This window comes from Streptomyces apocyni (assembly GCF_009739465.1).
Taxonomy (GTDB): Bacteria; Actinomycetota; Actinomycetes; order Streptomycetales; family Streptomycetaceae; genus Streptomyces; species Streptomyces apocyni.
In genome coordinates this window covers 286,865-342,399 of the sequence record NZ_WHOM01000033.1, presented here as the reverse complement: position 1 = coordinate 342,399, position 55,535 = coordinate 286,865, and the positions used below count along the sequence as shown (strand labels likewise).

Annotated in this window: 55 protein-coding genes, 1 tRNA gene and 1 pseudogene (2 of these 57 running past the window's edge); 27 read left to right on the top strand and 30 right to left on the bottom strand. The window is 71.1% G+C overall.

Translation table 11 applies throughout. From position 1 onward, the window contains the following. From GCN81_RS02180 to GCN81_RS02155, 6 genes and pseudogenes are all read right to left on the bottom strand, one after another. Positions 1 to 685: the beginning of a lipopolysaccharide biosynthesis protein gene (locus GCN81_RS02180; protein ID WP_231626301.1), read on the bottom strand. It extends 3,284 nt beyond the left edge of the window; 685 of the gene's 3,969 nt are visible here — the first part of the coding sequence; it begins with the start codon at positions 683 to 685; the stop codon falls past the left edge of the window. Further along, positions 678 to 1,451, bottom strand: a complete 774-nt coding sequence (locus tag GCN81_RS02175; protein ID WP_197287443.1) for a polysaccharide deacetylase family protein — start codon at positions 1,449 to 1,451, stop codon at positions 678 to 680. The genes GCN81_RS02180 and GCN81_RS02175 overlap by 8 nt, the downstream gene beginning before the upstream one ends. A 308-nt stretch (positions 1,452 to 1,759) precedes the next feature. After that, positions 1,760 to 2,761: pseudogene (locus GCN81_RS02170) on the bottom strand (glycosyltransferase family 2 protein); the annotation flags it as partial. A 35-nt stretch (positions 2,762 to 2,796) separates the two neighbouring features. Next, on the bottom strand, positions 2,797 to 3,609 hold the full coding sequence (locus GCN81_RS02165; protein WP_156721676.1) for a glycosyltransferase family 2 protein: 813 nt from the start codon (positions 3,607 to 3,609) through the stop codon (positions 2,797 to 2,799). 407 nt (positions 3,610 to 4,016) lie between these two features. Beyond that, a complete protein-coding gene (locus GCN81_RS02160) occupies positions 4,017 to 5,129 on the bottom strand; it encodes a GNAT family N-acetyltransferase (protein ID WP_156721675.1) in 1,113 nt (370 codons plus the stop codon). A gap of 1 nt (position 5,130) precedes the next feature. Then, entirely contained in the window at positions 5,131 to 5,520 is a 390-nt protein-coding gene (locus GCN81_RS02155) for a hypothetical protein (RefSeq protein WP_231626300.1), read from the bottom strand. A gap of 258 nt (positions 5,521 to 5,778) precedes the next feature. Here GCN81_RS02155 and GCN81_RS02150 point away from each other — a divergent pair, with 258 nt between their 5' ends. Next, entirely contained in the window at positions 5,779 to 6,594 is an 816-nt protein-coding gene (locus tag GCN81_RS02150; RefSeq protein WP_156721674.1) for an SGNH/GDSL hydrolase family protein, read from the top strand. Positions 6,595 to 6,638: 44 nt separating this feature from the next. On the opposite strand, the gene GCN81_RS02145 is transcribed toward GCN81_RS02150, so the two are convergent. Next, positions 6,639 to 8,318, bottom strand: coding sequence for a serine/threonine-protein kinase (locus tag GCN81_RS02145; protein WP_156721751.1), 1,680 nt, complete (start codon positions 8,316 to 8,318; stop codon positions 6,639 to 6,641). A gap of 353 nt (positions 8,319 to 8,671) precedes the next feature. On the opposite strand from GCN81_RS02145, the gene GCN81_RS02140 reads away from it, so the two are divergent. Continuing rightward, entirely contained in the window at positions 8,672 to 8,941 is a 270-nt protein-coding gene (locus GCN81_RS02140; RefSeq protein WP_156721673.1) for a hypothetical protein, read from the top strand. A gap of 271 nt (positions 8,942 to 9,212) precedes the next feature. Here GCN81_RS02140 and GCN81_RS02135 read toward each other — a convergent pair whose 3' ends face one another. The 4 genes from GCN81_RS02135 to hmgA all read right to left on the bottom strand — a co-directional run bounded on the left by GCN81_RS02135 (position 9,213) and on the right by hmgA (position 13,934). Continuing rightward, on the bottom strand, positions 9,213 to 10,403 hold the full coding sequence (locus GCN81_RS02135; RefSeq protein WP_156721672.1) for a CaiB/BaiF CoA transferase family protein: 1,191 nt from the start codon (positions 10,401 to 10,403) through the stop codon (positions 9,213 to 9,215). Between the two features lie 81 nt (positions 10,404 to 10,484). Then, positions 10,485 to 11,687, bottom strand: a complete 1,203-nt coding sequence (locus GCN81_RS02130; protein ID WP_197287442.1) for a type ISP restriction/modification enzyme — start codon at positions 11,685 to 11,687, stop codon at positions 10,485 to 10,487. Positions 11,688 to 11,801: 114 nt separating this feature from the next. After that, positions 11,802 to 12,551 carry a GntR family transcriptional regulator gene (locus GCN81_RS02125; protein WP_156721670.1) on the bottom strand — a complete coding sequence of 250 codons (750 nt, stop codon included), beginning with the start codon at positions 12,549 to 12,551 and terminating at the stop codon, positions 11,802 to 11,804. A 12-nt stretch (positions 12,552 to 12,563) separates the two neighbouring features. After that, a complete protein-coding gene (hmgA, locus tag GCN81_RS02120) occupies positions 12,564 to 13,934 on the bottom strand; it encodes a homogentisate 1,2-dioxygenase (protein ID WP_156721669.1) in 1,371 nt (456 codons plus the stop codon). Positions 13,935 to 14,139: 205 nt separating this feature from the next. On the opposite strand from hmgA, the gene GCN81_RS02115 reads away from it, so the two are divergent. The 7 genes from GCN81_RS02115 (at position 14,140) to GCN81_RS02085 (ending at position 24,129) form a co-directional block, all read left to right on the top strand. Then, entirely contained in the window at positions 14,140 to 16,230 is a 2,091-nt protein-coding gene (locus GCN81_RS02115; protein WP_156721668.1) for a right-handed parallel beta-helix repeat-containing protein, read from the top strand. After that, positions 16,227 to 17,069, top strand: coding sequence for a cupredoxin domain-containing protein (locus GCN81_RS02110; RefSeq protein ID WP_156721667.1), 843 nt, complete (start codon positions 16,227 to 16,229; stop codon positions 17,067 to 17,069). The genes GCN81_RS02115 and GCN81_RS02110 overlap by 4 nt, the downstream gene beginning before the upstream one ends. Further along, positions 17,066 to 18,364, top strand: coding sequence for a hypothetical protein (locus tag GCN81_RS02105; protein ID WP_156721666.1), 1,299 nt, complete (start codon positions 17,066 to 17,068; stop codon positions 18,362 to 18,364). Before GCN81_RS02110 ends, GCN81_RS02105 begins: the two co-directional genes overlap by 4 nt. A gap of 68 nt (positions 18,365 to 18,432) precedes the next feature. Then, the gene (locus GCN81_RS02100; protein WP_156721665.1) at positions 18,433 to 19,050 is read left to right on the top strand and encodes a TetR/AcrR family transcriptional regulator; all 618 of its coding nucleotides are present in this window, start codon (positions 18,433 to 18,435) and stop codon (positions 19,048 to 19,050) included. Positions 19,051 to 19,182: 132 nt separating this feature from the next. After that, a complete protein-coding gene (locus GCN81_RS02095) occupies positions 19,183 to 21,459 on the top strand; it encodes a molybdopterin oxidoreductase family protein (RefSeq protein WP_231626299.1) in 2,277 nt (758 codons plus the stop codon). Positions 21,460 to 21,572: 113 nt separating this feature from the next. After that, on the top strand, positions 21,573 to 22,961 hold the full coding sequence (locus tag GCN81_RS02090; protein ID WP_156721663.1) for an aldehyde dehydrogenase family protein: 1,389 nt from the start codon (positions 21,573 to 21,575) through the stop codon (positions 22,959 to 22,961). Positions 22,962 to 23,049: 88 nt separating this feature from the next. Continuing rightward, complete coding sequence (locus tag GCN81_RS02085; protein ID WP_156721662.1) at positions 23,050 to 24,129, top strand: zinc-binding dehydrogenase; 1,080 nt, start codon at positions 23,050 to 23,052, stop codon at positions 24,127 to 24,129. A gap of 40 nt (positions 24,130 to 24,169) precedes the next feature. Here the strand turns inward: GCN81_RS02085 and GCN81_RS02080 are convergent, their stop codons facing one another. Together GCN81_RS02080 and GCN81_RS02075 are read right to left on the bottom strand one after the other, a co-directional pair. Continuing rightward, positions 24,170 to 25,105, bottom strand: coding sequence for a DMT family transporter (locus GCN81_RS02080; protein ID WP_156721661.1), 936 nt, complete (start codon positions 25,103 to 25,105; stop codon positions 24,170 to 24,172). A gap of 110 nt (positions 25,106 to 25,215) precedes the next feature. After that, on the bottom strand, positions 25,216 to 25,851 hold the full coding sequence (locus GCN81_RS02075; RefSeq protein WP_156721660.1) for a TetR/AcrR family transcriptional regulator: 636 nt from the start codon (positions 25,849 to 25,851) through the stop codon (positions 25,216 to 25,218). Positions 25,852 to 25,932: 81 nt separating this feature from the next. Between GCN81_RS02075 and GCN81_RS02070 the strand changes: the two genes are divergently transcribed. The 3 genes from GCN81_RS02070 (at position 25,933) to GCN81_RS02060 (ending at position 28,190) form a co-directional block, all read left to right on the top strand. Next, on the top strand, positions 25,933 to 27,114 hold the full coding sequence (locus GCN81_RS02070; RefSeq protein ID WP_156721659.1) for an acyl-CoA dehydrogenase family protein: 1,182 nt from the start codon (positions 25,933 to 25,935) through the stop codon (positions 27,112 to 27,114). 61 nt (positions 27,115 to 27,175) lie between these two features. Further along, a complete protein-coding gene (locus GCN81_RS02065) occupies positions 27,176 to 27,460 on the top strand; it encodes a YiaA/YiaB family inner membrane protein (protein ID WP_156721658.1) in 285 nt (94 codons plus the stop codon). Positions 27,461 to 27,569: 109 nt separating this feature from the next. Then, complete coding sequence (locus GCN81_RS02060) at positions 27,570 to 28,190, top strand: TetR/AcrR family transcriptional regulator (RefSeq protein WP_156721657.1); 621 nt, start codon at positions 27,570 to 27,572, stop codon at positions 28,188 to 28,190. Positions 28,191 to 28,218: 28 nt separating this feature from the next. On the opposite strand, the gene GCN81_RS02055 is transcribed toward GCN81_RS02060, so the two are convergent. Next, positions 28,219 to 28,683, bottom strand: a complete 465-nt coding sequence (locus tag GCN81_RS02055) for a MaoC family dehydratase (RefSeq protein ID WP_156721656.1) — start codon at positions 28,681 to 28,683, stop codon at positions 28,219 to 28,221. 115 nt (positions 28,684 to 28,798) lie between these two features. On the opposite strand from GCN81_RS02055, the gene soxR reads away from it, so the two are divergent. Continuing rightward, entirely contained in the window at positions 28,799 to 29,260 is a 462-nt protein-coding gene (gene soxR / locus GCN81_RS02050; protein ID WP_156721655.1) for a redox-sensitive transcriptional activator SoxR, read from the top strand. A gap of 36 nt (positions 29,261 to 29,296) precedes the next feature. Here soxR and GCN81_RS02045 read toward each other — a convergent pair whose 3' ends face one another. Then, a complete protein-coding gene (locus GCN81_RS02045; RefSeq protein WP_156721654.1) occupies positions 29,297 to 30,010 on the bottom strand; it encodes a 3-keto-5-aminohexanoate cleavage protein in 714 nt (237 codons plus the stop codon). Positions 30,011 to 30,079: 69 nt separating this feature from the next. On the opposite strand from GCN81_RS02045, the gene GCN81_RS02040 reads away from it, so the two are divergent. Beyond that, positions 30,080 to 30,601 carry a hypothetical protein gene (locus GCN81_RS02040; RefSeq protein WP_156721653.1) on the top strand — a complete coding sequence of 174 codons (522 nt, stop codon included), beginning with the start codon at positions 30,080 to 30,082 and terminating at the stop codon, positions 30,599 to 30,601. Between the two features lie 47 nt (positions 30,602 to 30,648). On the opposite strand, the gene GCN81_RS02035 is transcribed toward GCN81_RS02040, so the two are convergent. Further along, a complete protein-coding gene (locus tag GCN81_RS02035; RefSeq protein ID WP_156721652.1) occupies positions 30,649 to 31,251 on the bottom strand; it encodes a hypothetical protein in 603 nt (200 codons plus the stop codon). A gap of 201 nt (positions 31,252 to 31,452) precedes the next feature. On the opposite strand from GCN81_RS02035, the gene GCN81_RS02030 reads away from it, so the two are divergent. After that, positions 31,453 to 32,217 (top strand): SDR family oxidoreductase, encoded by a 765-nt coding sequence (locus GCN81_RS02030; protein ID WP_156721651.1) that lies wholly within the window; start codon positions 31,453 to 31,455, stop codon positions 32,215 to 32,217. Between the two features lie 182 nt (positions 32,218 to 32,399). Then, on the top strand, positions 32,400 to 32,996 hold the full coding sequence (locus tag GCN81_RS02025) for a TetR/AcrR family transcriptional regulator (RefSeq protein WP_156721650.1): 597 nt from the start codon (positions 32,400 to 32,402) through the stop codon (positions 32,994 to 32,996). 10 nt (positions 32,997 to 33,006) lie between these two features. On the opposite strand, the gene GCN81_RS02020 is transcribed toward GCN81_RS02025, so the two are convergent. From GCN81_RS02020 to GCN81_RS01990, 7 genes are all read right to left on the bottom strand, one after another. Then, positions 33,007 to 34,227, bottom strand: a complete 1,221-nt coding sequence (locus GCN81_RS02020) for an acyl-CoA dehydrogenase family protein (RefSeq protein ID WP_156721649.1) — start codon at positions 34,225 to 34,227, stop codon at positions 33,007 to 33,009. A gap of 6 nt (positions 34,228 to 34,233) precedes the next feature. After that, positions 34,234 to 35,256 carry a phosphotransferase family protein gene (locus tag GCN81_RS02015; RefSeq protein WP_156721648.1) on the bottom strand — a complete coding sequence of 341 codons (1,023 nt, stop codon included), beginning with the start codon at positions 35,254 to 35,256 and terminating at the stop codon, positions 34,234 to 34,236. 188 nt (positions 35,257 to 35,444) lie between these two features. After that, positions 35,445 to 35,741, bottom strand: a complete 297-nt coding sequence (locus tag GCN81_RS02010) for a hypothetical protein (protein WP_156721647.1) — start codon at positions 35,739 to 35,741, stop codon at positions 35,445 to 35,447. 118 nt (positions 35,742 to 35,859) lie between these two features. Next, complete coding sequence (locus GCN81_RS02005; RefSeq protein WP_156721646.1) at positions 35,860 to 36,201, bottom strand: DUF202 domain-containing protein; 342 nt, start codon at positions 36,199 to 36,201, stop codon at positions 35,860 to 35,862. After that, positions 36,198 to 36,590 (bottom strand): YidH family protein, encoded by a 393-nt coding sequence (locus GCN81_RS02000; protein ID WP_156721645.1) that lies wholly within the window; start codon positions 36,588 to 36,590, stop codon positions 36,198 to 36,200. Before GCN81_RS02000 ends, GCN81_RS02005 begins: the two co-directional genes overlap by 4 nt. Positions 36,591 to 36,655: 65 nt before the next feature. After that, entirely contained in the window at positions 36,656 to 37,192 is a 537-nt protein-coding gene (locus GCN81_RS01995) for an NUDIX hydrolase (protein ID WP_231626316.1), read from the bottom strand. A gap of 52 nt (positions 37,193 to 37,244) precedes the next feature. Next, the gene (locus tag GCN81_RS01990) at positions 37,245 to 37,703 is read right to left on the bottom strand and encodes an ASCH domain-containing protein (protein ID WP_156721644.1); all 459 of its coding nucleotides are present in this window, start codon (positions 37,701 to 37,703) and stop codon (positions 37,245 to 37,247) included. A 155-nt stretch (positions 37,704 to 37,858) separates the two neighbouring features. On the opposite strand from GCN81_RS01990, the gene GCN81_RS01985 reads away from it, so the two are divergent. The 4 genes from GCN81_RS01985 to GCN81_RS01970 all read left to right on the top strand — a co-directional run bounded on the left by GCN81_RS01985 (position 37,859) and on the right by GCN81_RS01970 (position 41,903). Next, positions 37,859 to 38,830 (top strand): hypothetical protein, encoded by a 972-nt coding sequence (locus GCN81_RS01985; RefSeq protein ID WP_156721643.1) that lies wholly within the window; start codon positions 37,859 to 37,861, stop codon positions 38,828 to 38,830. A 119-nt stretch (positions 38,831 to 38,949) separates the two neighbouring features. After that, entirely contained in the window at positions 38,950 to 40,503 is a 1,554-nt protein-coding gene (locus GCN81_RS01980; RefSeq protein WP_156721642.1) for an APC family permease, read from the top strand. Between the two features lie 154 nt (positions 40,504 to 40,657). Next, entirely contained in the window at positions 40,658 to 41,311 is a 654-nt protein-coding gene (locus GCN81_RS01975) for a molybdopterin-dependent oxidoreductase (RefSeq protein WP_156721749.1), read from the top strand. Beyond that, the gene (locus GCN81_RS01970; RefSeq protein WP_156721641.1) at positions 41,253 to 41,903 is read left to right on the top strand and encodes a cytochrome b/b6 domain-containing protein; all 651 of its coding nucleotides are present in this window, start codon (positions 41,253 to 41,255) and stop codon (positions 41,901 to 41,903) included. Before GCN81_RS01975 ends, GCN81_RS01970 begins: the two co-directional genes overlap by 59 nt. An 84-nt stretch (positions 41,904 to 41,987) precedes the next feature. Here GCN81_RS01970 and GCN81_RS01965 read toward each other — a convergent pair whose 3' ends face one another. The 3 genes from GCN81_RS01965 to GCN81_RS01955 form a co-directional block, all read right to left on the bottom strand. Next, a complete protein-coding gene (locus GCN81_RS01965; RefSeq protein WP_156721640.1) occupies positions 41,988 to 42,491 on the bottom strand; it encodes a gluconokinase in 504 nt (167 codons plus the stop codon). Positions 42,492 to 42,624: 133 nt separating this feature from the next. Beyond that, positions 42,625 to 43,083 carry a YchJ family protein gene (locus tag GCN81_RS01960; RefSeq protein ID WP_156721639.1) on the bottom strand — a complete coding sequence of 153 codons (459 nt, stop codon included), beginning with the start codon at positions 43,081 to 43,083 and terminating at the stop codon, positions 42,625 to 42,627. Positions 43,084 to 43,113: 30 nt separating this feature from the next. Next, the gene (locus GCN81_RS01955; RefSeq protein WP_156721638.1) at positions 43,114 to 43,977 is read right to left on the bottom strand and encodes a helix-turn-helix transcriptional regulator; all 864 of its coding nucleotides are present in this window, start codon (positions 43,975 to 43,977) and stop codon (positions 43,114 to 43,116) included. A gap of 270 nt (positions 43,978 to 44,247) precedes the next feature. Here GCN81_RS01955 and GCN81_RS01950 point away from each other — a divergent pair, with 270 nt between their 5' ends. Next, positions 44,248 to 45,156, top strand: a complete 909-nt coding sequence (locus GCN81_RS01950; RefSeq protein ID WP_156721637.1) for an NADP-dependent oxidoreductase — start codon at positions 44,248 to 44,250, stop codon at positions 45,154 to 45,156. Between the two features lie 143 nt (positions 45,157 to 45,299). Then, positions 45,300 to 47,186: an AMP-dependent synthetase/ligase gene (locus GCN81_RS01945; protein ID WP_156721636.1), complete on the top strand. Its 1,887-nt coding sequence runs from the start codon at positions 45,300 to 45,302 to the stop codon at positions 47,184 to 47,186. A 95-nt stretch (positions 47,187 to 47,281) separates the two neighbouring features. On the opposite strand, the gene GCN81_RS01940 is transcribed toward GCN81_RS01945, so the two are convergent. Beyond that, positions 47,282 to 47,366: transfer RNA gene (locus tag GCN81_RS01940), tRNA-Leu, on the bottom strand. A gap of 175 nt (positions 47,367 to 47,541) precedes the next feature. Between GCN81_RS01940 and GCN81_RS01935 the strand changes: the two genes are divergently transcribed. The 3 genes from GCN81_RS01935 to GCN81_RS32815 all read left to right on the top strand — a co-directional run bounded on the left by GCN81_RS01935 (position 47,542) and on the right by GCN81_RS32815 (position 50,196). Further along, entirely contained in the window at positions 47,542 to 48,876 is a 1,335-nt protein-coding gene (locus GCN81_RS01935; protein WP_156721635.1) for a M20/M25/M40 family metallo-hydrolase, read from the top strand. Positions 48,877 to 49,002: 126 nt separating this feature from the next. After that, positions 49,003 to 49,236 (top strand): chaplin ChpH, encoded by a 234-nt coding sequence (chpH, locus tag GCN81_RS01930; RefSeq protein ID WP_156721634.1) that lies wholly within the window; start codon positions 49,003 to 49,005, stop codon positions 49,234 to 49,236. 138 nt (positions 49,237 to 49,374) lie between these two features. After that, entirely contained in the window at positions 49,375 to 50,196 is an 822-nt protein-coding gene (locus tag GCN81_RS32815; protein ID WP_156721633.1) for a chaplin, read from the top strand. A 104-nt stretch (positions 50,197 to 50,300) separates the two neighbouring features. On the opposite strand, the gene GCN81_RS01920 is transcribed toward GCN81_RS32815, so the two are convergent. Then, on the bottom strand, positions 50,301 to 50,489 hold the full coding sequence (locus GCN81_RS01920) for a DUF5703 family protein (protein ID WP_156721632.1): 189 nt from the start codon (positions 50,487 to 50,489) through the stop codon (positions 50,301 to 50,303). 47 nt (positions 50,490 to 50,536) lie between these two features. Here GCN81_RS01920 and GCN81_RS01915 point away from each other — a divergent pair, with 47 nt between their 5' ends. Continuing rightward, entirely contained in the window at positions 50,537 to 51,235 is a 699-nt protein-coding gene (locus GCN81_RS01915; protein WP_156721631.1) for a hypothetical protein, read from the top strand. Between the two features lie 8 nt (positions 51,236 to 51,243). Here the strand turns inward: GCN81_RS01915 and GCN81_RS01910 are convergent, their stop codons facing one another. Continuing rightward, complete coding sequence (locus tag GCN81_RS01910) at positions 51,244 to 53,757, bottom strand: helix-hairpin-helix domain-containing protein (RefSeq protein WP_156721748.1); 2,514 nt, start codon at positions 53,755 to 53,757, stop codon at positions 51,244 to 51,246. A gap of 188 nt (positions 53,758 to 53,945) precedes the next feature. Continuing rightward, positions 53,946 to 54,929 (bottom strand): aldo/keto reductase, encoded by a 984-nt coding sequence (locus tag GCN81_RS01905; RefSeq protein ID WP_156721630.1) that lies wholly within the window; start codon positions 54,927 to 54,929, stop codon positions 53,946 to 53,948. A 138-nt stretch (positions 54,930 to 55,067) separates the two neighbouring features. Here GCN81_RS01905 and GCN81_RS01900 point away from each other — a divergent pair, with 138 nt between their 5' ends. Beyond that, positions 55,068 to 55,535: the 5' end (the start) of an LLM class F420-dependent oxidoreductase gene (locus GCN81_RS01900; protein ID WP_156721629.1), read on the top strand. It continues 588 nt past the right edge of the window; 468 of the gene's 1,056 nt are visible here — the first part of the coding sequence; it begins with the start codon at positions 55,068 to 55,070; the stop codon falls past the right edge of the window.

Here is a 55,535-nt window from a genome sequence, read left to right as displayed (position 1 = left end):
GCAGTACGGACACCCCGATCGCGGCGACCCAGGAGACGAACACCCCGGCCGTCGGGATCGCGGCGGCGAACACGATCAGGAGCACCAGCTTGACCACCGAGAAGACGGTGTTCCCGACGGGCACCCAGAGCGCGCTGCGCAGCCCGGTCAGCACCCCGTCCTGGAGCGTCAGCACCGACCAGGCGACGACCGCCAGCAGGAACCCGAGGCCGTTCAACGGCCCGTGCAGAAACCTGTACGAGGGTCCCCACAGGTCCAGCGTGAGCAGGAAGATCCCGGCCGCGACCGCCACGAGCAGCGAACTGCCCGCGTACGTACGGAAGATGAATCTCCCGGTGGCGCGGCCCGCGATCGGGATGAAGCGGGCCACCGCTCCGGTGAGCGTCACCGCGGTGAGCCCGGCCAGCAGCTTCATCGCGGCGATCGCCGCCGAGCCCTGGCCGACCGCGGTATCCGAGTAGTAGCGGGCGGCGGCCAGCCAGAAGCCGAGTCCCAGCACCCCGCTGATGCAGGTGTTGAGCATCAGGGCGTACGCGTTGCGGAACAGCGGATCGCCGCCTCCACCTCCGCCTCCGCCGCCTCGCCGTGGCAGTCGCAGGCCCAGCCGTCGGGCGGACGGTGCCCGTCGCGCCGTCCCGGTTGGCTCGCTCGCCGTGACCCCGGCCTGGGTGGTGGTGTCAGTCACGAGTGGGGAAGGCCTTCCCGTACGCTCGTCGGGTTCGGCGGACCATGGCGTATCCCTGCGTCAGGGCATGCTGCGCGGCGAAGCTGCGCCCGATCGCCTGCCCCTCAACGATGCGGGTGAAGGCCTCTGTTGAGGTGCCGCGGCGTACGGTCAGCCGCCGGATCGCGTACGGCCCCTGGCGGCGCTGACCGAGCGCGTTGCCCACCGCCAGGGCTTGCCGGAACCCTGCGTCGCGTACGGCGCGCCGTACGCGTCGGCTGGAGTAGCCGTACGGGTAGGCGAAGGACTCCGGCCGGGTGCCGAGTTCGTCGCCGATGATCTCCCGGCAGCGCAGGAGTTCGAACCAGAGCGCGTCGTCGTCGAGCTGGTCGAGCTGGGGATGGGTGTGGCTGTGCCCGCCGATCTCGACACCGGCCGCCGCGAGCGCCCGCACCTGGGGCCAGTCGAGCATGGTGTCCGGGGCGCCCCCGGTGTCGTACGGCCCGCGTAGCCAGCCCGTGGACACGAACACCGTCGCCGGGAAGCCGTGTTCGGCCAGGGCCGGAAGAGCGTGGCCGTGCACGCCCGCGTACCCGTCGTCGAAGGTGATCAGTACGGGCCGGGGCGGGAGCTGTCCGCTGCCGCGCCAGGCCGCCGCGAGGGCGCTCGTGGTGAGCGGGGTGAATCCGCGTTCGGCGAGCACCGCCATCTGCGCGGCGAAGGCGTCGGGTGACACGGACAGGTCGCGGGTCGCGAGCATGGGCGTCCGCGCCACGGCGTGGTACATCAGCACGGGCACAGCGGATCTCACGCGACGCCCCCTTCCCCCGCGTCCGACGGTGGTGTTTGGACCGGCCACGGCGCCGGGTCGGACGGCGGCGCATGCTCCCGCGGCGGCGTCTGGTCCCGGGGCGGCGCTTGGTTCGTGAGCGGCGTTTGGTCCGGCGACGGCGCCGTGTCCGACAGCGGCGCTTGGCCCGTTAGTGGCGGCGGGGCCTTGGATGGCGGGGCCTTAGGCGCCGTTCGGGTCCGGGGCGGTGACCCCGTACCCCCGACGCCGACGCCGACGCCGACGCCGACACCGGCCCCGCCCCCGGCGACCGCCGTCTCCGCTCCCGCGAAGGACACGCCAGCGCGCCGGGCGCGGATGCTGCCGAGCATGTACCCGCCCGCCGCCGCGGCCACCCCCGTCACGATCGCGCCCGCCCGCCCCGCGCCACCCGGGCGGCCGAGCAGCGCGTCCCGTACGCCGCGGCCCACTCCGGCGGGCAGTACCCGCGTGGTGTAGCGGCGCTCCGACTCAAGTCCCTTACCTCTTCCCACACTTCGCGCCACCAGCGCCTTGGACAGCCCCTCGGCGTAACATCGCGAACGGAAGTAGCGCAGCCGCTCACGGACCACGGGCACCCGATGGTGGATCACCGCCCGGTCGTCGATCAGCAGCACCGCGTCCGGCCTGGCGTTGGCCAGCCGGATACAGAGCTCGGTCTCCTCGCAGCCCAGCGGCCGCTTGTCGCCGTCGCGGCCGATGCCGGTCGCGAAGCCCCCCGCGATGTCGAAGGCCGACCGCCGGAAGGACGCGTTGCCGCCCAGTACGTTGCGCACCTGGACCCGGCCACGCGGCAGCCCCCGGTACGTACAGCCGACGACCCAGTCGAACTCTTCGGGGAACCAGGCGGGGCGGCGCCCCGAGCCCCAGATGGGCTCGGTGCGGCCGCCGACCGCGAGGACCCGGGGGTCCTCGTACCCCGAGGCGAGGTATCTGAGCCAGTCCCGCTCGGCGACGGCGTCGTCGTCGAGGAAGGCGACGATCTCGCCGCGGCAGGCGGCGATGCCGGTGTTGCGGCCCGCGGAGAGGCCGCGGGGACCCGCGTTCGCGAGCACCCGCACCTCCTCGCCTACGTCCACGCCCTGGAACTCCCGGCTGAGCCGGGCCAGTAGCCGCGGGTTGTGGTCCACGACCAGCAGCGTCTCCCGTGCGGGCAGGGACTGCGCGCGCACCGAGGAGACCGCCGCGAGGATGTCCTCCCAGCGCTCCTCGGTGTACACGCAGATCACCACGGAGATGTCCATGGGGATCTCCATGGGGACTTCCATGGACATCTCCCGGTGGCTGCCGTCGCTCTGGTGGCTCAAGGCGCCACCCCTCGCCCGGCGCGCAGCTCCGCGGCCGTCCGGGTGCGCAGGCGCAGCGCCCGGCGGCTCGAGCGCTCCTTGAGGATCACCCTGAGCACCCGTAGGCCGTCCCGTACCGCCCGCAGGTTGCTGGTGCCGTGGATGCGGAGGTACTCGTGGCTGGGGATCTCCTGCACCTTCAGCCCGGCCTTGACCACCCGGATGTTCATCAGCGTCTCGACCTCGAAGCCGGTGCAGTCGAGGTCGATCTGGTCGAGGCAGTGCCGCCAGAACGCGTTGTAGCCGTAGCAGAGATCGGTGTAGCGGGCGCCGAACTTGGCGTTGACGACGGCGCACAGGACGTGGTTGCCCAGCTTGCGGATGGGCGTCATGTCGTCGGTGCCACCGCCGTTGGCGAAGCGGGAGCCCTTGGCGAAGTCGGCGCCGGAGACCAGCGCCGAGACATACGAGACGATCTCCTCTCCGTCAGCCGAACCATCCGCGTCGACCATCACGATGATGTCGCCGGTGCTGGCCGCGAAGCCGGTGATCAGGGCATCCCCCTTGCCCGTGCCGCGCTGCTTCACGACCTTGACATCCGGCCGCAGCTCCCGGGCCACCCGCACGGTGTCATCCGTGGAGTTCCCGTCGACCAGGACCACTTCGTGTATCCAGTCGGGCAGCGTCTTGAAGACGTACGGGAGATTCTCCGCCTCGTTCATCGCGGGGATCACGACACTCACCGGTGGCGCTATCGCGAGGTGAGTGGAGATCAGCCGGTACGGTAATGCGTCCTTGCCCGGTATCGCCGGGCGTACAGAAGAGCTCACGAGTCTTTTCCCTCTCGTCCGGTGGACCGCCCGCCCCCGGGCAGTCCGGATGAGTTTCCGGTTCGAAAGAGGGGGCCTCACCAGGGCATGACGGCATGCCGGAACGGAACACCGGACTACCTGGTGAGCTGGGAAAACTGACCGCATGGCACGCGACTCGGCACATGACGTCACCGAGCACGGCACCCCCCTACCGCGCCCCACGCCGATGACCACCGCGGTTCTTGAGCCCTCCCCTAGAGCCGCGTGCATGATGGTCCGGTGCGGGTGAATGTATGACGGTATTGATAACTAGGCCGCTATGGCAAGACCTGGAACAAGGACTCGCATTTATTGGCTTTGGCGTTTTTTGCGCCGGCGTTAATGGATCATGGAATGCCGTGGCCGGTGCTTTCTCCTTTCGGTCTTCATTCTCTTGAACGGATCTTTCTCATTGAGCGGATCTTTCCGACGCGCTTGAGCAGTCGATCGGCAGGCTCGAACAACTCGGGCCTGGACACCACGGTGTTACGCAGCGCGCGGACCGGTACGCGACGCGCCCGGTACCCGATCGCCACGGGGTGACGTCGTGTCACCCAGCCCTCGGACACGGTCAGCTCACGCGTCTTGAGGGAGTCCTTGTATTCCTTCTGGCCCCGGCCGAGATCGAGGTAGGCGATGCCGTCGGCGGCAGCCGCCTCGGCCATCCGCAGATGCAGGATCAGTCCGGGGGAGTACTTGGCGTACTCCGGGTCGTACGCGGGAAACCAGCAGGCGAGCACCCGCTCGGAACGCAGCCCGAAGTGCGCGGCGATCGGCCGCTCGCCCGCGTAGAGCACCGAGAGCAGCCCGCCGGACGGCATCGGCCGGGTGTGGAAGAGCCGCTGGACGAGCTGGGTGATCCAGGGATGCGCGAAGCGGTCGCCGCGCCCGGTTCTGCGGTACTGCGCGGACTTCCAGGCCATCAGGACGCGTAGCGCCTCGGGGTCGCGCTCGTCGTGGACATAGCGCACCTCGCCCGCGTCCCGGCCCAGCTTGCGTTCCTTGGCGAGGGTGGTCCTGGCGAACTTCGGTGACCTCGCGCGCAGTTCGGCGAGGTAGGCCGGGTACCCCTGATCGACGTCCATGACCGGCGACGCGAAGTCGGCCGCCGCGAAGGCCGCGAACGGCGGCTGGCCCTGTACCAGGTGGTCGAACTCCCATACGGCGAGCCCGCAGGCCGCGAGCAGCTCCCGGGCGTCCCACCTCAGGCCCGCCCGGTGCACCAGCCCCTGGCAGTCGGAGACGCCCAGGCCGACGGCCCGGCCAACACCCGTGCGGGAGCGCTGGTACGGCAGGAAGGCCGCGGGCTCACCGCCCTCTCGTACGACCGCGATCCGCACCCCACGGCGACAGTGGCTCACGGCGAGGGCGAACTCGGGTGACAGGAACGGGTTGGCCAGCTCGGGTGTGCCCTGTAAGTGGGCCTTGGACTGTAAGGCTGTCCAGGCCGCCCGGTCGGCGGCGGTCAGCTCACCGGGGCGGTGCACGCTGATGTCCACGTCATGGAGTCCGTCTTCTCGCTGTGCGGCCACCGTGCGGGTGGCGCACCAGGGTGAGTACCAGAATCAGGAGGCTGATCACGGCGACTGCCGTGATCCCGCCACGTATCGACCACAGTCGCAGGGCCAACATGGCCTGGGCGACCAGGAGATTGACCGCTACCGCTGCCGCCGATGACGCCACCAGGCGGCCCCATGGTTCCAGCCCCCGCAGGGCGAGGGCGACCGCGCCGCCGGGCGCGGCGAGGAGAAAGAAGAGCGCGAACGGGCCGCGCAGTGAGGTGTCCAGGTCGGCGAGTGCGAGCACGCCGCCCACCGCCGTGACGGCGACCGCCGCTCCGGCCAGGGTGTACATCGGCAGGTGGTCGGGTGGGTCACTGGTGTGCTGCATACGCGACTTTTCCCCCCGAAGCGTCGGATGCGGGCTTCAATGTCGCGCAACCGGCGGTGGCGCGTCAAGGACGCCCATGGTTCGACGGAGGGTCACTTGCCGGACACGGTAAGGAAGTTGAACTGCTCAACAGTGCCGTTCGTTTAAACCTGTACATAGGGAACTCTTCTGTACCGAAACTTCTTGGCATGGACACTATCCACGAAATGAGGTGGGTGGTACCACAGTTGTGGCAGTGATCCTGCTAAAGGAGGTTCCATGAGATTATCCCGAATCACGGCATACCTGTCCTCGCTCCTCCTCGCCGCCGGGCTCACCCTCGCCGGGGCGAGTGCGGCCTACTCCGCCGACGCCGAACAGGCGGCAGCGACCGGCTATGTGGCGCTCGGGGACTCCTACTCATCGGGGGTCGGGGCCGGTAACTACGACAGCGGCAGCGGCGACTGCAAGCGCAGCACCCGCGCCTATCCCGCGCTCTGGGCGGCCGCCAACTCGCCCTCGACGTTCCACTTCACCGCCTGCTCCGGGGCCCGTACCACTGATGTGGTCAACTCCCAGCTCGCACCCCTGAGCGCGTCGACCGGGCTCGTCTCGATCTCGGTTGGCGGCAATGACGCGGGCTTCGCCGACGTCATGCTCACCTGCGTCCTCAACTCCGACAGCGTCTGCCTGAGCCGTATCGCCGAGGCCAAGCAGTACGTCGACACCACCCTTCCCGGCCGCCTCGACACGGTCTACTCGGCCATCGACGCCAAGGCGTCCAACGCCCATGTGGTCGTCCTGGGCTACCCGCGCTTCTACAAGCTGGGCGGTGGCTGCTGGCTGGGGCTGTCCGAGACCAAGCGCTCCGCCATCAACGGCGCCGCCGACTACCTGAACGCCGCCACCGCCAAGCGCGCCGCCGACCACGGCTTCACCTTCGCCGACGTCACTCCGGCCTTCACCGGACACGAGATCTGCTCCGGCAACTCCTGGCTGCACAGTGTGAACTGGGGCAACATCGGAGAGTCGTACCACCCCACCGCGGCCGGACAGTCGGGCGGCTACCTGCCGACCTTCGCCGCCGCTGCCTGACCGCTGGTCTGACCGCTGGCCTGACGGACGGCCTGACGGATGGCCTAACTGTTCGGTGCGTAGGAGGAGCCTCCGCTGGTCGGGGGCTCCTGTTCGCAGGTCACGGAGTACGCCACGGCGTTGGACTTCTCGGTCACCGGGTCGCGAACCTCCACGCTGATCTCGTTGTCCAGGGTGCCGTCCGGATCGTGGCCCAGCTCCGTGTGGTTCACCTGCTGTGTCTTGTCCCCGCCGTCGGCGAACTGGAGGGTCTTCCAGCCGGGGTTGGTCGGCTGGCCGGTCTTGGTCAGCCAGCGGTACTCGACGGTGACCGGGGTGCGGCCCACGGTGAACGACGCGGTGAAGGACGGCGCCTGGGCCGCGGGGGGCGGGCACGGGCCGGAGTAGCTGTCGTTGGTCGCGGTGACGGACACCTCGACGGTGTGTGGGGGATGGGTGGTCGGGCCGCCGTCTCCACCGGTGTCTCCGCCGCCGTTGTGGCCTCCGCCGTTGTCCCCGCTACCGGTATCGCCCCCTTGGGTGGTGCCGTTGCTGGCGCCGTTGTTGGTGCCCCCGGTGTCGCCACCGTTCCCGCCGGAACCGCCGTCCGTACCGCCGCTGTCGCCACCGCCGTCTGAACCACCGCTGTCACCACCGCCGCCCGAGCCGTCCCCGCCGGTGGAACTCCCGCCGTTTGAACCTCCCCCATTCCCGCTGCCGCCACCGCCTCCGCCGCCGTCCATGAGGGCGTACGTCAGGCCGCCGAGGGCGAGGACCAGCGCCGCGAGTCCCGCGATCAGCAGCAGGGCGCGCCGGGGGCGGGGTGGGTCAGGCGCGGGGTCAGGCGCCGGGTTCGGATGCGAGTCCGAGGAGCCCGGCTGGGTGTGGGAACCGGGACCAGGGGGTGGTGGCGGTACGGGGGACGGGGTGGTGACCGTCGGCCGACGGTGCGGGTCCGACTCCGCGTCGAGACCCGGCCCAGGCGGCGGCGCACCACCCGTGGCCACGCTCCGCAGCGCGCGCTCGGCGTCCGCCGCGGAGAGCCGCTCGGCGGGTTCCTTGCGCAGCAACCCCTCGATGACCGGGGTCAGTGCCCCGGCCCGGCTGGGCGGCGGCAGCTCGTCCTCGACGACCGCGCGCAGCGTCGACCACGGGGTGTCCTGCCGGAACGGGGAGTGCCCCTCGACCGCCGCGTACAGCAGCACACCCAGTGACCACAGGTCCGACGCGGGGGTAGGCGTCCGGCCTATCGCCAGCTCCGGAGCCACGAACTCGGGTGAACCGACCAGCTCGCCGGTGACGGTCAGATGCGAGGCGCCCTCAAGCCGCGCGATCCCGAAGTCGGTGAGGACCACCCGGCCGTCGTTGGCGAGCAGGACGTTGCCCGGCTTGACGTCGCGGTGCAGTACGTCCGCAGCGTGCGCGGCGCGCAGGGCGGCGAGCACCTCGGCGCCGACCTGAGCGGCGCGCCGCGCGGGCATCGGCCCTTCGGCGTCCAGGACATCGGACAGGGACAGCCCGCGCACCAGTTCCATCACGATCCACGGGCGCCCGTCCTCGGTCACCACGTCGTAGACCGTGATCACGGAGGTATGCGAAATCCGGGCCGCGGCCCAGGCCTCGTTCTCCAGGCGCGCGTACATCCGCTCCACGTCCTCCGGCGGAATCCCGCCCGGGGCGCGCACCTCCTTGACAGCCACCTCGCGCTTCAGCACCTCGTCGCGGGCGCGCCATACGACACCCATGCCGCCCGCGCCCAGCCTGGCGAGCAGCCGATAGCGGCCCGCGATCACCCGCTCACTGTCTCCTGGACTGTCTCCTGGGCCCTGCTGGCCAGCGGTTCCTGATGCGTCGTCGCTCACAGGCGAACCCCCATCCGCGGTGGAGCGATTTTCCACCAAAGTACCCTGGTCGGGCGGGGTTGCATCCCTCTCTGACAGGGCAATCCAACTCAGCCTGGAATCAGGCGGATTCGGAGAGTTATTGTCAACATCCTTATGAGAGCGGTGAATCCCGTGGGCGGGATACACGAGTGTCACTGAGGGGCGATAGGGTTAGCCTGCCCGGGCCGGGTGCCCTCGTATGGGTGGGGAGTGACATGGAACAGATAACAGTGCGCAGCAGGGCGCGAGTCCCTGCGATCACCTGCGGGAGCAGCGCTACCAGCTCTCGTCTTGACCGTCATCTGTCGGTGCTGGGCGGACCTGCCGTCCCGCAGCGGGAGACGGTCGAGGCGACGTTGCTGATGCGTGAGCTGACCACGCGTGATGTCGCGCACGAGCGCACGGGGCGGGGCGCGCGGATGCGTCGGGTCTCGCTCTTCGCGCCACTGCGGCGGCTGAGCCGCACGCTCTTCGGCGGTCGCTGAGCCCGCTGTCAGGGCGAAGGCGGCCGTTGTCTGGGCCCGTGAACCACGGGCCCACGACCACGGGGCGTGTCCGGCGGATCATGCCGGGGCGCGACCCGCAGAGCAGCGTCGCCCGCTCCACCAGGCCTGATCCGCCAGACACCTCCCGCTCCAGTCCCGACTCCCGCTCGAACTCTGGCTCCCGCTCCACACCGGCTCCAGCTCCAGCCCCCCGGCTTCACGCCTGGCCCGTTCCTGTGGCCCGCTCCCGCCACGGCCGCCCGCCGTACCCTCAAACAATCACACCGTCGCGGCGCATCGCGGCGATCTCCCCGTCCGTCACCCCCACGCCCCGCAGCACCTCCTCCGTGTGCTGGCCCAGCGCGGGCACCGCTCCCATCACCGGCTCCACCGCACCCGGCATCGTCACCGGCGGAAGCATGGCCCGCAGTGGCCCGGCCGGTGAGTCCACCTCCCGCCAACGCTCCCTGGCCGCCAACTGCGGATGCGCGGCGACGTCGGCGACATCCCGCAGCCGCGCACAGGCGATCCCCGCCTCCTCCAGCCGCCGCAGCGCCTCGTCGGTGTCCAGCTCCGCCAGTGCCTTCGCGACCAGCGCGTTGGTCTGCTCACGGTGCGCGGTACGGGCCGCGTTCGTCGCGTACGCCGGATCGTGCGCCAACTCCGGTCTGACCATGACCTGTTCGGCCAGCCGCCGCCACTCCCGGTCGTTCTGCACCGACAGCAGTACCCGCGCGCCGTCGGCCGTCGGGAAGGCGTCGTACGGCGCGATGACGGCGTGCGCCAGGCCGGTGCGCGCCGGTGGTGCGCCGCCGTGCATCGCATGGTGCAGCGGATGCCCCATCCACTCGGCCAGGGCCTCCAGCATCGAGACCTCCACCGGCCCGCCGACCCCGGTCGTCGCCCGTCGCAACAGCGCCGCGAGTACACCCGAGTACGCGTACATCGCGGCCGCGATGTCGGCGGCCGGAATCCCGGCCTTCACCGGCTGCTCCGGCGTCCCGGTCACCGAGACCAGACCGGCCTCGCACTGGACGAGCATGTCGTAGGCGCGCTTGTCGGCGTACGGGCCGCCCACCCCGTAGCCCGAGATGTCCACCGCGACCAGCCGCGGATGCCGGGCGCACAGGGTGGCCGCGTCCAGGCCGAGCCGGGCCGCCGCGCCCTGCGCGAGGTTCTGCACGAACACGTCCGCGTCCGCGATCAGGCGCCGCACGGCCGCCAGCCCTCGGGGGTCCTTGAGATCGATGGCGAGGCTGTGCTTGCCGCGGTTCGTCCAGACGAAGTGTGAGGCGAGGCCGCGCGCGGCGGTGTCGTAGCCGCGGGCGAAGTCGCCGCCGTCCGGGCGTTCGATCTTGATGACCCGGGCTCCGAGGTCCGCGAGCTGCCGGGTGGCGAAGGGGGCCGACACGGCCTGCTCGACGGCGACGACCGTGATGCCGTCCAGGGGAAGTGGCTGCATAGGCCACGATCCTTACTCGGCTGCCCCGCTCTTGTCACCCCATGAGCCGGTCAGCTTGGTGAGCCCCCGCGCGCCGACGGCTCAGAGCAGGGCGAACTGCCCGTCCGGACCTTCCTCGGGGTGGTCGAGTACCGAGGCGGGCCGCAGCGCGGATTCCGGGGGCGGCAGGACCCCGGCCCGGCGCAGCTCCGCCGCCGTGACCTCGCCCTCGACGGCGGCCGCCAGCGCCTCCTGCCGGGGCCGCAGCTCGGCGAGCAGGGCCAGCACGGTGATCAGCTCCAGCAACTCGGACGTCCACCCCTGCGGCCAGGTGGCCGGGCGTATCGCCTCCAGCGTGCCCGGCTCGGCCGGTTCCGTCCGCCGCGCGAACCAGTGCTCCAGCAGCCGTACCCCGCTCACATGAAAGTCCCAGGCCTCGGGAGGTACGGGCGAGATCCGGCCCTCGCCGATGAGCAGGGCCTCCTCATCGCGGTCGTAGAGCAGCTCGGCGGGCCGGGCCGGAAGCGGGGCGCGGACGTACGGACGGCGGCCGCCGGGGAGTTTGGGGCGCTCCCCGGTGCGCAGCTGGAGCCAGAGCAGGCGATGGCCCAGCTCCACGCCATGCGCCCAGATGTCCGGGTCGGCGGGGAGCGGCACCCGGCAGCCCGTCGCGGTCGCGGTCGGCAAGGCCACGGCCAGGGCCCAGGTGAGGAACTGCTCGGCGGTGACCGGCCCGCCGAGCCGCTCACCGATCAGCCGCAGCAGCCCCGGCGCCAGGTTCGGCTCGACGCCACCGGGCCGCCGGTACAGCGGACGGATACGTCCGGGGCGCCCGGCGGGGGAGCGGCCCTCGGGGAGCAGCGCGGTGGCGATCAGCGGGGGGCCACCGGCGCCGGGAACGTATCCCTGCTCCACCAGGAACAACTGGTGGGCGTCGGCGACCCGCCACAATTCAGGACGGGCCGCGTCGATCAGCCGGTGGTCGGGGATCAGCCACTGCTCGTCGAACGGCCCGCGCAGCACCCGTACGGGCTCGGGGCAGGGGCCCGACGCGCGGGCGAGCCGGCCGGTGCCCGAGGCCTGCCCGGGCAGCTGGGCGACCGCGCTGTGCAGGGTGCGCGATCTGCTGGGCCGCAGCAGCGCCTCCCGGGCGGGGCCCTCAGCGCGGACGAAGGCGTCCCAGCGGGACCTGAGGGATGCCGCGTCCGGCGCTGTCGGCCAGGCGCGGCCGAGCCGCAGCGGTGCGACGGACCACGGCATGAGGTCCGCGAGCAGCGGTGCGTCGTCGTGCGTCACGCCCAGCATCGTACTCACGGGTGGCGACCGTGATCAGTGGGCCGGACGGCGGCCTGAGCGGGCGTCTAGTGGGCGTCAGGCTAATGGGTATCCGGCTAGTGGGCGTCCAGCGAGTGGGTCCAGCTAGTGGGCGTCCAGCGTCACCGTGAACGAGAAGCGATCGCCGCGGTAGTGGATGCGGGCCACATCCAGGACGCGGCCCTCCTCGTCGTAGGTGACGCCCGTGTAGTGCAGGATCGGGCTGAGCAGCGGCACTTGGAGGAGCCTCGCGGTCTCCGGGTCGGCGAGCCGTGCCTCGACGGTGTCGGTGATGCGGCTGATGCGCACCCCGACCCCGTCGCGCAGCACCTTGGTCATGGGCCAGCGCGCCAGATCGGCGAGGTCGATGCGCTCGGCGACCTCGGGGAGGACGTAGTTACGCGCGTGGTTGGTCGGCTCGCCGGTCTTCTCGTCGCTGCGCAGCCGGTGGTACGTCGCGACACCGCTGGTGTCCGGGAAGTACTCGGCGAGTTCGGCTGGCACCGGGGCCGTGCCGTGGTCGAGCAGCTCGGTGGACATACCGGACTGCTGGGCCACGATCGCGTCCACCGAGCCGAGCAGCCGCACAGGACTGCCGCGCCGCGCGCTCGGCTCGATGAAGGTGCCGCGCCGCCGGTGCCGGGAGATCAGGCCCTCGTCCTCCAGCTCCTTCAGTGCCTGCCGCATGGTGAGCACGCTGACGCCGTAGTGCAGCGCGAGCTGTTCCTCGGTGGGCAGCCGCAGCGGCGCCTCCGGCGAGCGGCCGAGAATCGAGGCCCGCAGCGACTGGGAGACCTGATACCAGAGGGGCAACTTGCGATTGAGGACGATCGAGTCCGGGGCAAAGGCGGTCACGGCTGCTCCGTATTACGATCGGCTGACATCACTGGGCGAGTATCCCTCAGATCCCTCAGATCCCCAGTGCCGCTGGAGCCCCTGCCACACATCGTCATACCCCTGCTGCAGATGGTCCGCCGCCGCGGCCTGCGGCGTGAGCGTCACCGGCCACCGGGTCTCGAACATGAACGCCAGGCTGTCGTCGATCTTCTGCGGTGCGAGCTCGGCGGCGCTCGCCCGGTCGAAGGTCTCCCGGTCGGGTCCGTGCGCCGACATCATGTTGTGCAGGGAGCCGCCGCCGGGCACGAAGCCCCCCTCGCCCGCCGCCTTGGCGTCGTACGCGCCCTCGATCAGGCCCATGTACTCGCTCATCACGTTGCGGTGGAAGTACGGCGGCCGGAAGGTGTCCTCGCCGACCAGCCAGCGCGGCGCGAACACCACGAAGTCCACGCCCGCCAGGCCGGGTGTGTCCGACGGCGAGGTGAGCACCGTGAAGATGGACGGGTCGGGGTGGTCGTAGCTGATGCTGCCGATGACGTTGAAGCGTCGTAGGTCGTAGACGTACGGCAGGTGGTTGCCGTGCCAGGCGACGACGTCCAGGGGTGAGTGGTCGTAGGTCGCCTTCCAGAGGTTCCCGCAGAATTTGTTGACCACCTCGACGGGGCCCTCGACCTCCTCGTACGCGGCGACGGGTGCCAGGAAGTCGCGGGTGTTCGCCAGGCCGTTGGCGCCGATCGGGCCGAGGTCGGGGAGCTGGAAGGGGGCGCCGTAGTTCTCGCAGACGTATCCGCGGGCGCTCTCCTGGAGGAGTTCGACGCGGAAGCGGATGCCGCGCGGGATCAGGGCGATGTGGCCGGGCTCGGCGTGCAGCAGGCCGAACTCGGTACGGATCAGCAGCCCGCCGTGCTCGGGGACGATCAGCAGCTCACCGTCAGCGTCACTGAACACGCGGCGGTCCATGGCGGCGTTGGCGTGGTAGAGGTGCACCGCCATGCCGGTGCGCTGGGTCGCGTCGCCGTTGCCGCCGAGGGTCCACAGGCCGTCCAGGAAGTCGGTGCCGGGGGCGGGCTCGGGCAGCGGGTTCCAGCGCAGCCGGTTGGGGTCGGCGACGGTCTCGGTGAAGGGGCCGGTCCGCAGGGCGCCGTTGTCGGTGCGTACGAAGGCCGGGTGCGACGCCGATGGGCGGATGCGGTACAGCCATGACCTGCGGTTGTGCGCGCGGGGCTCGGTGAAGGCGGAGCCGCTGAGCTGCTCCGCGTACAGGCCGAGCGGGGCGCGCTGGGGGGAGTTGCGGCCGATCGGCAGGGCGCCGGGTACTGCCTCCGAGCTGTGCTCGTTGCCGAATCCGGACAGCCCGCCGAGTCCCTGGGCTGTCTTCCGCGCCTGCTCGATGCCGCTCATCGTGACCGCTCCTGAGTGCTGAAGGATTCCTATTGATAACCATAGGAATCCTGAGGATGACCGTCAACGGTGATCGCGGCGGCATCTGGGCGGCATCTGGGCGGGTCTGTGGGGTGTCTGGGCGGCGTCTGGTCGTATCGGCACCGGAAAAACTCCCTGTGCGCGGGGGGTTCCAAAAGATGAACAATCCTCTACTCTCTCGCGCATGTCATGGACCCGCAGGTTCCTCGCCGTCCTGGTGGCCATCGCCCTCACGCTGACCGCCGCCGCGGCGGCCCAGGCGCACGAAGAGCGGCCCGTCGACTTCCCCGACGGCTCCGGAAGTGTCCCCGAGTACCGCGAGGGCGAGCCGGACCTGCTGGTCTGCAAGACCGACCGGGGCGCGTTCGAACGCCGGATATCCGGCTTCCCCAAGGAGCTTCGCGAACGGAACCTGAAGCTCTTCACGCGCTGCCTGGACGACGGCTACCGGCACCTCCAGGAGGCCGTCGACGCGGTCGACAAGCCCGGCATGAACATCGCGATCCTGCCCGGGCTCTACGAGGAGGAGCCCTCCCAGCCGAAACCGAAAGGCGCCTGCGCGCGGCTGAAGGCGCCGGATTCCGCGCTCGGCTACCAGGTTCTGTCGTACGCGCAGCAGAAGCAGTGCCCGCACAACCAGAACCTGGTCGCGATCCTCGGCAAGAAGAACCTACAGATCGAGGGCACCGGCGCGGGCCGTGGCGACGTCGTGATCGACGCCAAGTACCAGAAGCTCAACGCCGTCCGCGCGGACAGCGCCGACGGCATCTACTTCCGGAACTTCACCGCCCAGCGCAGCACCTTCAACTCCCTGTACATCCTCGCCGCCGACGGCTTCGTCATCGACGACGTACTCACCCGCTGGAACGACGAGTACGGTTTCCTCACCTTCGCCAGCGACCACGGGCTCTACAAGGACTGCGAGGCCTACGGCAACGGCGACTCCGGCATCTACCCGGGCAGCGCATCCGACATCAACGCCGACCGCGGCTACGACGTACCGCGCTACTCCATCGAGATCACCGGCTGCCGCAGCCACCACAACATGGTCGGCTACTCCGGCACGGCGGGCGACTCCGTCTGGGTCCACGACAACGAGTTCGACCACAACATGGGCGGCGCCTCCATGGACTCCGCCTTCCCCGGCCACCCCGGACTGCCGCAGAACCACGCCAAGTTCGAACGCAACCGCATCCACGACAACAACCAGAACTACTACCGGCACGTCGCCGACGGCACCTGCGCCAAGCCACCCGTCGAGCGCGGCTACGAACGGGGCGTGGTGTGCCCGCAGATCTCCATGCCACCCGGCACCGGCATCATCACCGCGGGCGGCAACTGGAACATCTACGAGGACAACTGGGTGTACGGGCATGACCGCGCCGCCTTCTTCCTGAGCGCCGTACCCGCGTTCATCCGGGGCGAGTCGGCCTGGTCGAAGCAGGCCGACACCTCCCACCACAACCGCTACGCGAGCAACCACCTGGGCGAGGACCCGCAGGGCAAGGCGCGCCCCAACCGCACCGACGTCTGGTGGGACGGGCAGGGCGAGGGAAACTGCTGGCAGGCCGACACCGGAGCCTCCACGCCGCGCGCGCTGCCCGAGTGCGGAGCGAAGCGTGGCGCGGTGTCCGGCGGCTCCGACCGGCTGGCCGGCGAGCCCAGCAAACTCGCCCACCTGCTGGTCTGCGCCGACTACGACGTCCAGGCACGCCGCCTCCCGGCAGGCTGCGACTGGTACGGGGCGCGCGGCATCGAGCGGGTCGAGGTCCAGCTCTCGCTGGGCATCGCGGTCGTCCTCGCCCTGGTCGGCGGTGTGTTGTGGTGGCGCAGGCTGCGGCACGACCGGCTCGCGACCGTTGCCTCGGCGGTGGGCGCGGTCGGGCTCGCGCTGGACGTGGCGGGCTCGACGACCAGCCTCACCGCGTCCTACGTCCCGGCACTGGCGCTGCTCCTCATCGGCGCCTGGTGGACCGGCATCGGCCTCGCCCTGCGGCGTACCCGGCCGGTGCTGGGCTGGACGACGGTCGCCCTCGGCGCCCTGACCCTCCTCGACGCCTTCGACAAGGCCGTCCTGATGATCCCCTGGATTCCCCTGGGGCCAGCGTGGCTTCGCGGGCTGCTCGGTGTGGTCTGGGTGCTGTGGGCCGTGGTCGCCGCGGCGGGCCGCGACACCACCACGGCCGCGGAACCCGACGCCGAGACCGGCCCCGCCACGGGCAGCCGCCCCGACCCGGGCACCCCACCGCCCACCCCGAAGGGAGCCCCGGCATGACCACCTCCCCACCACGGGCCCGCCCGGCGCTAGCCCACTCCGCCCTAGCCCGCTCCGCCCGTCGAACCGTCCTTCCGCTCACCGCCGTCCTCCTCCTCATCGGCGCGGTGGCCGGGTGCGGGGGCCGCCCCACCACCCACCACAAGCCCGGCACCAGCCACGAGGAGGCCGAGGGCCCGGTCGGCGAACTGCTCGACACCAGGGACGAGAGCGGCCACCGCTACCGGCAAGTTCCCCGGAAGGGCGCACCCGAGGTCAAGCTCACCGCGCGCCCCGACTCCCATGACGGCTGGAACCTCCAACTCTCCGTACGGAACTTCCGGTTCACCCCCGACAGCGTCGGCGGCGGCGCCCTGCACGGCACCGGTCACGCCCACCTCTATGTCGACGGCCGCAAGACCGCCCGGCTCTACGCCCGCTGGCACCACCTGCCCAGCCGCCTGGTCGCAAAGGGCACCCGCGAGGTCACCGTCCGCCTGTACGCCGACGACCACACCCCATGGGCGGTGAAAGGCAAGCCAATCGAGTCCACCGCGAAGCTCACCGAGAACGCGGCCAGCCAGGACACCGGGCCCGCCGACCAGACTGTGAAGATCGCCCTCGCCGACGGCAAGGTCAGCCCCGCACCCGGCCGCGTGGACGTCAAGAAGGGCCAGCGAGTACGCCTGAAGGTGACCAGCGACCGCGACGACACCCTGCACGTCCACGGCTACGACCGGCAGGCACCCCTGCGCGCGGGGGAAACCACCACCCTCACCTTCACCGCCGACCGTACCGGCCTCTTCGAGGTCGAAACGCACGACGCGAAGCTGGTCCTCACCCAACTCGCCGTCCGGTGACAGCCAGCACCCCGGCCGGACTCGCCCACGGTGTCGGGTCACAGCACGACCTGCCGATCTCTCCCTTCTATGCCTACGCCGGTGCCTTCACCGCACTCTTCGTCTCCTTTCTCGCCCTTGGCCTGCTCTGGTCCACCTCCCGCTTCCACGGCGACCGCACCGGCCTGCCGCTGCCCGCCCCGCTCCAACGCCTCGCCGACGCCCGCGCGACCCGCACCGCGCTGCGCGGACTCGGTCTGGCCGCCGCACTGTTCGTCGCGCTGCACCTCCTGTTCGGTCCCGACGACCCCGACCGCAACCCGGCCCCCGGCGCCGTCTACGTCCTGTTCTGGGTCGGCCTCGTCCCCGCCTCCCTGCTCCTCGGCCCTGTCTGGCGGCTCCTCAACCCGCTGCGAGCCGCCTACGCCCTCGCCTGCCGTGCCGTGCGCCGCGACCCCGCCGCCGCGTACCGCCCGCTGCCCGCGCGCCTGGGCCTGTGGCCCGCCGCCCTCGGCCTGTTCTTCTTCACCTGGCTCGAACTCGCCGCGCCCGAGCCCGCGTCGACCACCACCCTCCTGACCTTCCTCGCCGTCTACGCCGTCCTCCAGCTCGCGGCCGCCGCTCGCCACGGCGACCAGTGGTTCGCCCGCGGCGATGCCTTCGAGGCGTACTCCACGCTGCTGGCCCGGCTCTCTCCCCTCGGCCGCCGCGGGGACGGCCGTCTCGTCCTGCGCAACCCCCTCCACGGCCTCGACGCGACCGAGCCTGCCCCCGGTCTTGTCGCCACCGTCTGCGTCATGCTCGGCTCCACCGCCTACGACGGCTTCTCCGACTCCCCTTCCTGGATCACCACCCTGCAGACCTCGACCCTCGGCCGTACCCCCACCGCCACACTCGGACTGCTCGGAGCCGTCGCACTCGTCGCGGCGCTGTACTGCCTGTGCGCGGGCGCCGCCCGCGCGATCTCGGGCCAACTACCGCATCCCCTCACCTCCTTCGCGCACTCACTCGTCCCCATCGCCCTCGGCTATCTCGTCGCCCACTACTTCACACTCTTCGTCACGGAAGGACCACGCACAGTCATCGTGGCATCCGGCACTGACAATGCCGTCCCACCCGAGCCGCCACTGGGTCCAGGCGGCCTCGCCACGCTCCAGGTCGTCGCCATCGTGACCGGCCATATCCTCGGGGTCATCGCCGCGCACGACCGGTCCGTACGCCTGTTTCCGCCCGCGCGAGCGGTCGCGGGTCAACTCCCGCTGCTGGCCCTCATGATCATGTACACCCTCGGCGGTCTCGGCCTGCTGCTCGCCTGACCGGACAACGCACCAGAACGCACCAGGCGGAACCGATCCACCCGTACCGGAAAGGCGGCGACGGCATCATGGAACCCGTGCCCCTGACCCAACCCCACACCGGCCCCTTCCGCCGCGAGCCCGTGCAGCAGCGCAGCGCGGAGCGCCTGACCCGGATACTCGACGCCTGCGCGGCCCTGCTTGACGAGGTGGGCTACGACGGCCTCACCACCCGTGCCGTGGCCGACCGGGCGAGCGTCCCTATCGGCTCGGTCTACCGGTTCTTCAGCAACAAGCGGGCTATGGCCGACGCCCTCGCGCACCGCAACCTGGAGCTCTACGCCCAGCGCGTCACCGTCCGTATCGCGGACCTCGCGCACGCCGACTGGCGGGCCGCCATCGACGTGGCGCTCGAGGAGTACGTGGCGATGAAGCGCACCGTGCCCGGCTTCACCCTCGTCGACTTCGGCGTCCCCGCGCAGTCCGGCGACCCCAACCACCTGGTCGCCGACCGGCTCGCCGCGCTGCTCGCCGGGCACGTCGACCGGCCGCTCGATGACCGGGCCAGGCGCGCCGTGCTCGTCGGTGTCGAAGCGGCCGACGCCGTGCTGCAGCGCGCCTTTCGCGCCGACGCCGCGGGCGACCCCGAGCTCATCGCCGAGGTGCGCACGCTGCTCCACGCGTACCTCGCGGGCACCTTCGGCTGAGAGCGGCCAGCCGCGCGCCCTACCAAACGTGCCTACCGAACGTGCCTACCGAACGTGCCTACCGAACGTGCCTACCGGTCGGTATGCTCGATGACGCCCGCGCGCCACCGTCGCCGCCCAGGGGAGGCCCCCTTGTCCACGCCAGACGCCCAGCACGCCCCATCCCGCACCGCCCTGCGGATCTGCCCACTCTGCGAAGCCACCTGCGGGCTGACCCTCACGATCGAGGGCACCAGGGTGACCGGTGCTCGCGGCGACCGTGACGACGTCTTCAGTCACGGCTTCATCTGCCCCAAGGGCGCCTCGTTCGGTGAGCTCGACGCGGACCCCGACCGCCTGACCCGGCCACTGATCCGCAGGACCAGCGGCGGCGAACTCGAAGAGGCGAGCTGGGAAGAGGCCTTCGACGCCATCGCGGAGGGCCTGCGGCCCCTGGTCGAGGAGTACGGGCCGAACGCCGTGGGTGTGATCCTCGGCAACCCGAACGTCCATACCATGGCGGGGGCGCTCTACCCGCCCGTGCTGCTGTCGGGTCTGAGAACCCGCAGCCTGTTCACCGCGAGCACGCTCGACCAGATGCCCAAGCACGTCTCCAGTGGACTCCTGTTCGGCGACGCCCTGGCGATTCCCGTACCCGACCTGGACCGTACGGATCACCTGCTGCTGCTCGGGGCTAACCCCCTGGAGTCCAACGGCAGCCTCTGCACCGCACCGGACTTCCCCGGCAAACTCAAGGACCTCAAGAAGCGCGGCGGCACCCTCACCGTCGTCGACCCGCGCCGCACCCGCACCGCGCGGCTCGCCGACCGGCATCTCGCGATCCGGCCCGGCACGGACGCCCTGCTGCTCGCGTCGATGGCGCACGTACTCCTCGACGAGGGGCTCGCCGACCTGGGCGTACTGGAACCGCACGTCGAAGGGATGGCAGAACTGCGGGACGCGGTGCGTGACTTCGCGCCAGAGGCGGTCAGCGCGGCCTGCGACGTACCAGCCGACGTCATTCGTACGCTGGCCCGGGAGCTCGCCGCCGCGCCGACCGCCGCCGTCTACGGCCGGATCGGCAGCAGCACCGTGGAGTTCGGCACGCTGGCCAGCTGGCTCGTCGACGTACTGAACACCCTCACCGGCAACCTCGACCGCCCCGGCGGCGCCCTCTTCCCGCTCTCCGCCACCGATCGAGCCCCGCGCCCAGCGGCCCCCGGCAAGGGCTTCGCGCTCGGCCGCTGGCACAGTAGGGTCAGCGGCCACCCGGAGGCCAAGGGCGAACTGCCCACAGCGGCGCTCGCCGAGGAGATCGACACCCCAGGCGAAGGCCGCATCCGCGCGGTCATCTCGATCGCCGCGAACCCGGTGCTCTCCGCACCCGACGGCAACCGCCTCGACCGGGCCCTGGAAAGCCTGGACTTCATGGTCAGCGTGGACCCGTACCTCAACGAGACCTCGCGCCACGCGCGCGTAGTGCTGCCACCCCCGCCACCCGCACAGAGCGCGCACTTCGACTTCGCCTTCAATGCCTTCGCGGTACACAACCAGGTCCGCTACAGCCGCCCCGCCATCCCCTTGCGGGAGGGCGCGCTCGACGAGTGCGAGATCCACGCCCGACTGATCCTGGCGGCGACCGGCATGCACGGCGCACCCCCGGACGCGGTCGACGCGATGGTTATCGAACGCTCCCTCGACAAGGCCGTCGGCGACCCCCACGCGCGCGTGCACGGACGCGACCCCAAGGAGCTCGCCGCTCAACTCACCGGAGACAGCGGACCCGAGCGGCGCCTGGACCTGATGCTGCGCCTTGGCCCCTACGGTGACGGCTTCGGCGCGAACCCGGGCGGCCTCACCCTGAGCAGGCTCCTCGAGCACCCACACGGCCTGGACCTCGGCCCCCTGCGGCCCCGCGTTCCGCAGCTGCTCAAGACGCGCAGCGGCCGTATCGAACTGCTGCCCGCGCCCATCGCCGCCGACCTGCCCCGGCTGCGCGGCGCGCTCGCCGACCGTCCGACGGGCTTCCTGCTGGTCGGCCGCCGCCACCTGCGCTCCAACAACAGCTGGCTGCACAACGTCCCCAGCCTCAACCGGGGCACCAACCGCTGCACCCTCCACATCCACCCCGAGGACGCCACCAGGCTCGGCCTCACCGACGGAGTGCCGGTCCGCATCAAGGGCGACGGGGGAGAGGTCGAGGCTCCGGCGGAGATCACCGACACCGTACGGACCGGGGTGGTGAGCCTGCCGCACGGCTGGGGCCACGACCGGCCGGGGACCCGGATGGCCGTCGCCTCGGCCTCCCCGGGCGTCAACAGCAACCAACTGCTCGATGGCACCCGGCTGGACCCGCTGTCGGGTACCGCCGTGCTCAACGGCGTCCCCGTCCAGCTGTCGGCAGGGGACCCCCTGGCGCCAAAAAACTAACAGCGCTAGTTTGGAGCGCGTATGCGAGCGTACGACCCACCGGCACGCAAGCCCGCACCCATGCCAACACCCAAGCCAACACGCAAGCCCGCAGAAGCCCCAGGAGGAGCGCGATGAAGGCCCACGACGGCATGTACATCGACGGCGCGTGGCAGCCCGCCGCGGGCAAGGACACGATTCCCGTCGTGAATCCGGCTGACGACCAAGTGATCGCCCACGTGCCCGCCGGTACGGCAGCGGACATCGACACGGCCGTGCGCGCCGCCCGCGCCGCCTTCGCCGGCTGGGCGAGCGCTCCGCCAGCGGAGCGCGCCGCGCGGATCGGCGCCCTGCGCGACGTCCTGGTGGCACGGAAGGACGAGATCGCCGAGACGGTCACCGCCGAGCTCGGATCGCCGCTGCCGTTCTCGCAAGTGGTGCACGCGGGTGTGCCGATCGCGGTCGCCGGTTCGTACGCCGAACTGGCCGCTCAGTACTCCTTCGAGGAGCGCCTCGGCAACTCCACCGTGCTGCTCGAACCCGTGGGTGTCGTCGGCGCGATCACCCCGTGGAACTACCCGCTGCACCAGATCGTTGCCAAGGTGGCACCCGCACTCGCCGCCGGGTGCACAGTCGTCCTCAAGCCCGCTGAGGACACTCCGCTCGTCGCCCAGCTCTTCGCCGAAGCCGTGCACGAAGCAGGGCTGCCCGCTGGAGTGTTCAACCTGGTCACCGGCCTCGGCCCGGTCGCGGGCCAGGCACTCGCCGAACACGACGGCGTCGACCTGATCTCCTTCACCGGCTCCACCGCGGTCGGCAGGCAGATCGGTGCCATCGCGGGCGCCGCCGTCAAGCCGGTCGCCCTGGAGCTCGGCGGAAAGTCGGCCAACGTCATCCTGCCGAGCGCGGACCTCGCCAAGGCGGTGAACGTCGGGGTGGCCAACGTGATGTCCAACTCCGGGCAGACCTGCAGCGCCTGGACGCGGATGCTGGTGCACGCCGACCAGTACGACGAGGCGGTCGAGCTCGCCGTCGCGGCCGCGCACAAGTACGGCGACCGCATCGGCCCGGTGGTCAACGCCAAGCAGCAGGCACGCGTGCATGGCTACATCGAGAAGGGTGTGGCCGAGGGCGCGCGGCTGGTCGCGGGCGGCCCCGAAGCCCCGCGTGAGCAGGGCTGTTTCGTCAGCCCCACGGTGTTCGCCGATGTCACCCCGGACATGACGATCGCCCAGGAGGAGATCTTCGGACCCGTACTGTCCCTGTTGAAGTACGAGGACGAGGACGATGCGCTGCGCATCGCCAACGGCACCGTGTACGGGCTTGCGGGCGCGGTGTGGGCGGGCGACGAGGCCGAGGCTGTCGCCTTCGCGCGCCGGATGGACACCGGGCAGGTCGATATCAACGGCGGCCGCTTCAACCCGCTCGCCCCCTTCGGCGGGTACAAGCAGTCCGGCGTCGGCCGCGAACTCGGCCCGCACGGACTGGGCGAGTACCTCCAGACCAAGTCCCTCCAGTTCTGAGCGCCAGCTGCCTCGCCCGTCGCACAGCCCGCACAGCCCGCACAGCCCGCCCGTCGCCCAGCCCTCCGAAGACCCGGGAGTACCCAACGTGGTCCGCGCCGCCATCCTGCCCGCCGTCGGCTCTCCCCTGGAGATCGCCGAGATCGCACTCCCGGAGACCGGCCCCGGCCAGGTGCGGGTCCGCCTGGCCGCAGCCGGGGTCTGTCACTCCGACCTGTCGCTGTCCAACGGCACCATGCGGGTGCCCACCCCCTGCGTACTCGGCCACGAGGGCGCGGGAACCGTCCTGGAGACCGGCGCGGAGGTCACCCATGTCGCCCCCGGCGATGAGGTCGTCCTCAACTGGGCACCCTCCTGCGGCAGCTGCCACCACTGCCGGATCGGCGAGGTGTGGCTGTGCGTGAACGCTCTGGTCGGATCCGCCTCGGTGTACGCGCGTACCGCCGACGGCACGGACCTGCATCCGGGCCTGAACGTCGCCGCCTTCGCCGAGGAGACCGTCGTCGCGGCCAACTGTGTACTGCCCGTCCCGGACGGCGTCCCGCTCACCGACGCCGCCCTGCTCGGCTGCGCCGTCCTGACCGGATACGGCGCCGTCCACCACGCGGCCCGGGTCCGTGCGGGCGAGTCGGTCGTGGTGTTCGGTGTCGGCGGCGTCGGCCTGGCCACCCTCCAGGCCGCGCGGATCGCGGGCGCCCGGACGATCATCGCGGTCGACGTAGCGCCCGAGAAGGAGCAGCTGGCGCGCGGGGCGGGAGCCACCGACTACCTCCTGGCCTCCGACACCACCGCCAAGGAGATCCGCAAGCTCACCAAAGGCCAGGGCGCGGACGTCGCCGTCGAGTGCGTGGGACGCGCCGTCACCATCCGTACCGCCTGGGAGTCCACCCGCCGCGGCGGCCGTACGACGGTCGTCGGCATCGGCGGCAAGGACCAGCACGTCACCTTCAACGCCTTGGAACTCTTCCACTGGGGCCGCACCCTGTCCGGCTGCGTCTACGGCAACTCCGACCCCGCCGTGGACCTGCCGGTGCTCGCGGAACACATCCGCGCCGGGCGCCTCGATCTCGGCGCGCTGGTGACCGACCGGATCGCCCTGGACGGCATCCCCACCGCGTTCGAGAACATGACCGCGGGCAAGGGCGGCCGGGCCCTGGTGGTCTTCTAAGCGGTCGTCTCTCGGGTCCGCTAAGCAGTCTCGGGGCCGCTCAGCCCCGCCGCCGCGACCGCGAAACCGCCACCCCCGCCAGGCAGATCGCTCCGCCGCCCAGCGTCAGCCACCCCGGCACCTCGCCCAGGGCCAGCCATGACATCAGGACCACCAGCGCGGGCACCGCGTACGTCGTCGCGCCCATCCGGCCCGCCGTCGTACGCGCCAGCGCGTACGCCCAGGTGGTGAACGCCAGCGCCGTCGGGAACACGCCCAGATACAGCATGTTGAGCGTCGCGGACAGCGGGGCGCTCGCGGCCTCGGTCACCAGGACACCCGCGAAGGGCAGACAGGCCACCGCGCCGATCAGACAGCCGAACATGGTCACCTGGAGCGGCGAAGCGTGCCGGAGCGCGGGCTTCTGGGCGACCACCCCGCCCGCGTACGACACCGCGGCCAGCAGACAGAGCAGGACGCCGACCACCGAGGCGTCACCCTCGCCCGACATCGACAGGCCGACCACCGCGGCCCCCGCGAACGACACCGCCATCCCGGCCAGCAGCCGCGGCGGCAGCCCCTCCTTCAGCAACCAGCCCGCCAGCAGCGCCATCACCAGCGGGCCGATATTGACGACCAGCGCGGCGGTGCCCGCGTCGACCTTCTGCTCACCCCAGTTGAGCACCACCATGTACACCCCGAACCACAGCAGCCCCGACACGGCGATGCCGGGCCAGGCGGCGCGCGGTGGGAGCCCCTCACGCCGCAGCAGCAGTACGCAGCCGAGGGCGAGCGCCCCGGCCAGCAGCCGGCCGAGCGCGAGAGCCCCCGGCGAGTACACCGCGCCCGCGCTGCGGATGGCGACGAAGGCGGAGGCCCACAGCACGACCGTGACCCCCGCCGCTCCCCACGCGAGCAGCTCCGCACGGCGGTCCGGCGACGGCCTGGATGTATGAGCCGTACGAGGGGAGCTCGCGGTGTGCTTGGTGTCAGACATGCGGGTCACCCTAGGCACGGAACAGTTCGGCCCCCACCGAACAGTTCGGCCCCACCGAACAGTCGGCCCCCACCGAACAGTCGGCGCCCACCGCGGAACCGGTGAAGGCCTCAGTCACCCAGTGCCCGGTACTGCTGCTCCAGCCCGTCCAACAGCGCCCGCAGCCCCGTCTCGAAGGCCCGCTCGTCGACGGCGTCCTGACGCTCCGCCAGCAGGTGCGCCTGCCCAAGGTGCGGATAGTCCGCGGGATCGTACGCGGCCGCGTCGTCCACAAAGCCGCCCGCGAACGACCCGAGCGCCGAGCCCATGACGAAGTACCGCATCAGCGCGCCAATCGACGTGGCCTGCGAAGGCGGCCAGCCCGCGGCCGTCATCGCCCCGTACACCGCGTCCGCGAGCCGCAGCCCGCTGGGGCGGCGGCCGGGTCCCTGGGCGAGCACCGGCACGATGTTGGGGTGCGTCCTGAGCGCCGCCCGGTAGGAGACGGCCCAATCGTGCAGCGCGGTCCGCCACGGCCGTCCGTCCTCGAACATCGACAGATCGACCTGGGCGCTGACCGAGTCCGCGACCGCCTCCAGGATCTCGTCCTTGGTGCGGAAGTGGTTGTACAGGGAAGGCCCGCTGACCCCGAGTTCGGCCGCGAGGCGCCGGGTCGACACGGCCGCCAGGCCCTCCGCGTCGACCAGCGCGCGCGCCGCGCCAACGATGCGTTCTCTGCTCAGGAGGGGCTTGCGCGGTCGGGCCATGCGGCTCATAGTAGGCCCTGACGCCACTAAACTAGCAGTGCTAATTAAAGTGCACAGGGCAGAAGAGCAGGAGTGCCGCAGATGAACCTGGAGCTGAACGAGGAGCAGACCGCGGTCCGGCAGCTCGCGAAGGACTTCGTCGCGCGCGAGATCGCCCCGCATGTCGTCGCGTGGGACCGCTCCGAGAGCGTGGACCGGTCCCTCGTGCGAAAGCTGGGCGAGGTCGGCTTCCTCGGGCTGACCCTCGACGCCGAGTACGGCGGCAGCGGCGGCGATCACCTCACGTACTGCCTGGTCACCGAGGAACTGGGCCGCGGCGACTCCTCCGTGCGCGGCATCGTCTCGGTCTCGCTCGGCCTGGTCGCCAAGACGATCGCGGCGTGGGGGGACGAGGAGCACAAGCGCCGCTGGCTGCCCGGCCTCACCTCGGGCGCGTCGATCGGCTGCTTCGCCCTCACCGAACCAGGCACCGGCTCCGACGCGGGCAGCCTCACCACCAAAGCCGTACGGCACGGCAACGGCGGCAGCGGTAGCAGTAGCGGTAGCGGCAGCTACATCGTCAACGGAACCAAGATGTTCATCACCAACGGCACCTGGGCCGACGTGGTGCTGCTCTTCGCCCGCACCAACGACAGGCCAGGACACCACGGCATCTCCGCCTTCCTGGTCCCGACCGACACACCCGGCCTGACCCGCCGCACCGTGCACGGCAAACTGGGCCTGCGCGGTCAGGCCACCGCGGAGCTGGTACTTCAGGACGTCCGGGTGTCCGCGAGCGCGATGCTGGGCCCCGAGGGCAAGGGCTTCTCGGTCGCCATGTCGGCGCTGGCCAAGGGGCGGATGTCGGTCGCCGCGGGCTGCGTGGGCATCGCCCAGGCGGCGCTGGACGCGGCGGTCTCGTACGCGACCGAGCGCGAGCAGTTCGGCAAGCCCATCGCCCGGCACCAGCTCGTCCAGGAGCTGATCAGCGATATCGCCGTCGACGTGGACGCCGCCCGGCTGCTCACCTGGCGGGTCGCCGACCTCATCGACCGCGGTCTGCCTTTCGCCACCGAGTCGTCCCAGGCCAAACTCTTCGCCTCGGAGGCCGCCGTACGCGCCGCCAACAACGCCCTCCAGGTCTTCGGCGGTTACGGATACATCGACGAGTACCCGGTCGGCAAACTCCTGCGCGACGCGCGCGTGATGACCCTCTACGAAGGCACCAGCCAGATCCACAAGCTGGTCATCGGCCGTGCCCTGACCGGAGTTTCAGCCTTTTGAGTACACGCATGAGTACCCGTACGGATAGTCGCGGTGTCCCCCGCCCCCGGATGCTGACGCCATGACAGACGCACCCAAGCAGCAGGACACCAACGCCTACTACGGGATGGCCGTCGCCTCCTTCATGATCTCGCTGGGAGCCGTGGCCGCCGCCGTCCTCTATATGAACGTGGACGTCTGGGTACGTGCCTTCCTGGGCATCGCCCTCCTGTACCTCGTCACGTCCTCCTTCACCCTCGCCAAGGTCATCCGGGACCGCCAGGAGGTCGGACAGCTCGTCAGCCGGGTGGATCAGGCCAGACTGGACAAGATCCTGGCCGAGCACGACCCCTTCAAGACACCGTGACCCCTCGCAGCCCACACGCGCAGCGGCACCCCTAAGCGCTTGCTCAGCATCAGGGGTATGGTGCTCTCCTGCCAGCGGCACGGTGGAACGGCGGAAGGGGCCAGTGAGCATGAGCACGGCGGAGCGCGCGGAGGGCGCGGCGTGGGACGAGGTCACGCCGGACGCGGCCAGGCGACTGCTCGTCGCGGCGGTCGAGGCCTTCGCCGAGCGCGGCTATCACGCGACCACGACCCGGGACATCGCGGGACGCGCGGGGATGAGTCCGGCGGCGCTCTATATCCACTACAAGACCAAGGAAGAGCTGCTCCACCGGATCAGCGCGATCGGCCACGGCAAGGCGCTCCGCATCCTTGAGTCGGCCGCCGACGGCCCCGGCACCGCGTCCGAGCGGCTCGCGGAGGCCGTACGCACCTTCGTCGTCTGGCACGCCGGACGCCATATGACGGCGCGCGTGGTGCAGTACGAGCTCGACGCGCTCGGTGCCGAGCACCGCGCCGAGATCATCCAGCTGCGCCGCAAGTGCGACGCGGCGGTACGGCGCATCCTGGGTGACGGCGTCCAGTCGGGCGAGTTCGACGTCCCGGACGTCTCCGGCACCACGCTGGCCGTACTGTCCCTCTGCATCGACGTGGCGCGCTGGTTCAACGTGGCGGGGCGGCGGACACCGGACGAGGTCGGCGAACTCTACGCCGACCTCGTACTCCGCATGGTCGCCCGGAATCAGCAGTAGCTCAGAAACGTCAGCGGTGTCAGAAGTGTCAGAAGTAGAAGCGGGACACCGACTCCGCGACACAGGCGGGCTTCTCGGCCCCCTCGCGCTCGACGGTGACCGCCGTGGTCAGCTGTACGCCGCCGTCCGCGGTCTCGACGACCTCCTTGAGGACGCCCGTCGCGCGCAGCCGTGATCCGACCGGCACGGGGGACGGGAAGCGCACCTTGTTGGTGCCGTAGTTGAGGCCCATCCGCACGCCGTCCACCCGCAGGATCTGCGGCACCAGCGTGGGCAGCAGCGAGAGCGTCAGATAGCCGTGCGCGATGGTGGTGCCGAAGGGTCCGTCGGCGGCCTTCTCCGGGTCTACGTGAATCCACTGGTGGTCGCCCGTGGCCTCGGCGAACAGATCGACCCGCTTCTGGTCGATCTCCAGCCAGTCACTGGCCCCAAGTCGCTCGCCCACGGCCACCTTGAGCTCGTCGGCCGACGTGAAGATCCTCGGCTCTGCCATGTCCCATGCCTCCAGGGTCTACGCATGCGTCTACGGTCTACGTCCAGATGTCTAAGCGCTTGCTCAGCATGCGGGGGCCTCGTGCCCCTGTCAACGCACACGTAGGCTCGACGGGGTGCCGCAGATTCCAGAGAAGATCCATGAACTCACCGTCGGCCAGCTGTCCGCGCGCAGCGGTGTCGCCGTCTCCGCCCTGCACTTCTACGAGTCCAAGGGGCTCATCAGCAGCCGTCGCACCACGGGCAACCAGCGCCGCTACGGCCGGGACGCGCTGCGCCGCGTCGCGTTCGTCCGCGCGGCGCAGCGCGTCGGCATCCCGCTGGCCACAATCCGCGACGCGCTCGCCGAACTTCCGGAAGAACGCACCCCGAACCGCGAGGACTGGGCACGCCTCTCCGAGGCCTGGCGCTCCGAACTGGACGAGCGCATCAACCAGCTCGGCCGCCTGCGGGACCATCTGACGGACTGCATAGGCTGCGGCTGCCTGTCGTTGGAGACGTGTGTGCTCTCCAATCCCGACGACGTCTTCGGCGAGAAGCTGACGGGTTCACGCCTCCTGGGAGAGCGCCGGACCTGACCGTACGGTCCAGACGGCCCAGACGGCCCGGCGAGGTCAAGGGCCAGAAGGCGGCTCGGCCGAAGCCGCGCGCACCAACTGGGCGTTGGACGTGGCGGGCCGTCCGTCCGGCAGCAGCAACGTGTCCTCCAGCCCGACCCGGACGCCCAGGCCAAGCCGCCGCGCCAGCCACACCACCGGCCAGGCGCCGCCCGCCACGCCATGCAGCAGCACCGGGCGACCATGAGCCGCGCCCAAGTCGGCCAGCAGCCGGTACGCCGACGTCTCGGCCGCATCCGGGTCGTGCTCCGTCACCTCGGCCCGAACCCGCAGCACCCGCGGCCCCCACGGGGAAGCCAGGAAGCGTCGGGCGGCGCCCGTCCCCGAGCTGATGCCCGCCTCGATCCCGACGCCGCGCTCGATCAGCGCCGTCGCGAGCTCCTCCGCGCCTGGCTCAGCCCAGTTCACGGAGACGTGGTCGGGCAGGACGGTCCAGGAGCGGACCCGTTCGACGCGCCGCCCCGGGTCCACCTCGGCCGCGGCGGCCACCCCGACCGGGACGGCGACCCGGGACCGTACGGCCTCGAGCGTCGCCGTCACCGCGCGCGGCGACAGAGTGTCGTGTCCACATGGGGACTTGGGGTGCAGCTGTACTTCGCGGGCCCCGGCGGCGACGGCTCGCTCCGCCGCCTCGGCCATGGCCTCCGGCGAGAGCGGCACCGCGGAGCCGTCGCCCGCGCCCCGGACGCCGTTGAGACAGACCTGCACCATGCGTTCGATGGTAGGCGGGAACGCCGCGTGGGCAGGAATGGTGAGGAGGAGTGGACGAGGGGGAGGCCGATGGGAGTCGTCGTCTGCTCGCTGTTGTGGGACGCCGCCCGGATCGGGCCGCAGCGGATCACGTACGACAGCGATGGCTACCACCTGGTGCGCTTCCCGTACGAGGAGTGCGCCGAGAGCTACGACCCGTGGCGTATGCACGACCCGGCGCACGGCGGCGACACACCCTCGGCGTACCCCGATCCGCGCTCCGGGCTGATCTGGCCCAGCCATCACGGCTGGGGCGTGCTGTCGGCGATGGTGTTCTGGTCGCCCGACGCGCGACCGCACGAATACCGGTGGCGGTTCGTCCGCGACCCACTCTCGCTGTGCACCGGCTACGACTCGACCGCGACCACCGACTCGACGGCCACCGGCGGCGGCCAGTACCGCACCTACGTCTGGCAGATCTTCGTGAAGCCTCAGACACCGCTCGGGCTGAAGATCTCCGCACGCGGCAGAGGCGACACGAAGATCGCGGTGCCGCTGACGCACGCGCAGTTCAAACTCGCGATCCACACGGACGTCCTGACACCTGAGTGAACGTACGTACAGACGAGGGTGCGCCCTCCGGCGCACCCCCCGCCCCCTCACACAGCCAGCAACGCCCTCCCCTGACGAGCCCGTGCCAGCGCCCCCGGCGCCAGAACGGGCTGTGGCACCACGATGCCGCAGCGCGTGCAGAGCGGACCCGACCACGGCTCGTGCGACAGATCCTGCTTCCAGACGATGTCCGCGGACGCGCACACCGGGCAGACCGTGCCCGGCTCCCGCTCCAGCGCTCCGATCAGCCTGCGCAGCACCTCATCCAGCGGTTCGGCGGGACGCGTCCCCGGGTCCTCGCACCAGGCGACGCCGTGACCGCCCCAGGCGCGCCGGTGCCAGGAGTCCACGTCGGACGGTCTGCGCAGCCCGTCGTGCTTCTCCTGCCTGCGCCGCTCGGCGAACTCCTCCTGGTACGCGAGCCACACCGCACGCGCGGCCTCCAGCTCGTCGAGCGCGGACACCAGCCGCGCCGGGTCGGGGGAGCGGTCCTCGGGGCCGAACCCGGCCCGGGCGCACAAGTGGGCCCAGGTCGCCCGGTGACCGTAGGGGGCGAACCGCTCCAGGCACTTGCGCAGCGAATACCGCCGCAGTGCCAGGTCGTTGCGGGGGTCCCGCACCTGTCTCGCGAGGCTTCTGAAACCGGCCATCGCATCGCACCTCCGTCGCTGGTACTTCGGCGTCGGCGAACAGACGTCGGCGTATAGACGTAACGACTCGCGAATCGGCTCCATCGGATTCCCGATGGCAGCCATCAGCTCAGCGCTTGGCGCCGGGTCACCCCTTCCCACCTGGCATACCGACTGGTTAGTCTGTTCTGGAGCTGAGTCGGACTGAGTCGAAGGGGACCGATGGTGGACACCGTGCGGGGCAAGGGCGTAGTCGTCACCGGAGCGGGCGGCGGGATCGGCGCGGCACTGGCCCGCCGGTTCGCCGCCGAGGGGGCCCGAGTCGTCGTCAACGACCTGGACGCCGCCAAGGCGCGGGCCGTCGCCGACGAGTGCGGCGGCACGGCGGTGCCCGGCGACGCCTCGGAGATCATCGACCAGGTCAGCGAGGCGCTCGGCGGCACGGTCGACGTCTACTGCGCCAACGCCGGACTGGCGTCGGGCGGCACCGAGGACGCCGACGAACAGATCTGGGCCGCGGCCTGGGACGTCAACGTCATGGCCCACGTCCGCGCCGCACGCGCGCTGCTGCCCGGCTGGCTGGAGCGCGGCGAAGGCCGCTTCGTCTCGACGGTCTCCGCGGCGGGCCTGCTCACCATGGTGGGCGCCGCGCCCTACAGCGTGTCCAAGCACGGCGCGTACGCCTTCGCCGAGTGGCTCTCGCTGACCTACCGCCACCGCGGGCTCAAAGTCCACGCCATCTGCCCACAGGGCGTACGGACCGACATGCTGACCGCCGCGGGCACCGCGGGAGAACTGGTCCTCGCGCCCACCGCGATCGAGCCGGAGGACGTCGCCGACGCGCTCTTCACCGGCATGGCCGATGACCGCTTCCTGATCCTGCCGCACCCCGAGGTCGCCGAGTACTACCAGGCGCGGGCGAGCGAGCCCGACCGCTGGCTGGGCAGCATGAACCAGATCCAGCAGAAGTGGGAAGCCGTGGGCTAGGCCTGACCGGCCCCGGCCGACCCGGTCAGGCCCCGTCCGACCGTGATCCGCTTTCCACACCGTGGGAGCGTGACGACTGGTTCCGGCCACCGTGGGAAGATCCTCCGGCGGGAACTGCGCTCCCGCACGCACGGCTCGGCAGGCGACGAGCGCGAACAGTGAACGAAAGGCAGGTGGCGGCAGTGCCAAGAACGACGGACCCGGGCGGCACGACGACCGTCCCCCAGCGACTCCTGGCCGCCGCCACCCGGCTCTTCGCCGACCAGGGCTACGACCGCACCTCCGTACAGGAGATCGTCGAGGCCGCGGGCGTCACCAAGGGCGCCCTCTATCACTACTTCGGCTCAAAGGAGGACCTGCTGCACGAGGTCTACGCGCGCGTGCTGCGCCTCCAGCAGGAGCGTCTCGACGCGTTCGCCGAGGCGGACGAGCCGGTGGAGAAGCGGCTGCGCGACGCGGCCGCCGATGTCGTGGTCACCACCATCGACAACCTCGACGACGCCGCGATCTTCTTCCGCTCCATGCACCACCTCAGCCCGGAGAAGAACAAGCAGGTCCGCGCCGAGCGGCGGCGCTACCATGAGCGATTCCGCGCCTTGATCGAGGAGGGCCAGGAGAGCGGAGTGCTCTCCCGCGCCACCCCGGCCGACCTCGTGGTCGACTACCACTTCGGGTCAGTCCACCACCTGTCGACCTGGTACCGCCCCGACGGCCCGCTCTCCCCGCAGCAGGTCGCCGACCACCTCGCCGACCTCCTGCTGCGGGCCCTGCGCCCCTGAGAGCGCGGAGTCACAGGTACTTCTTCAGCTCCCGGCGCGCCAACGACCGCTGGTGCACCTCGTCCGGCCCGTCCGCCAGCATCAGCGTCCGTGCCCCCGCCCAGAGTTCAGCCAGCGGGAAGTCCTGGCTCACGCCGCCCGCACCGTGCAGCTGCACCGCGCGGTCGATGATGTCCACGACCGTACGCGGGGTCGCGATCTTGATGGACTGGATCTCGGTGTGCGCGCCCTTGTTGCCGACCGTGTCCATCAGCCAGGCGGTCTTGAGCACCAGCAGCCGCAACTGCTCGACGGCGACCCGCGCGTCGGCGATCCACTGCTGTACGGCGCCCTGCTGGGCGAGTGGCTTGCCGAAGGCCGTACGGGACACCGCGCGACGGCACATCAGCTCGATCGCGCGCTCGGCCATGCCGATCAGCCGCATGCAGTGGTGGATACGCCCAGGTCCGAGCCGCGCCTGGGCGATGGCGAAGCCGCCGCCCTCCTCGCCGATCAGGTTCGTCACGGGGACCCGCACCTGGTCGAAGACCACCTCGGCGTGGCCGCCGTGCCAGTGGTCCTCGTAGCCGTACACCCGCATGGCGCGCCGGACTTCGAGCCCCGGGGTGTCGCGGGGGACCAGCACCATGGACTGCTGGCGCCGGACGTCAGGGTTGTCCGGGTCGGTCTTGCCCATCACGATGAAGATCTTGCAGTCGGGGTTCATCGCCCCGGAGATGTACCACTTGCGGCCGCTGATGACGTACTCCGCGCCGTCCGCGGACCGCTCGATCCGCGTCTCGATGTTCGTCGCGTCCGACGAGGCCACCTCGGGCTCGGTCATCGCGAACGCCGAGCGGATCTCCCCAGCGAGCAGCGGCTCCAGCCACTGCTTCCGCTGCTGCTCGCTGCCGAACTGCGCCAGCACCTCCATGTTTCCGGTGTCCGGGGCCGCGCAGTTCAGCGCCGTCGGCGCCAACTGCGGGCTGCGGCCGGTGATCTCGGCGAGCGGGGCGTACTGGAGGTTGGTGAGCCCGGCGCCATGCTCGGCATCGGGCAGGAAGAGGTTCCACAGGCCCTGCCTGCGCGCCTCGGCCTTGAGCTCCTCGACGATCCGCGGGGTGTCCCAGGGCGAGTCCAGCTCGGCCCGCTGCCGCTCCGCGACCTCCTGAGCCGGATAGACGTAGCCGTCCATGAAGGCCAGCAGCCGCGTGCGCAGCTCTTCGGTCCGTGCGTCGAATGCGAAGTCCATGAGAGGTCAGCCCTCCTGAAGGGTCGTCAGGCCGTGGTCGATGAAGACGGGGACCAGCTCGCCGATACGGTCGAAACCGGCGCCGACCGTCTGGCCGAGCGTGTAGCGGTAGTGGATGCCCTCGAGGATCACGGCCAGCTTGAACCAGGCGAACGCCGTGTACCACGAGACGGCCGAGACATCCCGCCCGGAGAGCGCCGCGTACCGCTCGATCAGCTCTCGCGGGTCCGGGTGGCCAGGGGCCGAACTGGTGGTGCTGATCGCCGAGTTCGGCAGCTCCAGAGGCTGGCTGTACATCACCAGCAGGCCGAGGTCGGTCAGCGGGTCGCCCAGGGTGGACATTTCCCAGTCCAGTACCGCCCTGATCCGGTCGTCCTCGCCGAGCAGGACGTTGTCCAGGCGGTAGTCACCGTGTACCACGGCGGGTGCGGGGGAGTGCGGCAGCTCGCGGCCGAGCGCGGCGTGCAGCTCGTCGATACCGGCCAGCTCCCGGCCCCGCGAGGCGTCCAGCTGCTTGCCCCAGCGCCGCAGCTGCCGGTCCAGGAAGCCGTCGGGCCGCCCGAAGTCCGCGAGGCCGACCTCGGCGGGGTCGACGGCGTGCAGCTCAACCAGCGTGTCCACCAGGGCCAGCACGGCGTTCCGGGTGCGCTCGGGGCCGATCGGCACGAGTTCGTCGGCGGTGCGGTACGGCGTGCCGTCCACGAACTCCATCACGTAGAACGGCGCCCCGAGCACCGTGTCGTCCTCGCACAGGAGCAGCGGCCGGGGCACGGGCACCGCCGTCGGGTGCAGTGCGTCGATCACCCGGTGCTCGCGCTTCATGTCGTGCGCGGTGGCCAGTACGTGCCCGAGCGGTGGCCTCCGTACCACCCAGCGGGAGGTGCCGTCGGACACGGCGTAGGTGAGGTTCGACCGCCCGCCCTCGATCCGCCGTCCGGTGAGCGGCCCGCGCACCAGACCGGGCCGCTGCTGGTCGAGGTAGCCGCGCAGCCGATCGAGGTCGAGGCCCGGTGGCTGGTCTGAGGTCATGCGTTCGCTCCTCCTGAGTGGACTCTGAGGAGCATCATGCCGACCAGTCGGTATGCCGTCCAGTGGCTACCCGAAAATGACCGGGACACGACGCTCCCCCGAACCCAGCAGGACCGGCGGTCAGATCCTGTCAGTCGGCGGGTTCGGGGGGAAGGACCGGGCGGCCGATGGCGGCCGTGGGTGTCCGGTCAGTGGTCGTCCCAGTGCCCGTCATGCGCCGCGTGCCGGTGCCCCTCGTGGAGGTAGTCGACGTGGTCGCCATGTGGCACCGCCGCGTGGCCGCAACCCTCGCGATGCTGGTGCTCGTGCCCCTCGTGCGGGACGTGTCCGTTCTGCTCGCACTCGTCCCAGTGGCCGGAGTGCTGGCGGTGCAGATGCCCGTCGTGCGCGTAGTCGACGTGGTCGCCGTGCGGCACCTCGGGGTGGCCGCAGGCGGGGCCGTGAACGTGCTCGTGGAGGGGGTGCTCCTGGTGGAGGGTGCTCATGGTGATCGCCTTCGGGAGTCCGAGAACGCTGACGTCTCCAGGCTAGCGTCTTATGGCCGTTTGGCCTGATTGGTCCCGCGATGCCGGATGGGAGTGGGCGGGGATGAGCTGGCCACCGTCATCGCATGATCAGCGGCATCGCGCAGGCCGCCAGCGTCACCGCGCAGCCGACGGTCGCCAGAGCCTCCCGCCACCGCAGTCCGCGTGGGCGCGCGACGCTCAGCGTCGTGATACGGAAGTGGGCCAGCGCCAGAAAACCCAGCCAGATCAGCAGGATGCCCGCCAGGGCGACCAGCCCGCCCGTCCCTCCGTTACGCATGGTCTGCCGGGCGGCCAGGGACGCGGCGACCGTGCAGGTGAGAGTGGTACGCCGCCATGCCAGCCGGGTGCGTTCCGGCTGGAGACCGGCATCGCGCTCGGCGTCAGGTTCGGATGCCCGCTGGGGCGCCGGGTCGCTCACCCGACCCAGCCGGCCAGCAGGGCCACCGTGATCAGTGCCGCCACCAGGCCGACCGCGATGCTCAGGAGGGCGGGAAAGCGGGAGGCGGGCAGATCCTCACCGCGCCGCATCGCCAGCTCACAGCGCACCCAGTGGTTGATGGCGCGCAGCGAGCACAGGGCACCGAAGGCGAGCAGCGAGATCGCGAACCCGACCCGCCAGCCCCACCGCAGGTCCGGCAGGAACTGGTCCACGGCGAAACCGCCCGCCACCAGCGCCATGGACGTACGGACCCACGCCAGGAAGGTGCGCTCGTTGGCGAGGGAGAAGCGGTAGTCAGGGGTCTCGCCCTCCTCACGGAGCCGCCGGGGCGAGAACCACAGCCGGAGCGATGCCACGAAGTCGATCACCCTACGACCCTACTCCTGGCCAGGGCCCGATCCGCTGGGCAGGGCCCTAGCCGGGCGGGGAGCCGTCAGCCGGGCGGGGAGCCGTCCGCCGTCCTACGGAACGCCTGGAGCCGCTCGTACGCCGCGAGCCCGTCCGGCACCCACTCCCAGTCGGCCAGCCGTCGCTCCAGCTCCCGCTCGTCGAGGAAGGCGTACCAGGCGACCTCCTCCACCTGCGGCCGCACGGGGAGGGTGCAGCGTACCTCGTACACGGACGACCACCAGGTGTGCTCCGCGGTCTCGTACAGGAACCTGAAGAGCGGCCGGGGGCGAGGCAGCCCCGAGACGCCGAGCTCCTCCTCGGCCTCCCGGAGCGCCGCCGTGTCATACGACTCGCCCGCGCCGACGACGCCGCCCACGAACATGTCGTACAGCGAGGGGAAGACCAGCTTGGTCGGGGTCCTGCGGTGCACGAACACCCGGTCATCGGCGTCTCGCGCGAGTACGAACACGGCCCGGTGCCGCAGCCGCTCGCGGTAGGCAACGCCGCGCGGGGCCTGCCCGACGACCCGGTCCTGTTCGTCCACGATGTCCAGCAGTTCGTCAGCGCTCATGCCCGCCATCCCATCCGCCATTCGATCCGCCATCCGAGCCATCGTTCGAGCCTTCGTTCGATCAGCCATCCAAGCCGTCATCCACGCGAGCGGGCGGATCGACGAGCTCGGCGACCCGGAAGCGCTCGGTGACGACCAGCGTCGTGTCGTCGACGCGGAACCCCGGGTCGCCCAGGACCTCCAGCGACTCCGGGCCGTGCCAGAACCGCTCGTGTGAGGCGCGCCAAGCGGCCACCGTCTGGTCACCCTCGCCCTCGTCCACCGCGTGCCGCAGGTCGACGTCCCCGAGCGGCAGCGTGCGCACCTCGGTGATCTCGACAATGGCCACGCCGCGCGCGTCGGAATCCAGCAGGACACTCCGCGTGCCGGGTACGGGCAGGGCCTCACCCTCGGCCTCGTAGTGGGCCAGCAGTCCGGTGGTCGTGGTCTTCGCCCCGGACAGGACGGCGGCGATCAACTTGTCGCGTAGCGGCCCGGGAAAGGCGAGTTCGAAGCGTGGTAGGGCGGCGAGGTCAGACATTCCGTCAGCGTACGTGCCGGGTCGCCGAATGGGCATCTGTGCAGGTGGGGGCCGAACTGGGGGACGCGAGAGCGAAGTTGGACACCAGTAGAGGTCCAGACCGGTCTTGACGCGGAGCGTTCCGACCGGTTTGCTGTGCGTGATCATCCGCTCGCATGCCGCATTGTGGAGGAAGCCCGCTGTCCCCGCCACCACCCCTCGGGCGTTCCCGCAGACGGGGCGCACAGGGCTTCGACCCCGCACTCGACGACGCCGAGCTGGTCGCCGCGCGCACCGCGCTGGACCGCGGCCGCTGGACGGCGGCCCGCTCGCTGCTCGCCGATACGGGTGACGACTGGGACCGCCGCGGACACCGCATGGTCGTCCTGGCCCAGCCGCGGTCCACCGGAGCCTGGGCCCAGGAGTGGCGGCTCGCGGAGCCGGAGAGCGCCGATGCCGCCGCGCTGGTGGCCTGCGCGGCGGTTTTCCGCGCGCTGCGCGGCAAGGAGCGAGCCGAACGTGCCCAGGAGGCGTGCCACACCGCCGCGGCCCTGGCCATGGCTGACCCCACGCCCTGGCTCGCCCTGCTCATCCTGGCCCGCACGCTGGGCACCGAGGAAGAGGTGGTCCGGCTCTTCGACGAGGTGCGCCACCGGCATCCAGAGCACCACCACGCCCATCACCTGATGGTCGCGCGGCTCGCCGAGCGCCGTACGGCAGCGGGGCAGGACCCCCTGCACGAGGTGTACGACTTCGCCGCCTGGGCGGTGGAACAGGCCCCGGCCGACTCGCCGTTGGCGGTGCTTCCGGTGGTGGCACACGCCGAGCGCTACCGGGTGCTCGCCTCGGTCGGCAGCGAACCCGCCGACCCCGAGACCTCCCAGCACTGGACGGGCCGCCGCGCCCGGCTGGTGATGAAGGCCGCCTTCGACTGGTGGCTTGAGTGGGGCGGCAGCAGCCACCCGAGGAACCGGATCGACCTCAACTTCCTCGCCCACGCCAAGTTCTGCGAGGGCCGGGCGGCGGAGGCGGCGGCGCTCTTCCACCGGATCGGGACACAGGGGACGAGGGAGCCCTGGGCCTACCCGGACCGCGACCCCGGGGCGGCCTTCCGCGCCGCGCGCAACGCCGCGCTCGGCGCGGCCTGATGCGCTCGACCCGCTCCGCCTGCTCGACCTGCTCCGTCTGCTCGACCTGCTCTGTCTGACCAACCTGCTCCGCCTGCTCGACCTGACACACCAGACCTGACGAAAGGACAACCCCTGCCATGTCTACGGGCAGTTCGCGTACGACCGAGGGCATAAAGACCTTCAAGGGGCAGGGCAGCGCCCTGCGCGCAGGCCGCCTCGGCACCATGGGCCTGCTGCTCTCCGTGCTGGCCGCCAGCGCCCCTCTCTTGGTAGTCGCAGGTGTCATGCCCACAACATTCGGCGTGATGGGGGTCGTCGGCACCCCGCTCCTCTTCGTCGTACTCGGCATCGTCCTGATCCTGTTCAGCGTCGGATACGCCGAGATGAGCCGCCACGTCCACAACGCCGGTGCGTTCTACGCGTACATCGCCCGCGGTCTCGGCGGCACGGCGGGCGTCGGGGCCTCGCTGGTGGCACTCGTCGCGTACTCCGCCATGCAGGTCGGCGTCTACGGCATCCTCGGCTTCGAGGTCTCGGTGCTGTTCGGCCTCTACCTCGACATCGAACTCGCCTGGTGGATACCGGCGCTGCTCGCCGTCGCCGTCGTCGGCGTACTCGGCTGGCTGAAGATCGACCTGAACGCCAAGGTGCTCGGCGTCCTGCTGCTCATCGAGGTCGCCCTGGTCGTCATCTTCAACTTCGCCGCCGTCGCCGACCCGGCCAAGGAAGGCCTGTCGCTGCACGCCTTCAACCCCGACACCCTCACCGGCGCCGGACTCGGTACGGCCCTGTGCTTCTGCTTCGCCGCGTTCGTCGGCTTCGAGCAGGCACCCGTGTACGCGGAGGAGACCAGCCGGCCGCAGGTCGTCGTCTCCCGCGTGATGTTCCTGGCCGTGGGCTTCGCCGCGCTCTTTCTCGCCTTCAGCTCCTGGGCCCTGACCGTCGCCGCCGGACCCTCCTCGATCGTCGGCGCGTCCGAGGAGCAGGGCCCCAATCTGCTCTTCGCCCTCACCGAGACCAGACTCGGGGGAACCTTCACCGACGTACTGCACGTTCTGTTCCTGACGGGAATGTTCGCCGCCCTGCTCAGCTTCCACAACGTCGTGGCCCGGTACGCCTTCGCCATGGGCCGCGAGGGCCTGCTGCCCGCTGCCTTCGGCCGGACGAACAGCGCCAGCGGTGCCCCCGGCACGGGATCGCTGCTGCAGAGCGCGGTCTCCCTGGTCATCGTGCTCGCCTTCGCGCTCACCGACGACGGACCGGTCGGCGACCCCACCACGCCCGTACTGCAACTGTTCACCTGGATGGGCAACGTCGGCGCGCTCGGCGTGATCACGCTGATGGCCGCCGCGTCCGCGGCCGTGATCGCCTTCTTCGTACGGCGTGGTGCGGCCCGTGCCCAGGCCTGGCGGCTGGTCGCGGCCGCGATCGCCGGACTGGCGCTGGTGACCATCGCCGTCTACACGGTCAAGGACTTCGCGGTCCTGGTCGGCTCCGGCCCGGGCTCGCTGCTGCGCTGGGTGCTGCCCGGCATCATCGTCGCCGCCGCCCTGACCGGGCTGGTGTACGGGGCGGTGCTGCGCGGCAGGAACCCCGAGCTGCACGCGAGGATCGGCCTCGGCAACGAGGCGTTCCAGCTGGAGAAGGCCGCCGAGTCCCGCGACTCCGAGACCACGCCCGTACAAGCATGACGGAAGTCTGACGTCACCCCGCGGCCCCTGGCCTTCAGCGGCCGCGGGTGCTCAACTCGGGAGGGTGAGCCCCATCCCGTATGACGAAACCGCTGACGAAACCGCAGACGCGGAGGCATCCGGCAAGCCGGTCGGCCGCCGGATCGTCCTCGGCATGCTCGGCCTCGGCGCCGTCGGCCTCGGTGCCGCGCCCGTGCTCCAGCGCGGCGTTGAGACCATCGCCCAGAACGATCCCACCGGGCTGACCGAACTGCTCCCCGCGGGCGGCGGGTTCCGCTACTACTCGGTCGCCTCGTCGGTCCCGCGCAAGAACGCCGACACCTACCAGCTGAAGATCGACGGCTTGGTCGAGCACCCGGCCACGTACACCCTCGATCAGCTACGCGCCCTGCCACAGACCCGGATCGTCCGTGACGTTCAGTGCGTCACCGGCTGGCGGGTGCCCCAGACGCCGTTCGAAGGCGTACGGCTCTCGGCGCTCCTGGACGCCGCGGGAGTACACCCCGAGGGCCGAGCCCTGTACTTCACCTGCTTCGACGGCACGTACAGCGAGAGCCTGACGCTGCACCAGGCCCGCCGCGACGACGTCCTGGTGGCGCTGCGCATGCGGGACAAGCCGCTCAGCCACGCGCACGGCGGCCCGGCGCGGCTCTACGTCGCGCCCATGTACTTCTACAAGTCAGCCAAATGGCTCTCCGGGATCACCATCACCGACAAGGTACGCCCCGGCTACTGGGAGGAGCGCGGCTATGACGTCGACGCCTGGGTCGGCCGGTCCAACGGCCGCGGCGACACCCCCACCGTCTGAAGCGCCCTCCCGCGTACGCCGGTTCACACGCGCCGAGCGCTGGATCCACCGCACCACCGCAGCACTGATGGCCGTCTGCCTGCTGTCGGCGGCCTGCCTGTACGTCCCCCAACTCGCCCAGCTGGTGGGCCGCCGCTATCTCGTCGTCACCGCCCACCAGTGGTCGGGCCTGCTGCTTCCGGTGCCCTTCCTGCTGGGCCTCGCCTTCCGCGCGTTCCGCGCCGACCTGCGCAGACTGAACCGCTTCGGGCCGCACGACCGGGACTGGCTCTGGGCCGCGCTGATGCGCAGGAAGGGCCGACGGCCCGCGGCGAAGTTCAACGCCGGACAGAAGTCGTACGCCGCGTGGCTGGCCGGTGCCGTCCTGGTGCTGCTGGGCACCGGGCTGCTGATGTGGTTCACGGACCTGACGCCACTGGCCTGGCGCACCGCGGCGACCTTCGTGCACGACTGGCTGGCGCTGGCGACGGCGGTGGTCGTCGCCGGGCACATCGGGATGGCCCTCGGCTCTCCGGAGGCCCGGCGCGGACTGCGGACCGGCACGGTCGACCGGGAGTGGGCGAAACGCGAACACCCACTCTGGAAGCCCTAGGTCGTGTCCGCAAAGTCCCGTCGTCGCCCGCCGGGCAGGCGGGACTTTGCGGACACGGCCTAGGGGGACGCCCCCTACGCGCGCTTAGAGCTCGCGCAGCCGGGCCGCGGCTTGCGTCGCGATCTCCTTCGGAGTCGGAGTCACATCCACCGTGATCCCCAACTCGTCCGACTCCAGCGGCTCAAGCGTCGCGAACTGCGAGTCGAGCAGCGAGCTCGGCATGAAGTGGTCCTCGCGCGCCGCCTGTCGCTCAGCGATCAGGTCCCGGTCGCCGCTCAGATGGATGAAGGCGATACCCGGCGCCGCCGCCCGCAGCCGATCACGGTAGGCGCGCTTGAGCGCCGAACAGCTGACCACACCGCCGTGCCCCTCCTGCTCCTTGGCCCACTCACCGATCGCCTCGAGCCAGGGCCAACGGTCCTCGTCGTCAAGCGGAGTGCCGAACGCCATTTTGGCGATGTTGGCCGCCGGGTGAAAGGCGTCGGCCTCCGCGTAGGCGACGTCCAACTCCGCCGCGAGCAACTCCCCGACAACGGACTTGCCCGCCCCGGACACACCCATCACCACGACGACTCGGTCGGCCTCCATGACTTCCACCTCTCCGCGTTTGCGCACGTCACCCTCATGATGCCTGACCCGGTCAGGGTGCTGGAGCGCCCCCCTCGCCGAGCCCTTTTGGCCTCGATTTGGCCCGATCGGGCGACGTGCGCGGATACCGGGACTACGGCTCGCCGGTGTCCCCGTCGACGTACACCCAGTCCCCGTCGAGCCGTACGAACCTGCTCACTTCGTACAGCGACCCAGGCTGCCCGTTGTCGGTGTACCGCGCCCGGAACGTCACCGTCCCCGTCTGGTGAAAGGCACTTCCCTCAGTCGTCCCCAGGATCTCAAGACCCACCCAGCGCATCCCGTCCTCCAGGCCGATCCCAGGCGGCCGGGTGTCGGGGTGCCAGGTCCGCAGCAGATACCCCTCGTCCCCCACCACGAACGCGCTGTACCGCGACCGCATCAACGCCTCCGGGCTACCCGCCTTCGCCGCACCGGAGTGCAACCGCCCGCAGCACTCCCCGTACGGCGCCGAAAGGCCGCAGGGACAGGGCGAGGCGGCTCCCAGCGCAGGAGGCCGAGGGGCCGGAGAGTTACGTGAGGCACGAGAGGCACGTGAGCCGCGACGAGACATGCCGCCCATTGTGCACAGCACCGCTCACGTTCAGCGTTCGAGGTCAAGGTGAAGGCCCGACGCGGTCGGCGAACCGCTCAGCCGCTTCAACGCGCTCTCCGCGGTGCCGTGGACAGCCGTGAAGACGACCAGCGACTGGCCCTCGTCGCCGGGGAAGGAGAGGGTTTCGTACGCGAGGTCGAACCTCCCGGCCAGGGGGTGGTTGAAGCTCTTGGTGCCATACGTCTTCTCCCGCACGTCCTGGGCCGCCCACAGGATCCGGAACTCGGGGCTGTGCGCACTGAGGTCGGCGACGAGGTGCCCCAGACGAGAGTGGTGCGCGTGACGCGCGGCGGAGAAGCGCAGGTAGCCGATGGTCTGGCGGGCGACCCGATCCCACCGCGGGTACAGGCTGCGTGCCGCGGGGTCCAGGAAGACGTGACGGGCGAGGTTCGATCCGCCTGTCGGCGCACCGGCCAGGCCGGGGACCAGGGCCAGAGCGAGCTCGTTGGCGGCGAGAACGTCCATCCCGGGGTCGAGGACGTAGGCGGGCACGGCACCCACCGCGTCCAGCAGCCGACGGACGTCCGCACGGACCCGCCCGGCCCCGGGGGGCGACGACTCGGCCGGCCGACGCTGCGGAGGGTGCGCCAGATCGTGCAGATGGGCCCGCTCGGTCGCGTCCAGCCGCAGCACACGGGCCAAGGCATCCAGCACGGCGTCCGAGGGATTGGTCGCCCGCCCCTGCTCCAGGCGCGTGTAGTAGACAGTGCTCACTCCCGCGAGTCCCGCCACCTCCTCGCGGCGGAGTCCCGGCACCCGCCGTCGGCCCAGCGCCGGAACGCCCGCGGCCTCAGGCGTCACATGCGACCGCCGTGAACGAAGAAACCTGCCCAGCTCACGTGCCTGCGTCATGGCTCCCCCGGATCCTCTCGGCACAGCGGGACGCCGTCTGCCCCCGCGCCTCCGGCGTCAGTATGCCCTCACCGGAGCGCGCTGCCCTGCACCCCGTCAGTACCCCCTCCTCACCCACCCCGTCAGTACCCTCTCCTCACCGCGAAAGGGGGTACTGACGGGGTACTGGTCGGCAGGATCCCCCCGGTCCAGGGTTGAGCTCAGTGCGCACCGCGCACGGCCGTCGCCGCCAGCGGTGTCGGCCCGTCCCGCCCTCCTGGAGCACCGGTCATGCGAGCAGTAACCTTCTCCCGCCACGGCGACGAAAGCGTCCTGGAACTGACCGAGCAGCCGGTACCGGCCCCCGCGGACGGACAGCTCCTGATCAAGGTGCGGGCCGCCGGAGTGAACCCCGTCGACTGGAAGTTCCGTGAGGGAGCGGTCGGCACGGACCGCCCCTTCCCCCTGGGCATGGGCTGGGATGTGGCGGGGACGGTCGTCGCGACGACGACGGCCGACGGCCCGGCTGTCGGTGACGAGGTGTACGGCATGCTGCCCCTGCCGTACGCCGGCGCCTATCAGGAGTTCGCCGTCCTGCCGGTCTCAGCCGTGGCCCCCAAGCCCGTCGAGCTGTCGTTCGCGCAGGCGGCGGCCGTCCCGCTGGCGGCCCTGACCGCCTGGCAGTCTCTCGACGCCGCACAGGTGAGCGCCGGTCAGCGCGTCCTGGTCCACGGTGGCGCGGGTGGGGTCGGCCACTTCGCCATTCAGCTCGCCAAGGCTCGTGGGGCGCGTGTCGCGGCCACCGCCTCACCGCGCAACCTCGGCTTCCTGCGCCAGCTCGGCGTCGACGAGCCCCTGGACCGCACGGCGGACCACCCGCACGCCACCGAACCGGTCGACGTCGTCATCGACACCGTCGGCGGCCGGACGCAGCAGGAGTCGTGGCGACTGCTGCGTCCGGGCGGCGTGCTCATCACCCTGCCGGAACCGATCGACGAGACCTACCGCGTCGCGGGGATCACGGGGCGACGCGTCATCGTCGCTCCGGACGGCGAGGCGCTGCGTCACATCGGGCAGCTCATCGACTCGGGAGCGGTCCGCGTCGAGATCCAGGACGTCCTGCCGCTGGAGAAGGCGGCCGAGGCGCAGCTGATCAGCAGGACCGGGCAGGTCCGCGGCAAGCTCGTGCTCAGCCTCTGACCGGGATCGCGGCAACCCCGGCCGATCCGGTCGGCTGCCAGCCCCTTACGCGGAGGCGGACTTCCCCATAGTGTGACCACCTCTTGCGAGTTACCTCTCAGTAAACCACTCGAAGATGGGCGCCCCCGGGCCCGGAGGTCAATGTGAGTTCCGCGCAGTCCCTTGTCGACAACCGCCCGGTTTCCGTGGCGCATCTCTTCCTCTCACGGGTCGAAGCCACACCCGACCAGGAGGCCTACCGCTATCCCGTGCAGGCCGACGACGGCGCCGCCGACGCCGAGCAGTGGCGCTCGTTGACCTGGGCACAGACCGCCGAACGCGTCAGGGCGGTCGCGGCCGGCCTGCTGGCCCTGGGGGTGCGGCCCGAGGAGCGGGTGGCGATCTCCTCCTCCACCCGGGTGGAGTGGATCCTGGCCGACCTGGGCGCGATGTGCGCGGGCGCCGCCACCACGGCCGTCTACCCCAGCACCCATGCCGAGGAGACGGTCTACATCCTCTCCGACTCCGGCAGCCGGGCGATCTTCGTGGAGAACGCGGACCAGCTGGACAAGGTCACCTCCGACATCGGACGCCTGCCCGGGCTCGGCCACGCGATCCTCTTCGATCCCGGGGCGGACCTCCCTCAGGTGGAGGGACTGGAGGTGCTCTCCCTCGCCGAGCTGGAGAAGCGGGGCACGGCGTACCTGGACGAGCACCCGGACGCGGTCGAGGAGACGGTCCGGGCCATCGAGCGGGAACAGCTCGCCACCCTGATCTACACCTCGGGCACGACGGGCCGCCCCAAGGGCGTGCGCCTGGTGCACGACTGCTGGTCGTACCAGGGGGTCGCCCAGGAGGCCAGCGGGCTGCTGCGCTCCGACGACGTGCAGCTCCTGTGGCTGCCGCTGTCCCATGTGTTCGGCAAGGCCCTGATCTCCGGCCAGGTCAGGACCGGCCATGTGATGGCGGTGGACGGGCGGATCGACCGGATCATCACCAACCTGCCCGCCGTCCGGCCCACCCTGATGGCGTCGGCGCCGCGGATCTTCGAGAAGGTCTACAACGGCATCGCGGGCCGGGCGCGAGCCGAGGGGGGAGCCAAGTACAAGATCTTCCTCTGGGCGGCGCAGGTCGCCCGCGACTACGCCCGGACAGAGCAGGAGAGTAAGGCGGCGACCGGACGGCGCCGGGTGCCCCTGCCGCTCGCCGTGCGGCACGCCGTCGCCGACCGGCTGGTGTACGGCAAGATCCGCGCCGCCTTCGGGGGCAACCTGCGCGGCAGCGTTTCGGGCAGTGCCGCACTCGCCCCCGACATCGGCTACTTCTTCGCCGGCGCGGGTGTGCGCGTCCTTGAGGGCTACGGGCTCACCGAGACCAGCGCCGCCTGCACCGTCAACCCCGCCGACGACTACCGGGTCGGCACGGTGGGCAAGCCGCTGCCCGACACCGAGATCCGCATAGCCGAGGACGGGGAGGTCCTGGTGCGGGGCCCCGGCGTCATGCGCGGCTACCACAACCTCCCGGAGAAGACCGCGGAGGTGCTGGAGAGCGACGGCTGGTTCCACACCGGCGACATCGGGGAGGTGGACCAGGACGGTTACGTCCGGATCACCGACCGCAAGAAGGACGTGTTCAAGACCTCGGGCGGCAAGTACGTGGCCCCCACCGAGATCGAGGGCCGCTTCAAGGCCATCTGTCCGTTCGTCAGCAACATTCTGGTCATCGGCGACGGCCGCAACTTCTGCTCCGCCCTGATCACCCTGGACGAGTCCGCGATCACGTCGTGGGCAGCGACCCAGGGCCCCGGCGACCGCACGTACGCCGAGATCGTCTCCTCGCCGCAGGTCCACGAGCTGATCGACGGCTTCGTCCAGCGGGTCAACGGCGATCTGCAGCGGTGGCAGACGATCAAGAAGTTCGCCGTGCTCCCGCGCGATCTCGATATCGAGCACGGCGAACTCACCCCGAGTCTCAAGGTCAAGCGGCCTGTCGTGGAGCGCGCGTACGCCCGGGTCATCGACGGAATGTATGAGGGCGCCCGCGAGGCCTGACCCGCAGAGGGCCAGATCGCGCCCACCACAACGACAAAGCCGGTCAAAGCGACATAAGTCGCCTTGACCGGCTTTGCTTGGTCGTTTGCCTTCAGTGTCCGAGGGGGGACTTGAACCCCCACGCCCGATAAAGGGCACTAGCACCTCAAGCTAGCGCGTCTGCCATTCCGCCACCCGGACCAGGTGTCTGTCGCCCCGGTCTCCCGTGGCGACGTGGAAAACCATAGCAAACATTCAGAGCTCCCTGATCACGCCCACCAGCGGGTGCGGACGGCCGAGTCCCGGCCTTGGGTGTGGCGGGTCCACGCGGGAGGATGGGCGGGGACCACCAGCAGCAACCGCGGGAGGAAGCAGCGTGAGCGAGTCGAGCAGGACGAAGCGGGGCGAGGCCGTGTCCGGCCAGGACGAGGTCGTGGACCTCTGCCGTGACCTGATCCGTATCGACACCAGCAACTACGGCGACCACTCGGGGCCCGGCGAGCGCAAGGCCGCCGAGTACGTGGCGGAGAAGCTGGCCGAGGTCGGGCTTGAGCCCCGGATCATCGAGTCCCACCCGGGGCGCGCCTCGACGGTGGCGCGGATCGAGGGTGCGGACCCGTCCAGGCCCGCGCTGCTTATCCACGGGCACACCGACGTCGTACCGGCCAACGCCGACGACTGGACGCACCACCCGTTCTCCGGGGAGATCGCGGACGGCTGCGTGTGGGGCCGGGGCGCGGTCGACATGAAGGACATGGACGCGATGACCCTCGCGGTCGTACGCGACCGGCTGCGCAGCGGCCGTAAGCCCCCGCGGGACATCGTGCTGGCCTTCCTCGCCGATGAGGAGGCGGGCGGCACGTACGGGGCCCGGCACCTGGTCGACAAGCACCCCGATCTCTTCGAGGGCGTGACCGAGGGCATCGGTGAGGTGGGGGGCTTCTCCTTCACCGTCAACGAGGAGCTGCGGCTGTACCTGGTCGAGACCGCGCAGAAGGGGATGCACTGGATGCGCCTCACGGTCGACGGCACGGCGGGGCACGGCTCGATGACCAACAGCGACAACGCGATCACCGAGCTGTGTGAGGCGGTCGGGCGGCTGGGCCGTCACGAGTGGCCGGTGCGCCCCACCAAGACCGTACGGTCCTTCCTCGACGAACTCTCGGACGCGCTCGGCACCGAACTCGACCCCGAGGACATGGAGGCCACGCTCGCCAAGCTGGGCGGCATCGCCAAGATGGTCGGCGCCACGCTGCGTAACTCCGCCGCGCCCACCATGCTCGGGGCCGGATACAAGGTGAACGTGATCCCCGGGCAGGCCACCGCGCATGTGGACGGGCGTTTCCTGCCCGGGTACGAGGAGGAGTTCCTGGCCGACCTGGACCGGATCCTGGGCCCCCGGGTCAAGCGCGAGGACGTGCACGGCGACAAGGCGCTGGAAACGGACTTCGACGGCAAGCTCGTCGACGCGATCCAGACCGCGCTCAAGGCGGAGGACCCCATCGCGCGCGCCGTGCCGTACATGCTCTCCGGGGGCACTGACGCCAAGTCCTTCGACGACCTTGGTATCCGCTGCTTCGGCTTCGCGCCGCTGAAGCTGCCGCCGGAGCTGGACTTCGCGGGCATGTTCCACGGTGTGGACGAGCGGGTGCCGGTGGACGGGCTGAAGTTCGGGGCGCGGGTGCTGGACCGGTTCATTGACGCCTGCTAATCGCTCGGGTGTGCGTGAGTAACTGAGAAGAGTGAAAGGACTCATAGGCTCGTAGCTTGATTACTCCCTCCTCGTTACAAGGTGTGCAGTCCGCGGCTAGGACTGCATTGCCAACTAGGAGGAATAATGATCAAGAAGGTCGCTGCTGCTGCGGTTGCCACCAGTGGTCTCGTGCTCGCCGGTGCGGGCATGGCCGTCGCCGACGCGGGGGCTCAGGGTGCCGCCGTGCACTCTCCCGGCGTCCTTTCGGGCAACGTCGTTCAGGCGCCGATCCACGTGCCGGTGAACGTCTGCGGCAACACGGTCTCCGTGATCGGGCTGCTGAACCCCGCCTTCGGCAACACCTGTGTCAACCAGTGACGTTGTGCCTCACCCCATGAGGGTCTGAGCCCATCGGTCCCGGAGTGCGTGCCATGCACTCCGGGACCGATCGGCTTTTCGACGCACGGCCAACAGGTCCGTGCGTAATCCGGAAGGTGGAAGGCAGGGAATCAAGCTATGCGACAGGTCACCCGCAAAGGCCTGATCACCGTGGCGGCAGCCAGCGGCGTACTCGCCGTGACCGGCGGCTACGCGCACGCGGACTCGGGCGCGAACGGCTCCGCTTCGGACTCGCCCGGTGTGCTGTCCGGCAATACCGTGCAAGCCCCGGTGTACGCCCCGGTCAACGTCTGCGGGAACACCGTGAGCGTCATCGGGCTGCTCAACCCGACCGCGGGCAACAGCTGTGTCAACAGCTCCGACGGCAGCGGCAAGAGCGGTACGGCGGACGGCTCTAACGGGAGCTCGAAGGGGGGCTCAAAGGGGAGCGGTTCCCCTGACGGCTCCCAGGGCGGCGACGCGGGTCAGCCCGCACCGTCCGGCGGCGGGGCCCAGGCCGACGGCAGCGCCAAGGGCTCACCCGGCGTGCTCTCGGGCAACGTCATCCAGGCCCCCGTCCACGCTCCCGTGAACGCCTGCGGGAACAGCGTCAACGTCGGCGGCCTCGGCAACGGCACTACGGGCAACGACTGCGCCAACGGCTCCGGCGAGGCTCCGCCTGCGGAAGGCAACCCCGACCCCGAGTCGCCGACGAAGCCCGCGACGCCCGAAAAGCCGACCAAGCCGTCGAATCCGGAAGAAGCGGAAGGCGAGGCCGACAAGCCGCAGGACGGGCCTGGAACGCAGGCGTCCGGAACGCAGATCGTCACCCCGCCCAAGGGCTCCGGCCACCTCGCCCAGACCGGTAACGACCTTCCGGTCGGGATCGCGGCCGGAGCGGGCGCTGGGCTGCTGCTCGCGGGCACCGTGCTCTACCGCAAGACACGCCGCGCGGCCTAGCCGCCACCGGAGCGACACGTCAGCGACACATCACGGAGTGGGCCCCGCGACCGCGGGGCCCACTCCGTTTGAGCTTCCGGCTGAGCTTCCTGCTGGGTTTCCGGTCACCATGTGGCGCGCAGTTGGCGAATGATCCGCCGACGCAGGCGCACCCTGCGGCTGCCGTCCCGGTGCAGTCTCAGTCGGTCCAACTCCCAGTGTCCGTACTCCGCGTGGTCGGTGAGGAGGCGGGTCGCGTCCTTGCGGGAGACCCCGCGTGGCACGTACACGTCGACAAATTCGTATTCCGGCATCGCATCTATTGTGCGGGCAACGCCCTGGTACGGATAGCGTCTGCACTATGTCTGATGCTGCGCAGCCCACCGCTGCCGAGGTACGCGCTGCCGCCGAGGCCGTCAAGACCGCTCTCGACCGCCACCTGGCGGCGGTCGAAGCCCGGTCGGGGGAGGACGACCCGGCCGTCTACGAGGCGTTCAACGAGCTGGCCGCGGCGGCCGAGGCGTACGACGAAGTGCTCTACGACCGGTACGACGAGGTCACGCCGTTCGAGATTCCGGGCACTGAGGACAGCCTGCCGCCCTACACAGGACCCGACGAGCCGAACGCGCTCAGCGTGCTGATCCGCCGGGACTACGCCGTGGCCGAACCCCAGCGGCTGCTCGCGCAGGCACAGCGGGTCGCCGACCTGGAGGCGGAGACCGCGGCGGACAGGGCGTCCGCCGCGGGCGTGGTCGGCGGCAGTGTGCACGCCGCCCTCGGCGTGCTGTTCGGCGAGTTCGAGCCCGACGAGATCGCTTCCCGGTACAAGGAGTTCGGCCTCGAGGAGGGCGACTCCACGCTCTGGGTCACCGCGGAGGACACCCCGGCCGACCCGGGGGAGTGGCTGGACGCCCCCTTCGACCAGGCCGCCCCGCAGCGGATCGTCTGCCGCTTCGACGTCAGTACGGTCTTCGACGAGGAACCGGAGGACGAGGACCGTCGACCCGGCCGCCGCGACCTGGGTGACGACGACCTGGAGCCGCTCGACGTGGAGCGCTGACCCACGACCTATCCCGCCGCTGGGACCTGTGCGGACAGCAGGGTCCGCAGGCGGGTGTGGCGCTCCTTCGCCGGTACCTCCGCGACGGCCCGGGCCAGGGCCTGCTCCACCCCGTGCACCACGGACAGATGGCGCTCCGCCCGCCCGAAGGCCGTGTACACCCACGCTCTGGTGAGCGCCCGCACCTCGTCTCCGGGAAGGACGACGACCGCGGCGGGCCAGCGCTGGCCCACGGCCTGGTGCGCGGTGAGAGCCCAGCCGTGCCGCACGGTCTGCTCCACCCGTTCTTTGGGTACGACCACGGGCGTGCCCGCGCAGTCCAGGTGGAGCCCCTCGGCATCCGCGCGGATCACGCGGCCCGGGGCCGTACGACCCGGGGCCGGGGTATGAACGATCCGGTCACCGGGGTCGAAACCGCCGAAGCGGCCGGGGCCGGGGTTGAGGCGTTCCTTCAACGCGGCGTTGAGCACCCGGGTGCCGGCGGCGCCGCCGTGGCCCGGGGTGATCACCTGGGTGTGCTCGGCGGGGATGCCGATGGCCCTGGGGACCGAGTCCGCGACCAGCTGCACTGTGCGGTGTACGGCCTCGCCCGCGTCGCGTACGGGGACGATGACGACCTCCTTGCCGGGCGCGGCCACTTGGTTCAGCTCGCCGATCCCGATGCCCGAGACCAGCTCGCCGAGCGGGCCTGGATCGGGGGTGCGGGAGACGATGTGCGGGCAGGCTTGCGCGGCCAGCAGGTCCGCGAAGACCCGGCCCGCACCGGCCGACCACAGGACGCCCGGGTCGCCGCTGAGGAGCAGCCGGGCGCCCTCCGGCAGCGACTCCACGAGCATCGCCGCGGTCTCCACGTCCAACTGGGGTGCGTCCAGGAGTACCAGGAGGTCGACCGCCCACGCCCCTTCCGCGTCCCGCCCTGGGCCCTCGGCACCGGACAGCAGCCCGGCCACGGTCGTCACGAACGGGCCGCCCTCGGGGCCGCCCTCCGGGCCATCCGCGGCGAGTAGCCGGGCGAAGCGGTCCCGCCCGTCCGCGCTGTGCGTGGCGGCACACACCCGCAGACCGAGGCGCTGCGCCGCGTCGACCAGTGCGGCGGGTTCGGCCCTGGCCGCCTCACCGCCGGTGTGCAGCACCAGGCCGTGCCCCGCGACGGCCCGCAGCAGCTTGGCCGCCGCGCCTCCGCCCGCCGCGGCCTCCCAGCGCGCCTGCTCGGAATCGTCCTCCTTGGCGAGGGAGTTGACGATCCTGGCCAGCCCGTCGGCGAGGCTCTCCTCGGCGAGCGCGCAGCGCTCCAGACCGACGCGTACGCGTACCGGACGCTCTTCGTCGGGGTCGGCGGGCGCACCGGCGCCCTCCTCCTCCAAGGCGTCCTGGAAGAGGAGCACATCCCCCTCGGCGATCGCGCTCTGCACGGCGGCGTCCGGGTCGGGGACTCCGCGCTGTCCGAGCGCGGCCGCCAGCGCGGCGGCGTCGAGCACAGTGTGGCCCGCCAGCGCGGCCTGTTCGAGCAGCCACACGGCGACGGCCCTGCCCCGGCGTTCGTCGTCCGGGCCGCAGGCGTCGCCCAGCAGGGCCCGTGCGAAGACGTCGGCCTGCTCGGGGCGGACCCCCGGGGCGCGCAGCAGCAGCCAGGGGTCGTTCCGCAGCTGGCCCTCCGCGCCGACACCGAGCACGGCGGCGGCCGGTCCGGCGAACGCCTCGGGCGCGCCACCCTCGGCGAGGACGGCCGCCACCGCGGCGACCGTCTCCGACGCGGGCCCCGCGCCACCTACCGGCTGCTCTGGCGCGGCCCGCCGCACCGGCTCCGCCACGGCCTGCGAAGGCGCGGGCGCGGGCTCCCGGAAGGCGGCGGCCACCGGCTTCGCCCCACTCTCCACCGCCCGAACAGCCGCCAGCAGATCAGCGGCCTGCCCGCTCAGCTTGGTGCCGCTCTCGACGGGCGCCTCCCGCTCGGCCTTACGCCGCTCGATCCGCTCCCGCAACGCCCGCTGAGCAGCCAACTCCGCCTCAGCCTCAGAAACCCCACCCTCACCAGCCTCCCCGGAGCCCGCACCCGCGCCTACGGCGTCCGTCTCGGCCTCCCCGCCCCCCGCACCGGCGCCCGCGCCTGCGGCGTCCATCTCGGCCTCCCCGCCCCCCGCACCGGCGCCCGCGCCTACGGCGTCCGCCTCGGCCTCCCCGCCACCCGCACTTGCGTCCCCGGTGTCCAGTTCTGCCTCTCCAGCGTGCACACCTGCATCCGCCCTCGCGTCTGCGTCGGCCTCCCCGCCACCCGCACCGGTACCGGCACCTGTGTCCCCGGTGTCCACGTCTGCCTCTCCAGCGCCCGCACCCGCCCCCGCCCCCTCGTCCGCTTCCCCGGCGCCCACGCCTACGGCGTCCGCCTCAACCTCCCTGGCACCCGCCCTGACGCCAGCTTCTGCCACGCCCGATTCCGCGCTCTTGCTCGAGTTCGCGCCCGCGTCCGCGTCCGCGCTCGCGACCGGTCCCCCCGCCTCAGCGCCCGGGTGATCGCCCCCCATGTCCTGCCCCACCGGGCTGTCGCCCGACGCCGCCGGGGCCCCGGCCCGAGCGTCGGCCGACGGAAGCGAAGGCGAAGGCGAAGGCGCGGGGGCGGCCTCGGTGCCCAGGGTGGCGGGTGGCGAGGGGGTAGCCCCGGGTGCCGTGGGCGTGCCCGGCCCGGTCTTCTCCGCGGCGGCGGACTCCGTACTCACAGCGTGCTCCAGTCCTGGTCGGGATAGCGGTGCACGGGCGCCGACACATCGTCGAGCGCCTGGCAGATCTCGTCAGGAAGACTAAGGGTCTCCACTGACAACGCCGCCGTGAGCTGCAGCGCGTTGCGCGCGCCGATGATCGGCGCGGCGACGCCAGGCCGGTCCCTGACCCACGCCAGCGCGACCTGCAACGGGGTCGTGGCCAGCCCGTCCGCCGCGGTGGTGACCGCGTCCACGATCCGGCTCGCCGCCTCGTCGAGGTAGGGCGCGACGAACGGCGCGAGATGCTCGGACGCGCCCCGCGAGTCCGGAGGCGTGCCGTGCCGGTACTTACCCGTCAGCACCCCGCGCCCGAGCGGCGAGGACGGCAGCAGTCCGATGCCCAGATCGAGCGCCGCGGGCAGCACCTCGCGCTCCACGCCGCGCTGCAGCAGCGAGTACTCCAGCTGCGCACTGGCCAGCCGGGTGCGTAGGCCCGGCGCGGCCAGCTGCCAGGTCGCGGCCTTGGCCAGCTGCCAGCCGCAGAGGTTGGACACGCCCGCGTAGCGAGCCCGCCCACTACTGACCGCCAGGTCGAGCGCCTGGAGCGTCTCCTCCAGCGGGGTGTACAGATCGAACGCGTGCAGCTGCCACAGATCGACGTGGTCGGTACCCAGCCGCTGCAGCGACGCGTCCAGCGCCGCGAGCAGATGCCCGCGCGAGCCGTCGAAGCGCCGGTCAGGGTCCGGCACGCTGCCCGCCTTGGTCGCGATCACCAGGTCACGGCGCGGAACGAGGCCCTCGATCAGCTGTCCGAGTACGTACTCCGCCTGCCCGTCGCCGTAGACATCGGCCGTGTCGACGAGCGTGCCCCCCGCGTCCCAGAACACCTTCAACAGATCCGCGGCGTCGTGCTCGTCCGTGTCCCGTCCCCAGGTGAGCGTGCCAAGCCCGATCCGGGACACACGCAGGCCGGTCCGGCCCAGCTGCCTCTGCTCCATGGGCGCTGAGGTTACTGGCCGGAGTTCACCCCGTGGCAGGCCTGTGGATAACCGACCCCTGACGGATCACGCGCCGGCGCGCTAGAGTCCCAACAACAGTGACATTACTGATGAGTAGATGAGTAAGGGGATCGGCCCATGCGACTCGGGATCAACCTCGGCTACTGGGGCGCCGGGATGGACGCGGACAATCTCGCCGTCGCCAGGGAGGCCGACAAGCTCGGATACGCGGTCTGCTGGGCCGCCGAGGCGTACGGCTCGGACGCACCCACGGTGCTGTCCTGGGTCGCCGCGCAGACAGAACGCATCGACGTCGGCTCCGCGATCCTACAGATCCCGGCCCGGCAGCCCGCGATGACCGCGATGACCGCGGCCACCCTCGACTCACTCTCCGGCGGCCGCTTCCGTCTCGGCCTCGGCGTCTCCGGACCGCAGGTCTCCGAGGGCTGGTACGGCGTCAAGTTCGACAAGCCGCTGCGCCGCACCCGCGAGTACGTCGAGATCGTCCGCAAGGCGATGGCCCGTGAGCGCCTGTCCTACGAGGGCGAGCACTGGACCCTGCCGCTGCCCGGCGGCCCCGGCAAGCCGATCAAGCTCACTGTCCAC

Bases quoted from the DNA above. Each gene is read 5' to 3' on its own strand.
- GCN81_RS02060 (WP_156721657.1), top strand. From the start codon at position 27,570: ATGAGCACGGCGGAGCGCGCGGAGGGCGCGGCGTGGGACGAGGTCACG.
- GCN81_RS32815 (WP_156721633.1), top strand. From the start codon at position 49,375: ATGCGACAGGTCACCCGCAAAGGCCTGATCACCGTGGCGGCAGCCAGC.
- GCN81_RS02080 (WP_156721661.1), bottom strand. From the start codon at position 25,105: ATGTCTGACACCAAGCACACCGCGAGCTCCCCTCGTACGGCTCATACA.
- GCN81_RS01915 (WP_156721631.1), top strand. From the start codon at position 50,537: ATGTCTGATGCTGCGCAGCCCACCGCTGCCGAGGTACGCGCTGCCGCC.
- GCN81_RS01970 (WP_156721641.1), top strand. From the start codon at position 41,253: ATGACGTCGACGCCTGGGTCGGCCGGTCCAACGGCCGCGGCGACACCC.
- GCN81_RS01920 (WP_156721632.1), bottom strand. From the start codon at position 50,489: ATGCCGGAATACGAATTTGTCGACGTGTACGTGCCACGCGGGGTCTCC.
- GCN81_RS01965 (WP_156721640.1), bottom strand. From the start codon at position 42,491: ATGGAGGCCGACCGAGTCGTCGTGGTGATGGGTGTGTCCGGGGCGGGC.
- hmgA (WP_156721669.1), bottom strand. From the start codon at position 13,934: ATGAGCGGCATCGAGCAGGCGCGGAAGACAGCCCAGGGACTCGGCGGG.
- GCN81_RS01905 (WP_156721630.1), bottom strand. From the start codon at position 54,929: ATGGAGCAGAGGCAGCTGGGCCGGACCGGCCTGCGTGTGTCCCGGATC.
- GCN81_RS02140 (WP_156721673.1), top strand. From the start codon at position 8,672: ATGGAACAGATAACAGTGCGCAGCAGGGCGCGAGTCCCTGCGATCACC.
- GCN81_RS02145 (WP_156721751.1), bottom strand. From the start codon at position 8,318: ATGGGTGTCGTATGGCGCGCCCGCGACGAGGTGCTGAAGCGCGAGGTG.
- GCN81_RS01980 (WP_156721642.1), top strand. From the start codon at position 38,950: ATGTCTACGGGCAGTTCGCGTACGACCGAGGGCATAAAGACCTTCAAG.
- GCN81_RS01960 (WP_156721639.1), bottom strand. From the start codon at position 43,083: ATGTCTCGTCGCGGCTCACGTGCCTCTCGTGCCTCACGTAACTCTCCG.
- GCN81_RS01910 (WP_156721748.1), bottom strand. From the start codon at position 53,757: ATGGGGGGCGATCACCCGGGCGCTGAGGCGGGGGGACCGGTCGCGAGC.
- GCN81_RS01995 (WP_231626316.1), bottom strand. From the start codon at position 37,192: ATGGCGGGCATGAGCGCTGACGAACTGCTGGACATCGTGGACGAACAG.
- GCN81_RS02075 (WP_156721660.1), bottom strand. From the start codon at position 25,851: ATGGCCCGACCGCGCAAGCCCCTCCTGAGCAGAGAACGCATCGTTGGC.
- GCN81_RS02135 (WP_156721672.1), bottom strand. From the start codon at position 10,403: ATGCAGCCACTTCCCCTGGACGGCATCACGGTCGTCGCCGTCGAGCAG.
- GCN81_RS02035 (WP_156721652.1), bottom strand. From the start codon at position 31,251: ATGGCCGGTTTCAGAAGCCTCGCGAGACAGGTGCGGGACCCCCGCAAC.
- GCN81_RS02090 (WP_156721663.1), top strand. From the start codon at position 21,573: ATGAAGGCCCACGACGGCATGTACATCGACGGCGCGTGGCAGCCCGCC.
- GCN81_RS01950 (WP_156721637.1), top strand. From the start codon at position 44,248: ATGCGAGCAGTAACCTTCTCCCGCCACGGCGACGAAAGCGTCCTGGAA.
- GCN81_RS02150 (WP_156721674.1), top strand. From the start codon at position 5,779: ATGAGATTATCCCGAATCACGGCATACCTGTCCTCGCTCCTCCTCGCC.
- GCN81_RS02065 (WP_156721658.1), top strand. From the start codon at position 27,176: ATGACAGACGCACCCAAGCAGCAGGACACCAACGCCTACTACGGGATG.
- GCN81_RS02130 (WP_197287442.1), bottom strand. From the start codon at position 11,687: ATGCTGGGCGTGACGCACGACGACGCACCGCTGCTCGCGGACCTCATG.
- GCN81_RS02030 (WP_156721651.1), top strand. From the start codon at position 31,453: ATGGTGGACACCGTGCGGGGCAAGGGCGTAGTCGTCACCGGAGCGGGC.
- GCN81_RS02055 (WP_156721656.1), bottom strand. From the start codon at position 28,683: ATGGCAGAGCCGAGGATCTTCACGTCGGCCGACGAGCTCAAGGTGGCC.
- GCN81_RS02110 (WP_156721667.1), top strand. From the start codon at position 16,227: ATGACCACCTCCCCACCACGGGCCCGCCCGGCGCTAGCCCACTCCGCC.
- GCN81_RS01990 (WP_156721644.1), bottom strand. From the start codon at position 37,703: ATGTCTGACCTCGCCGCCCTACCACGCTTCGAACTCGCCTTTCCCGGG.
- GCN81_RS02175 (WP_197287443.1), bottom strand. From the start codon at position 1,451: ATGTACCACGCCGTGGCGCGGACGCCCATGCTCGCGACCCGCGACCTG.
- GCN81_RS01985 (WP_156721643.1), top strand. From the start codon at position 37,859: ATGCCGCATTGTGGAGGAAGCCCGCTGTCCCCGCCACCACCCCTCGGG.
- GCN81_RS01975 (WP_156721749.1), top strand. From the start codon at position 40,658: ATGCTCGGCCTCGGCGCCGTCGGCCTCGGTGCCGCGCCCGTGCTCCAG.
- GCN81_RS02155 (WP_231626300.1), bottom strand. From the start codon at position 5,520: ATGCAGCACACCAGTGACCCACCCGACCACCTGCCGATGTACACCCTG.
- chpH (WP_156721634.1), top strand. From the start codon at position 49,003: ATGATCAAGAAGGTCGCTGCTGCTGCGGTTGCCACCAGTGGTCTCGTG.
- GCN81_RS02040 (WP_156721653.1), top strand. From the start codon at position 30,080: ATGGGAGTCGTCGTCTGCTCGCTGTTGTGGGACGCCGCCCGGATCGGG.
- GCN81_RS02070 (WP_156721659.1), top strand. From the start codon at position 25,933: ATGAACCTGGAGCTGAACGAGGAGCAGACCGCGGTCCGGCAGCTCGCG.
- GCN81_RS02115 (WP_156721668.1), top strand. From the start codon at position 14,140: ATGTCATGGACCCGCAGGTTCCTCGCCGTCCTGGTGGCCATCGCCCTC.
- GCN81_RS01955 (WP_156721638.1), bottom strand. From the start codon at position 43,977: ATGACGCAGGCACGTGAGCTGGGCAGGTTTCTTCGTTCACGGCGGTCG.
- GCN81_RS02100 (WP_156721665.1), top strand. From the start codon at position 18,433: ATGGAACCCGTGCCCCTGACCCAACCCCACACCGGCCCCTTCCGCCGC.
- GCN81_RS02045 (WP_156721654.1), bottom strand. From the start codon at position 30,010: ATGGTGCAGGTCTGTCTCAACGGCGTCCGGGGCGCGGGCGACGGCTCC.
- GCN81_RS02010 (WP_156721647.1), bottom strand. From the start codon at position 35,741: ATGAGCACCCTCCACCAGGAGCACCCCCTCCACGAGCACGTTCACGGC.
- GCN81_RS02020 (WP_156721649.1), bottom strand. From the start codon at position 34,227: ATGGACTTCGCATTCGACGCACGGACCGAAGAGCTGCGCACGCGGCTG.
- GCN81_RS02015 (WP_156721648.1), bottom strand. From the start codon at position 35,256: ATGACCTCAGACCAGCCACCGGGCCTCGACCTCGATCGGCTGCGCGGC.